Origin of the sequence: Microbacterium sp. NPDC058345 (assembly GCF_042723855.1) — a bacterium.
Classification (GTDB): domain Bacteria; phylum Actinomycetota; class Actinomycetes; order Actinomycetales; family Microbacteriaceae; genus Microbacterium.
This window is the reverse complement of record NZ_JBHXIG010000001.1, coordinates 788,674-845,456: the sequence shown is the minus strand read 5'-3', so window position 1 is coordinate 845,456 and position 56,783 is coordinate 788,674. Positions and strand designations below refer to the sequence as shown.

Annotated in this window: 51 protein-coding genes (1 of these 51 running past the window's edge); 36 read left to right on the top strand and 15 right to left on the bottom strand. The window is 69.0% G+C overall.

The window, feature by feature from the left end:
- Positions 1–265 precede the first annotated feature (265 nt).
- From ACFWH5_RS03985 to ACFWH5_RS03975, 3 genes are all read left to right on the top strand, one after another.
- Entirely contained in the window at positions 266–3,046 is a 2,781-nt protein-coding gene (locus ACFWH5_RS03985) for an LPXTG cell wall anchor domain-containing protein (protein WP_378832024.1), read from the top strand.
- A gap of 213 nt (positions 3,047–3,259) precedes the next feature.
- Positions 3,260–3,388, top strand: coding sequence for a LuxR C-terminal-related transcriptional regulator (locus tag ACFWH5_RS03980; RefSeq protein ID WP_378832022.1), 129 nt, complete (start codon positions 3,260–3,262; stop codon positions 3,386–3,388).
- 119 nt (positions 3,389–3,507) lie between these two features.
- On the top strand, positions 3,508–4,926 hold the full coding sequence (locus ACFWH5_RS03975) for an MFS transporter (RefSeq protein WP_378833530.1): 1,419 nt from the start codon (positions 3,508–3,510) through the stop codon (positions 4,924–4,926).
- Between the two features lie 81 nt (positions 4,927–5,007).
- On the opposite strand, the gene ACFWH5_RS03970 is transcribed toward ACFWH5_RS03975, so the two are convergent.
- The 3 genes from ACFWH5_RS03970 to ACFWH5_RS03960 are packed head-to-tail and all read right to left on the bottom strand — an operon-like array spanning position 5,008 to position 8,336.
- Complete coding sequence (locus tag ACFWH5_RS03970; protein WP_378832020.1) at positions 5,008–6,012, bottom strand: sugar phosphate isomerase/epimerase family protein; 1,005 nt, start codon at positions 6,010–6,012, stop codon at positions 5,008–5,010.
- A gap of 59 nt (positions 6,013–6,071) precedes the next feature.
- Positions 6,072–7,235 (bottom strand): Gfo/Idh/MocA family protein, encoded by a 1,164-nt coding sequence (locus ACFWH5_RS03965; RefSeq protein ID WP_378832018.1) that lies wholly within the window; start codon positions 7,233–7,235, stop codon positions 6,072–6,074.
- 60 nt (positions 7,236–7,295) lie between these two features.
- On the bottom strand, positions 7,296–8,336 hold the full coding sequence (locus ACFWH5_RS03960; RefSeq protein ID WP_378833528.1) for a substrate-binding domain-containing protein: 1,041 nt from the start codon (positions 8,334–8,336) through the stop codon (positions 7,296–7,298).
- Positions 8,337–8,630: 294 nt separating this feature from the next.
- Between ACFWH5_RS03960 and ACFWH5_RS03955 the strand changes: the two genes are divergently transcribed.
- The 5 genes from ACFWH5_RS03955 to ACFWH5_RS03935 all read left to right on the top strand — a co-directional run bounded on the left by ACFWH5_RS03955 (position 8,631) and on the right by ACFWH5_RS03935 (position 14,492).
- A complete protein-coding gene (locus ACFWH5_RS03955) occupies positions 8,631–10,115 on the top strand; it encodes a sugar ABC transporter ATP-binding protein (protein WP_378833526.1) in 1,485 nt (494 codons plus the stop codon).
- Complete coding sequence (locus ACFWH5_RS03950) at positions 10,112–11,212, top strand: ABC transporter permease (protein ID WP_378832016.1); 1,101 nt, start codon at positions 10,112–10,114, stop codon at positions 11,210–11,212. The genes ACFWH5_RS03955 and ACFWH5_RS03950 overlap by 4 nt, the downstream gene beginning before the upstream one ends.
- Positions 11,213–11,268: 56 nt before the next feature.
- Positions 11,269–12,447: an ROK family transcriptional regulator gene (locus tag ACFWH5_RS03945; RefSeq protein ID WP_378832014.1), complete on the top strand. Its 1,179-nt coding sequence runs from the start codon at positions 11,269–11,271 to the stop codon at positions 12,445–12,447.
- A gap of 69 nt (positions 12,448–12,516) precedes the next feature.
- Positions 12,517–13,047, top strand: coding sequence for a GNAT family N-acetyltransferase (locus tag ACFWH5_RS03940; protein ID WP_378832012.1), 531 nt, complete (start codon positions 12,517–12,519; stop codon positions 13,045–13,047).
- Between the two features lie 218 nt (positions 13,048–13,265).
- The gene (locus ACFWH5_RS03935; protein WP_378832010.1) at positions 13,266–14,492 is read left to right on the top strand and encodes a saccharopine dehydrogenase family protein; all 1,227 of its coding nucleotides are present in this window, start codon (positions 13,266–13,268) and stop codon (positions 14,490–14,492) included.
- Positions 14,493–14,517: 25 nt separating this feature from the next.
- Here ACFWH5_RS03935 and purD read toward each other — a convergent pair whose 3' ends face one another.
- On the bottom strand, positions 14,518–15,795 hold the full coding sequence (gene purD / locus ACFWH5_RS03930) for a phosphoribosylamine--glycine ligase (protein WP_378832008.1): 1,278 nt from the start codon (positions 15,793–15,795) through the stop codon (positions 14,518–14,520).
- 60 nt (positions 15,796–15,855) lie between these two features.
- Complete coding sequence (locus tag ACFWH5_RS03925; protein ID WP_378832006.1) at positions 15,856–16,536, bottom strand: NUDIX hydrolase; 681 nt, start codon at positions 16,534–16,536, stop codon at positions 15,856–15,858.
- A gap of 57 nt (positions 16,537–16,593) precedes the next feature.
- On the opposite strand from ACFWH5_RS03925, the gene ACFWH5_RS03920 reads away from it, so the two are divergent.
- Together ACFWH5_RS03920 and ACFWH5_RS03915 are read left to right on the top strand one after the other, a co-directional pair.
- A complete protein-coding gene (locus ACFWH5_RS03920; RefSeq protein ID WP_378832003.1) occupies positions 16,594–16,950 on the top strand; it encodes a sterol carrier family protein in 357 nt (118 codons plus the stop codon).
- 168 nt (positions 16,951–17,118) lie between these two features.
- A complete protein-coding gene (locus ACFWH5_RS03915) occupies positions 17,119–17,436 on the top strand; it encodes a potassium transporter Trk (protein ID WP_378832000.1) in 318 nt (105 codons plus the stop codon).
- Between the two features lie 45 nt (positions 17,437–17,481).
- On the opposite strand, the gene ACFWH5_RS03910 is transcribed toward ACFWH5_RS03915, so the two are convergent.
- Together ACFWH5_RS03910 and ACFWH5_RS03905 are read right to left on the bottom strand one after the other, a co-directional pair.
- A complete protein-coding gene (locus ACFWH5_RS03910) occupies positions 17,482–18,081 on the bottom strand; it encodes a zinc-binding alcohol dehydrogenase (protein ID WP_378831998.1) in 600 nt (199 codons plus the stop codon).
- A 33-nt stretch (positions 18,082–18,114) separates the two neighbouring features.
- Positions 18,115–18,513 (bottom strand): hypothetical protein, encoded by a 399-nt coding sequence (locus ACFWH5_RS03905; RefSeq protein WP_378831995.1) that lies wholly within the window; start codon positions 18,511–18,513, stop codon positions 18,115–18,117.
- A gap of 163 nt (positions 18,514–18,676) precedes the next feature.
- Here ACFWH5_RS03905 and purM point away from each other — a divergent pair, with 163 nt between their 5' ends.
- The 3 genes from purM to ACFWH5_RS03890 are packed head-to-tail and all read left to right on the top strand — an operon-like array spanning position 18,677 to position 22,614.
- Positions 18,677–19,780: a phosphoribosylformylglycinamidine cyclo-ligase gene (gene purM, locus ACFWH5_RS03900; RefSeq protein WP_378831992.1), complete on the top strand. Its 1,104-nt coding sequence runs from the start codon at positions 18,677–18,679 to the stop codon at positions 19,778–19,780.
- Between the two features lie 33 nt (positions 19,781–19,813).
- Positions 19,814–21,280 (top strand): amidophosphoribosyltransferase, encoded by a 1,467-nt coding sequence (purF, locus tag ACFWH5_RS03895; protein ID WP_378831990.1) that lies wholly within the window; start codon positions 19,814–19,816, stop codon positions 21,278–21,280.
- A complete protein-coding gene (locus ACFWH5_RS03890) occupies positions 21,277–22,614 on the top strand; it encodes a CynX/NimT family MFS transporter (protein WP_378831988.1) in 1,338 nt (445 codons plus the stop codon). Before purF ends, ACFWH5_RS03890 begins: the two co-directional genes overlap by 4 nt.
- Positions 22,615–22,626: 12 nt before the next feature.
- On the opposite strand, the gene ACFWH5_RS03885 is transcribed toward ACFWH5_RS03890, so the two are convergent.
- Positions 22,627–23,088 carry a cell division protein FtsA gene (locus ACFWH5_RS03885; RefSeq protein ID WP_378831986.1) on the bottom strand — a complete coding sequence of 154 codons (462 nt, stop codon included), beginning with the start codon at positions 23,086–23,088 and terminating at the stop codon, positions 22,627–22,629.
- 4 nt (positions 23,089–23,092) lie between these two features.
- Positions 23,093–23,638: an RNA polymerase sigma factor gene (locus ACFWH5_RS03880; protein WP_378831984.1), complete on the bottom strand. Its 546-nt coding sequence runs from the start codon at positions 23,636–23,638 to the stop codon at positions 23,093–23,095.
- A 139-nt stretch (positions 23,639–23,777) separates the two neighbouring features.
- Here ACFWH5_RS03880 and ACFWH5_RS03875 point away from each other — a divergent pair, with 139 nt between their 5' ends.
- Positions 23,778–24,392: a hypothetical protein gene (locus tag ACFWH5_RS03875; protein ID WP_378831982.1), complete on the top strand. Its 615-nt coding sequence runs from the start codon at positions 23,778–23,780 to the stop codon at positions 24,390–24,392.
- A 132-nt stretch (positions 24,393–24,524) separates the two neighbouring features.
- On the opposite strand, the gene ACFWH5_RS03870 is transcribed toward ACFWH5_RS03875, so the two are convergent.
- Entirely contained in the window at positions 24,525–24,713 is a 189-nt protein-coding gene (locus ACFWH5_RS03870) for a DUF3073 domain-containing protein (RefSeq protein ID WP_309128880.1), read from the bottom strand.
- A gap of 154 nt (positions 24,714–24,867) precedes the next feature.
- On the opposite strand from ACFWH5_RS03870, the gene ACFWH5_RS03865 reads away from it, so the two are divergent.
- The 12 genes from ACFWH5_RS03865 to ACFWH5_RS03810 all read left to right on the top strand — a co-directional run bounded on the left by ACFWH5_RS03865 (position 24,868) and on the right by ACFWH5_RS03810 (position 41,236).
- The gene (locus ACFWH5_RS03865) at positions 24,868–25,410 is read left to right on the top strand and encodes a universal stress protein (protein WP_378831979.1); all 543 of its coding nucleotides are present in this window, start codon (positions 24,868–24,870) and stop codon (positions 25,408–25,410) included.
- A 343-nt stretch (positions 25,411–25,753) separates the two neighbouring features.
- The gene (locus ACFWH5_RS03860) at positions 25,754–28,060 is read left to right on the top strand and encodes a beta-L-arabinofuranosidase domain-containing protein (RefSeq protein WP_378831977.1); all 2,307 of its coding nucleotides are present in this window, start codon (positions 25,754–25,756) and stop codon (positions 28,058–28,060) included.
- A 10-nt stretch (positions 28,061–28,070) separates the two neighbouring features.
- Positions 28,071–30,272 carry an Ig-like domain-containing protein gene (locus ACFWH5_RS03855; protein ID WP_378831975.1) on the top strand — a complete coding sequence of 734 codons (2,202 nt, stop codon included), beginning with the start codon at positions 28,071–28,073 and terminating at the stop codon, positions 30,270–30,272.
- Between the two features lie 115 nt (positions 30,273–30,387).
- Entirely contained in the window at positions 30,388–31,407 is a 1,020-nt protein-coding gene (locus ACFWH5_RS03850; RefSeq protein WP_378831973.1) for a LacI family DNA-binding transcriptional regulator, read from the top strand.
- Positions 31,408–31,554: 147 nt separating this feature from the next.
- Positions 31,555–32,553 (top strand): ABC transporter substrate-binding protein, encoded by a 999-nt coding sequence (locus ACFWH5_RS03845; RefSeq protein ID WP_378831971.1) that lies wholly within the window; start codon positions 31,555–31,557, stop codon positions 32,551–32,553.
- A gap of 147 nt (positions 32,554–32,700) precedes the next feature.
- The gene (locus ACFWH5_RS03840) at positions 32,701–34,335 is read left to right on the top strand and encodes a sugar ABC transporter ATP-binding protein (RefSeq protein WP_378831968.1); all 1,635 of its coding nucleotides are present in this window, start codon (positions 32,701–32,703) and stop codon (positions 34,333–34,335) included.
- A complete protein-coding gene (locus ACFWH5_RS03835) occupies positions 34,332–35,417 on the top strand; it encodes an ABC transporter permease (RefSeq protein WP_378831966.1) in 1,086 nt (361 codons plus the stop codon). The genes ACFWH5_RS03840 and ACFWH5_RS03835 overlap by 4 nt, the downstream gene beginning before the upstream one ends.
- Complete coding sequence (locus ACFWH5_RS03830) at positions 35,414–36,454, top strand: ABC transporter permease (protein WP_378831964.1); 1,041 nt, start codon at positions 35,414–35,416, stop codon at positions 36,452–36,454. The genes ACFWH5_RS03835 and ACFWH5_RS03830 overlap by 4 nt, the downstream gene beginning before the upstream one ends.
- Positions 36,455–36,457: 3 nt before the next feature.
- The gene (locus ACFWH5_RS03825) at positions 36,458–37,171 is read left to right on the top strand and encodes an L-ribulose-5-phosphate 4-epimerase (protein WP_378831961.1); all 714 of its coding nucleotides are present in this window, start codon (positions 36,458–36,460) and stop codon (positions 37,169–37,171) included.
- Positions 37,168–38,751, top strand: coding sequence for a xylulokinase (locus ACFWH5_RS03820; protein ID WP_378831959.1), 1,584 nt, complete (start codon positions 37,168–37,170; stop codon positions 38,749–38,751). Before ACFWH5_RS03825 ends, ACFWH5_RS03820 begins: the two co-directional genes overlap by 4 nt.
- Before the next feature lie 44 nt (positions 38,752–38,795).
- On the top strand, positions 38,796–40,319 hold the full coding sequence (gene araA / locus ACFWH5_RS03815) for an L-arabinose isomerase (RefSeq protein ID WP_378831956.1): 1,524 nt from the start codon (positions 38,796–38,798) through the stop codon (positions 40,317–40,319).
- The gene (locus ACFWH5_RS03810) at positions 40,319–41,236 is read left to right on the top strand and encodes an aldose 1-epimerase family protein (RefSeq protein WP_378831954.1); all 918 of its coding nucleotides are present in this window, start codon (positions 40,319–40,321) and stop codon (positions 41,234–41,236) included. Before araA ends, ACFWH5_RS03810 begins: the two co-directional genes overlap by 1 nt.
- A gap of 81 nt (positions 41,237–41,317) precedes the next feature.
- On the opposite strand, the gene ACFWH5_RS03805 is transcribed toward ACFWH5_RS03810, so the two are convergent.
- Together ACFWH5_RS03805 and ACFWH5_RS03800 are read right to left on the bottom strand one after the other, a co-directional pair.
- Positions 41,318–41,947, bottom strand: coding sequence for a PadR family transcriptional regulator (locus tag ACFWH5_RS03805; protein ID WP_378831951.1), 630 nt, complete (start codon positions 41,945–41,947; stop codon positions 41,318–41,320).
- Positions 41,944–42,783 carry a DUF4097 domain-containing protein gene (locus ACFWH5_RS03800; protein ID WP_378831949.1) on the bottom strand — a complete coding sequence of 280 codons (840 nt, stop codon included), beginning with the start codon at positions 42,781–42,783 and terminating at the stop codon, positions 41,944–41,946. The genes ACFWH5_RS03805 and ACFWH5_RS03800 overlap by 4 nt, the downstream gene beginning before the upstream one ends.
- Positions 42,784–42,954: 171 nt before the next feature.
- On the opposite strand from ACFWH5_RS03800, the gene ACFWH5_RS03795 reads away from it, so the two are divergent.
- A complete protein-coding gene (locus ACFWH5_RS03795; RefSeq protein ID WP_378831947.1) occupies positions 42,955–43,725 on the top strand; it encodes a MerR family transcriptional regulator in 771 nt (256 codons plus the stop codon).
- Positions 43,726–43,858: 133 nt separating this feature from the next.
- Here ACFWH5_RS03795 and ACFWH5_RS03790 read toward each other — a convergent pair whose 3' ends face one another.
- Positions 43,859–44,914: a hypothetical protein gene (locus tag ACFWH5_RS03790; RefSeq protein ID WP_378831945.1), complete on the bottom strand. Its 1,056-nt coding sequence runs from the start codon at positions 44,912–44,914 to the stop codon at positions 43,859–43,861.
- Positions 44,915–45,162: 248 nt separating this feature from the next.
- Between ACFWH5_RS03790 and ACFWH5_RS03785 the strand changes: the two genes are divergently transcribed.
- Genes ACFWH5_RS03785 through ACFWH5_RS03765 form a run of 5 tightly spaced genes read left to right on the top strand, consistent with a single transcriptional unit; the run spans position 45,163 to position 50,601 of the window.
- Positions 45,163–46,437: an ABC transporter substrate-binding protein gene (locus ACFWH5_RS03785; protein WP_378831942.1), complete on the top strand. Its 1,275-nt coding sequence runs from the start codon at positions 45,163–45,165 to the stop codon at positions 46,435–46,437.
- A gap of 4 nt (positions 46,438–46,441) precedes the next feature.
- On the top strand, positions 46,442–47,407 hold the full coding sequence (locus tag ACFWH5_RS03780; RefSeq protein ID WP_378831940.1) for a carbohydrate ABC transporter permease: 966 nt from the start codon (positions 46,442–46,444) through the stop codon (positions 47,405–47,407).
- On the top strand, positions 47,400–48,299 hold the full coding sequence (locus ACFWH5_RS03775; RefSeq protein WP_378831938.1) for a carbohydrate ABC transporter permease: 900 nt from the start codon (positions 47,400–47,402) through the stop codon (positions 48,297–48,299). The genes ACFWH5_RS03780 and ACFWH5_RS03775 overlap by 8 nt, the downstream gene beginning before the upstream one ends.
- A gap of 3 nt (positions 48,300–48,302) precedes the next feature.
- Positions 48,303–49,361 (top strand): LacI family DNA-binding transcriptional regulator, encoded by a 1,059-nt coding sequence (locus ACFWH5_RS03770; protein ID WP_378831936.1) that lies wholly within the window; start codon positions 48,303–48,305, stop codon positions 49,359–49,361.
- 25 nt (positions 49,362–49,386) lie between these two features.
- A complete protein-coding gene (locus tag ACFWH5_RS03765) occupies positions 49,387–50,601 on the top strand; it encodes a Gfo/Idh/MocA family protein (protein ID WP_378831933.1) in 1,215 nt (404 codons plus the stop codon).
- Positions 50,602–50,619: 18 nt separating this feature from the next.
- Here the strand turns inward: ACFWH5_RS03765 and ACFWH5_RS03760 are convergent, their stop codons facing one another.
- Together ACFWH5_RS03760 and ACFWH5_RS03755 are read right to left on the bottom strand one after the other, a co-directional pair.
- Complete coding sequence (locus tag ACFWH5_RS03760) at positions 50,620–51,705, bottom strand: LacI family DNA-binding transcriptional regulator (protein ID WP_378831931.1); 1,086 nt, start codon at positions 51,703–51,705, stop codon at positions 50,620–50,622.
- Positions 51,706–51,714: 9 nt separating this feature from the next.
- Entirely contained in the window at positions 51,715–52,722 is a 1,008-nt protein-coding gene (locus ACFWH5_RS03755; protein ID WP_378831929.1) for a hydroxyacid dehydrogenase, read from the bottom strand.
- A 220-nt stretch (positions 52,723–52,942) separates the two neighbouring features.
- Between ACFWH5_RS03755 and ACFWH5_RS03750 the strand changes: the two genes are divergently transcribed.
- The 4 genes from ACFWH5_RS03750 to ACFWH5_RS03735 form a co-directional block, all read left to right on the top strand.
- Positions 52,943–53,959, top strand: coding sequence for an ABC transporter permease (locus tag ACFWH5_RS03750; RefSeq protein WP_378831927.1), 1,017 nt, complete (start codon positions 52,943–52,945; stop codon positions 53,957–53,959).
- Positions 53,949–54,890 carry a carbohydrate ABC transporter permease gene (locus ACFWH5_RS03745; RefSeq protein WP_378831925.1) on the top strand — a complete coding sequence of 314 codons (942 nt, stop codon included), beginning with the start codon at positions 53,949–53,951 and terminating at the stop codon, positions 54,888–54,890. The genes ACFWH5_RS03750 and ACFWH5_RS03745 overlap by 11 nt, the downstream gene beginning before the upstream one ends.
- Positions 54,891–54,952: 62 nt before the next feature.
- Positions 54,953–56,584: an extracellular solute-binding protein gene (locus ACFWH5_RS03740; RefSeq protein ID WP_378831923.1), complete on the top strand. Its 1,632-nt coding sequence runs from the start codon at positions 54,953–54,955 to the stop codon at positions 56,582–56,584.
- 4 nt (positions 56,585–56,588) lie between these two features.
- Positions 56,589–56,783, top strand: the beginning of a protein-coding gene (locus ACFWH5_RS03735) for a DUF2264 domain-containing protein (RefSeq protein WP_378831921.1). 1,743 nt of this gene lie beyond the right edge of the window; the window shows 195 of its 1,938 coding nt (coding positions 1–195); it begins with the start codon at positions 56,589–56,591; its stop codon lies off the right edge, out of view.

Genomic DNA, 56,783 nt, shown 5'->3' with positions numbered 1-56,783 from the left:
GTCCATTATCCCGGTCGGCTGCGTGTCTTCCCCGGCGCAGTATGGCTACCACCGAATTTCGACATCTAGATCACGTATTCCCTTAACCGCGACGACACGCTACGGTCGGCTATTACGAAACCGATGTTTCGTTTGTTCCGACGCAGTGCCGCGTCCCATCGGCTGCGCGTCCGGGATTAGACGAGACCGATGGCGCGATACGCGCCGGTGAGGAGATCCCGTGCCGTCCGCACGCAGACACCCCTTCAGATCGATGATCGCTCTCTTGGCATCCGCCGCACTGGTCTTCACGGCCGCGCCGGCGGGAGCGGAGACCGATCCAGCGGCTACGCCGTTCCACGGCCTCGGCTTCGGCGAAGAACAGCGCGTCGGCATCCCCGTGCAGGTGCCGAGCATCATCGACATGGCCTTCGGCGAGCTCGACGGCCGCACCGTCGGATACACCGCGACGTCTTCGGACGGCTCACTGCTGAACGTCATCGACATCGCGTCGAACACCTTCGTACAGGGCGCGGAGATGCCGAGCGTGATCCAGGTCTGGAAGCTCGAGATCGCGCCCAACGGCAAGGTGTACGTGGCGGCGATCGGGAAGGACGCCGGCGGCGGACAGCGCGGCGAACTCTGGATCTACGATCCCGAGGCGAACTCCGCCGTCTTCGCGGGTGCGGTGCCGGGATCGAGCTCGAACTGGTCGATGGTCATCGACGACCAGTCGAACGCCTACATCGGCACATACAAGACCGGCGAGGTCGTGAAGTACGACGCCGCAGCCGACACGTTCACCCGGTGGGACCGGGTCGAAGGCGAGGAGTACGTACGCTCCATCGAGTATCACGACGGCTACGTCTATGCGGGAACCGGCGCCACCGGCGCGGTCGTGAAGATCGACGCGGGCGCCCCCTCGCACCGTGAGCGCATCTCTGACCCGCTGCTCGACATCTTCGGCGTCGACGCGCTGCCGTGGGCCTACGACATGCAGAAGGTCGGCGACTGGCTCGTGGTGAACTTCTCGGGCGACCTGGCGGCGACCGCTTTCTACAACCTCGAGACGCAGCAGTGGAGCACGAAGACGCTGAACAAGAGCGCCATCGCGGGAACTCCCACGCGCAACGGGAACCCGGGCTTCACTCAGCTGGCACCGCGCGACGGCAAGATCTACCTCACGTACAACGGCACGATCGCCGAGGTGGATTTGAGCGGGGAGGAGCCGGTGTTCTCGGACGCCGGCATCCCGTTCGGCCTGGGCATGCGCGGACAGGCGTGGGTCGATCTCGGCGAGGCCGGGCACCCCGGTGAGTGGCTCGTCACCGCATCCCGTCAGGGGCCGCTGCGTGCCCTCGACCTGGTGAACGGGAAGTCGATCTCTCTGCCGAACGCGGTGCAGACCAGTGCCGGCACTCCGCTGCACACGGCCGGAGTGAACGCCGACGGCGACGTCTACATGGTGACCTACCCCGCCGGCACCGGTGCGGTGTACGACACCACCACGGGCGCGTTCGCGAACTTCCCCGCCGAGCAGGCCGAGTCGATGCTCACCGTCGGAGACACCACCTACTTCGGCCTCTACCCCGGCGGTCACATCGACCGGGTGGTGACAGGGGAGAGCGGGCGGCCGCAGTCGTCGCGCCTGTTCACGATCGGAGACGGTCAGGACCGCCCGTACCACATGGTCGAAGCCGACGGGAAGCTCTTCATCGGCTCCATCCCCGGCTACGGCCTGCACCAGGGCGCGCTCACGATCCACGATCTCGCCACCGGCGAGACGACGGTCGAGAAGGGGATCGTCGAGAACCAGAGCGTGATCGGCCTCGCCGTCAGGGATGGGATCGTGTACGGCTCGACCACCATCGTCGGGGGACTCGGCGCTGAGCCGATCGCGACCGAGGCGAAGATGTTCACCTACGACGTCGCCCGGGGCGAGAAGACGGGCGAGTACTCGCTCGACCTGCCGTCAGGGCAGTCGCCGAAGCACATCAGCGCCCTGTCGTTCGGCCCCGACGGCAACCTGTGGGGCACCACCGACGGCTGGGTGTTCGCGCTCGATCCCGAGACGATGCAGGTCATCGAATCGAAATCGAAGAACATCCTCCCCGACGTCACCCGCTATGGGATGTGGCGCCCGATGAGCTTCGACTGGTACGACGGCAAGCTGCTCATCAACGTCGCTTCGCGTCTGACGGTAGTCGACCCCGAGACGATGGAACACCGAATCGTCACGGATCCCGACGAGGAGCTCGCGCGCTTCGTCATCGCGCCGCTCGCGCCGAAGCACCGAGACGACCCCGGTGTGGAGCAGGAGGGCATCTATCTCTTCGGCACTTCGGCGCCGGACACGCTGCGCGTGATCCCGCTGCGGACGCCTCCCGTTCAGGGCGATCCGGTGCTGAGCCTGAGCGCGCCGGCAGTCCGCGCGGGTGAGACGGTCGACGTCGCGCTGTCCGGATTCGCACCGGATGCCGCGATCTCGCTCTGGCTGGGCGACCGCAGGCTCGAAGATGTCACGATCGACGCGAAGGGCGGGATGACGCTGGCGCTGAGCATCCCGGCCGCGACGACGGCAGGCGTCTACGACCTGGCCGCCAAGGATGAGTCGGGAGCAGTGGTCGCTTCCGCGGCCTTGACCGTCGAAGACGCGGGAATCCCTGTCGTGCCCGTCCTCGCGCTGTCCGCCGACACCGTGCGCGCCGGCGACCGGCTCGATGTGCGCCTCAGCGGATTCGCGGCGGATCAGACCGTGCAGCTCTGGATGCACTCCACACCCGTGCGTCTCGGTGACGTGGTGATCGGCGACGACGGTACCGGCTCCGCGACGCTGGTCATTCCCGCATCCAGCGCGGCCGGTGACCATGCGGTCGTGGCGACGGATGCGGATGGCGTCGAGCTGGCCCGTGCCGACGTCGCCGTCACGGCGGGCGATGGCGACGCCGGCGATCAGGGGCAGCTGCCGCAGACGGGATCCGACGGGGCGCTGTGGCTCAGCGTCGCGCTCGCCGCGCTGGCGACGATCGCCCTCGGGGTCTGGATGCGCCGTCGCAAGTTGAGCTGACGCGGGCGCCTTCCGGCATCCTCCCCGTCGTTCACTCATCCGACGGGGAGGATGCTGACGCGGGGCGTGGTTCCCCTCCGACCCACGCCCCGCGCTCCCACCTGTCCCCCAGTTCAGCTGGGCGTACTCCTGCCTGACACGACCGTCTCGCCGGCCGCCGTGCGCAGCACCGCATCGACGATCCGCTCGGGCGACTCGTCCTAGATCGGCGCGGTGCTGCACATCTCCGCCGGCACGGTCAAGACGCACCTCGAGCAGGTGTTCGCCAAGCTCGGCGTGCGCAGCTGCGTGCAGGTGGGTGTCATCCTCGAGCGTGCCGGACTGGGTCCGGGCGACCTCTGATCGCCGTTCGGACGTCGGTGCCCCGGGTGTAACGTTGCCCGGTGACTTCCGCTCCGACATCCCCCGTCAAGGTCCGCAGCCCCTGGCCCGCGCTCTGGGCGCTCGTCATCGGGTTCTTCATGATCCTGGTCGACACGACGATCGTGTCGGTGGCGAACCCGGCGATCAAGGCCGCACTCGATCCCGACACGAACAACCTCGACAACGTCGTGTGGGTCACCAGTGCCTACCTGCTCGCCTATGCCGTGCCGCTGCTCATCACCGGGCGACTCGGCGACCGCTTCGGCCCGAAGAACATCTACCTGATCGGGCTGGTCGTCTTCACGGCATCCTCGCTGTGGTGCGGTCTGTCGTCCACGCTCGAGGGGCTCATCGCGGCCCGTGCCGCGCAGGGTCTCGGCGCGGCGTTCATGACGCCGCAGACCATGGCCGTCATCACCCGCACATTCCCGCCCGCCCGGCGTGGCGCGGCGATGGGCCTGTGGGGCGCGACGGCAGGAGTGGCGACCCTGGTCGGACCACTCGTCGGCGGTCTGCTGGTCGACGGCTTCGGCTGGGAGTGGATCTTCTTCATCAACGTGCCCGTCGGCATCCTGGGTTTCGTCATGGCATGGATGCTCGTGCCCAAACTCGAGACGCACCCGCACCGGTTCGATCTGGTCGGTGTGGTGCTCAGCGCCGCTTCGCTGTTCCTCATCGTGTTCGGACTGCAGGAGGGTGAGAAGTACGACTGGGGCGTGATCGTGGGACCGATCTCGGTGTGGGGCCTGATCGGTGCCGGGTTGCTGCTGCTGATCGTGTTCGTGCTGCAGCAGTGGAAGACCCGAAGTGAGCCGCTGGTGCCGCTTCAGCTGTTCCGCGATCGCAACTTCGCCGGCGCGAACGTCGGCATCGCCGCCGTCGGCTTCACCGTGACCGGCATGTCGCTGCCCTTCATGTTCTTCCTGCAGCTGGCTCGGGGGCTCAGCCCCACCGAGGCGGCGCTGCTGATGATCCCGATGGCGGTGATCTCGGGTGCCCTGGCGCCGTTCGCCGGCTCCCTGCTCGACCGGGTCGACCCACGCTTCATCCTCATCCCCGGACTGCTCTGCGTCGGCGGAGGTGTGCTGTGGAACGCCGCGCTGATGAACGTGGATTCGCCGACCTGGATGTTCCTGCTGCCGTCCGCCCTGCTCGGCGTCGGCAACGCGGGAATGTGGGGCCCGCTGGCGACGACCGCAACCCGCAATCTGCCTCCGCGCCAGGCCGGCGCCGGCGCCGGCATCTACAACACCACGCGGACGATCGGGTCCGTCGTCGGGTCGTCGGCGATCGCGGCATTCATGCAGGCGCGGCTCGAGGCCAACCTGCCGGGTCTCGGTGACGCGCCCGCCGGCATCGGCTCCGGCGGCGCCGCGCTGCCCGACGTCGTGGCCGAGGGTTTCTCCGCGGGGATGGCCCAGTCGATGCTGTTGCCGGCCTCCGTCATGGTCGTCGCGCTGGTCGCCTCGCTCTTCCTGCGTCGCCATCGGACGCAGAACGAGGATGCTCCTCGCTGACGCGGCATCCCGGTTCACCGTGAAGGCCGCCCGACAGTGCGTCGGGCGCCCGTCGTGGCGTCAGCGGTCAGCGGTCAGCGGTCAGCGCGTGGCGAAGGCGGCGTCGAACGCGGCATCCGACGGCCGGTACGACGACAGCTTCCTCACGAACTCGAGCGCTTCCGGCGCCCCCAGCAGCCGGTCCATGCCGGCGTCCTCCCACTCGACCGAGAGCGGCCCCTCGTACCCGATCGCGTTCAGCATCCGGAACGCGTCCTCCCAGGGCACGTCACCGTGACCGGTGGAGATGAAGTCCCAGCCGCGACGCGGGTCGGCCCACGGCAGGTGCGAGGACAGCCGCCCGTTGCGTCCGTTGCCGAGGCGCTTCTTCGTGTCCTTGCAGTGCACGTGGTAGATGCGGTCCTTGAAGTCCCACAGGAACGCGACCGGATCGATGTCCTGCCACACCATGTGCGACGGGTCCCAGTTGAGTCCGAACGCCTCGCGGTGCCCGATCGCCTCCAGAGTGCGGACGGTCGTCCAGTAGTCGTATGCGATCTCGGAGGGATGGACCTCGTGCGCGAAGCGCACGCCGACCTCGTCGAAGACGTCGAGGATGGGGTTCCATCGGTCGGCGAAGTCCTGATACCCCGCCTCGACCATCTCGTCGGTGGCGGGCGGGAACATCGCGACGTACTTCCAGATCGATGAGCCGGTGAACCCGGTGACCGTCTTCACGCCGAGCTTCGCGGCGAGCCGTGCGGTGTTCTTCAGCTCCTCGGCGGCGCGCTGACGCACGCCCTCGGGTTCGCCGTCGCCCCAGACCCGGTCCGACAGCATGCCGCGGTGCCGCTGGTCGATCGGGTCGTCGCAGACGGCCTGGCCCTTGAGGTGGTTCGAGATCGTCCACACCTTCAAACCGTTGCGCTCCAGGATCGCCAGCCGATCCTGCACATAGGCGTCATCGTCCCATCGCCACGGGTCGAGATGATCACCCCAGCAGGCGATCTCGAGCCCGTCGTAGCCCCACTCGCCCGCAAGGCGGCAGACCTCTTCGAACGGCAGGTCGGCCCACTGGCCGGTGAACAGCGTGACTGGTCGTGACATCATCGTCGTCCTCTCGTGCGTGCGGCCGGGCTGTTCCGGTCGCACCGGGTTTCTGGTGTTCAGACGGTGGTCCAGGTGGAGCCTGCGGCCGAGCTGCGCTCGACCGCGTCGAGCACCCGCTGCACCGACAGGCCTTCCGCGAAGGTCGGATGCGGGTCGGAGCCGGCGGAGATCGCCTCCACCAGATCCTTCACCTGATGCGAGAAGCCGTGCTCGTAGCCGAGCATATGTCCGGCGGGCCACCAGCCCGACAGATACGGATGCTCCGGTTCGGTGACCAGGATGCGCGTGAACCCGCGGCGCCCCGGTTCCGCCGACTCGTCGTCGAACTGCAGGGCGTTCAGATCCTCGAGGTTCCAATGCAGCGCCCCCGCATCGCCCGAGACCTCGATCTCGAGCGCGTTCTTGCGGCCGGTGGCGAAGCGGGTGGCTTCGAACGACGCGAGGGCGCCCGAGGAGAGCCGCCCGGTGAACAGGGCGAGGTCGTCGACGGTGACCCGGCCCCGGCCCGTGCCTGCCGTGCCGCCCAGCCCGGAGCTTTCGCCGAGCAGGGGCCGCTCGTGCACGATGGTCTCGAGCACGCCCGAGACCTCGGCGACGCCGAGCCCGGTGACGAACTGCGTCAGGTCGATCGCGTGCGCGCCGATGTCGCCGAGCGCGCCGGAGCCCGCGCGATCCTTGTCGAGGCGCCAGGTCATCGGCGCATCCGCGTCCGCGAGCCAGTCCTGTCGGTAGCTGGCATGCACCTGGCGGATCGATCCGATGCTGCCCGACGCGATCATGTCGCGCATCAGGGTGACGGCGGGCACGCGTCGGTAGGTGAAACCCACCATGGCCCGGATGCCGCGAGTCGCCGCATCCCGCGCGGCATCCGCCATCGCCTCGGCCTCGGCGACAGAGTTCGCGAGCGGCTTCTCGCACAGCACGTGCTTGCCCGCCGCGAGAGCGGCGATGGCGATCTCGGAATGCGTGTCACCGGGAGTGACGATGTCGACCACGTCGATGTCGTCGCGTTCGATCACGGCCCGCCAGTCCGTCGCGTGCTCGGCCCACCCCCACCTGTCGGCGGCGGAGGCCGTCTTCTCGGCGTCCCTTCCCACGATCACCGACATGCGAGGGTGAATCGGAAGGTCGAACGCCGCCGGGGCCTGCCGCCATCCGACCGAGTGCGCGGCCCCCATGAATCCGTGGCCGATCATCGCCACGCGCAGCTGTGCAGACATCATCTCTCCCGGGAAGGGGCGAGGCGGACGCGCCGGAGTGCGTCCGCCTCGCGGTGTGGATCAGGATTCGAAGGCGAGCTCGATGTACTCGTCGACGTTGTCCTTGGTGACCACCGGAGCATCCAGCACGAGGCGGTACGGCACGGTCGGAGTGACCAGGTCGCTGAGGGTCTTGCCCTGGGCGACGAGCCTGGCCAGCGCGATGCCGTCGGCCGCCTGGGTGGACGGGTAGATGACCGTCGCCTTGATGACGCTGTCATCGGCCTTGATGCGATCCATCATGTTGACGCTGCCTGCGCCGCCGACGAGGAAGAACTCGTCGCGACCTGCGGCCTCGATCGCGGCCAGCACGCCGACGCCCTGGTCGTCGTCGTGGTTCCAGATCGCGTCGATCTCGGGGTTCGCGGCGAGCAGCTGGGATGCCGCGCTCTCACCGCCGGCGACGGTGAAGTCCGCCGCGACGCGCGGGCCGACCTCGAGGCCGCAGCCCTCGAGGGCATCCTTGAAGCCCTGGGAGCGGTCCTGCGTGAGCGGCAGCGAGTCGATGCCGGCGATCTCGGCGACGACCGCGTCACTCTGGCCGTCGAGCTGCTCGCAGATGTACGTGCCTGCGCTGACGCCCATGCCGTAGTTGTCGCCGAGGATGGTCGCGCGGGCCGCGAACGGGCTGGAGAACTCGCGATCCACGTTGATGACCGGGATGCCGGCATCCATGGCCTTCTGCGCGACCTGGGTCAGCGCGGCGCCGTCCGTCGGCAGCAGCACGATCGCGTCGACGCCGTCGTTGATGAACTTCTCCACAGCGGCGATCTGCTGGTTCGCGTCGTTGGTACCCTCCGCCTGAAGCAGTTCGACATCGCCGAAGCTCTCGGCAGCGTCGATGGCGCCGGTGTTGATCGCGCCGAGCCAGCCGTGGTCGGCTTCCGGTCCCGACCAGCCGATGGTGACGGTGTCGCCGGTGGCGGCATTCTCCTCGCTGGTGGTTCCCTGATTCGTCTCGGCGTCGCCTTCGTCGCCGGAGCTCGTGCAGCCGGCCAGCAGGCCGACGGCGAAGACGGCGGCCGCGCCTGCCATGAGGGGGCGAAGGCTCCGTGAGCGCATGCGGTGCATGTGTTTCCTCCTTGAATGTGATGCATCTCTGCGTCCGTCACGGCCGTCGCGTGAAGTGCACGCCGTCGCGGGACACGGTCAATGTAACAGAACGCAAGTTGAAGTGAACAGCTTTTGTTTGTAATCCGGTATAAGTCAGAGATTCCCGGGATCATACGAGAATCCGCGACGAGTTGCGGGACTCCTGCGGCCGGAACGTCGACGCTCGGGGGCTCGTGCCGCCATCGCTTGCCGTGTTATCGTCCTCTCGTGATCAAAGATGACCGAACGTCGGCATTACTGGAGATGCGGGGCGTGGAGAAGACCTTCGGTGCCGTGCGCGCACTGCGCGGAGTGGATCTGGAGATCCGCGCCGGCGAAGTGCACTGCCTGCTCGGCCAGAACGGCGCAGGCAAATCCACGCTCATCAAGACGCTCGCCGGTGTCCACGCACCCGACGCGGGCGAGATGCGCTGGAACGGCGAACTCGTCACCATCGACAGCCCCCAGGCCGCCATCGATCTGGGTATCGCGACGATGTACCAGGAGCTCGACGTCGTCGACGACCTGACGGTGTCCGAGAACATCTTCCTCGGACACGAACTCTCGCGAGCCGGTTTCACCCGCCGCAGCGAGACCACAACGCAGGCGCGGGCGCTGCTGAAGCGACTGGGTCATGAGTCGCTTTCTCCGCACGCCGACGTCGGGTCGCTGAGCGCGGCGCAGAAGCAGATCGTGAGCATGGCCAGGGCCCTGTCGCACGACATCAAGTTGATCGTCATGGACGAGCCGTCCGCGGTGCTCGACTCGGAGGAGGTGCGGAACCTCTTCCACATCGTGAAGGAGCTCACCGGCCAGGGGATCGCGGTGATCTACATCACGCACCGCCTGGAGGAGATCCGCACGATCGGCGACCGGATCACCGTGCTGAAGGACGGCGCGAGCACCGCGAGCAACCTCTCGGTCGCCGACACTCCGACGCCCACTCTCATCAAGCACATGACCGGCCGCGTCGTCGAGAACGTCTTCCCCGCAGCCGTGCCGATCGCGGCCGACGCACCCGTGCTGCTCGAGGTCGACGACCTCAGTCTCGACGGCGTCTTCGAGAACGTGTCGTTCTCAGTGCGCGCCGGCGAGATCATCGGGCTCGCCGGACTCGTCGGCTCCGGCCGATCCGAGATCGTCGAGACCGTGTACGGCGCCCGTACTGCGACGTCGGGCAGCGTACGCGTCGAGGGCAGGCCGCTGCCGCACGGCTCGGTGCCCGCCGCCGTTCGCGCGGGCCTCGGGCTCAGTCCTGAGGAGCGGAAGTCTCAGGGGCTCGTCCTCGGCGAGCCGATCTTCCGCAACGTCACACTCTCCTCGTTCGGTCGTGAGGCCAAGGCCGGCTGGCTCGACGAGCGCGCCGAGCGCAGGATCGCGCGCGAGCAGATCGCGGCGATGGAGCTGCGACCGGCGGATCCCGACCTTCCCGCCGGCACCCTCTCCGGCGGCAATCAGCAGAAGATCCTGCTGTCGCGCTGGCTCGTGCACGGCAGCCGCATCCTGCTGCTGGACGAGCCGACACGAGGTGTCGACGTCGGCGCTCGTGCCGAGATCTACGCGCTGATCCGCAACCTCGCCGCGGACGGCCATGCGATCGTCATCATCTCGAGCGAGATCGAGGAAGTCCTCGGTCTCGCTGACACCGTGCTCGTCGTCGGCGACGGGCGCGTGCTGACCACTCTTCCCGCCTCCGAGATCGATGAGCACGGCGTGCTCGACCTCGTCATGAAAGGAACCGCCGCGTGAGCGAGCAGACCCAGACCCTCGCCCCTGAACAGAAGGCGGCGACGTCGCAGAAGCCGGCTTCACCGCTCACGTCGGTGTTCTCCGGCGCTGCAGGACGCAACCTCGGCCTCGTGCTGGCGCTGCTCGCCATCGTCGCCGTCGGCATGCTCACCGCCTTCGACAACTTCTTCAACTTCGGCAATGCGCTGGTCATCCTGCGACAGGCCTCGATCATCGGCGTGATCAGCATCGGCATGACGTTCGTCATCATCTCCGGCGGCATCGACCTCTCCGTCGGCGCGGTGCTCGCCCTGGCATCCGTCGTCGGCTCGCTCGCCGCGATCCAGGACGTCGCCAAGTCGTCGCACTGGATCGTCACCATCGTCGTCGCCCTCGCCGTCGGCGTCGGCGCGGGGCTGATCAACGGTGTCGTCATCGCCTACGGCAAGGTCGCCGCGTTCATGGCGACCCTCGCGATGCTGGTCGGCGCGCGCGGCCTCGCCGAGGTGCTCGCCAACAACCGCACGCTGGTGGTGTCGGACCGCGACTTCCTGCGTGCGATGAACGTCGACCTGCTCGGAGTGGACATCCTCATCTGGATCTTCGCCCTCGTGGCGGTCGGCGGCTGGCTGCTGCTCAACCGCACCACGTTCGGGCGGCGAACGGTGGCGATCGGCGGCAACCGCGAAGCCGCGCGACTCGCAGGAATCAAGGTGAAGCAGCACACCATGTGGCTGTACGCACTCTCGGGTCTCACGGCCGGCATCGCGGCGGTCATGCTGCTCGGACGCACGAACGCCGGGACCTCGACCCACGGCAACCTGTACGAACTCGACGCGATCGCCGCCGTCGTCGTCGGCGGCACGCTGCTGATCGGCGGCCGGGGGACGATCACCGGAACCGTGTTCGGCGTGCTGATCTTCGCGACGCTGAGCAACGTCTTCGTGCAGAACAACATGTCGTCGTCGCTGCAGGCCATCACCAAGGGCGTCATCATCGTCATCGCCGTGCTGCTGCAGCAGCGCTTCGCGGTCGGTCGCATCAAGAAGCGCCGCACGTCGCAGCGCGGAGTGCTGGACGCCGGCGGCGTAAACTCATCGGTTCAGACGCAGGAGTGAACATCCGCTCTCGTGACGCGTCGGTGGCCACGGTTCATGAGCAGCACAGGGGAAGAATGACAGGCAATCTCAGTGCCGCCGGTGCGGGTCAGCTCTTCCAGCTGCTGCGAGACGGCGTGCCCCGCACGCGCGCCGAGCTGGCGAAGTCGTCGGGCCTCGCGCGATCGACCGTGGCGGCTCGGGTCGACGAGCTGATGCGCAGGGGTCTGATCGCGCCGGTCGCCGATGCCGCGTCGACGGGTGGGCGTCCGCCGTCGCAGTTCGCCCTCAATCCCGCCGCGAAGGTGGTCGTGGCCGCCGACATCGGTGCGTCGCACACCACGGTCGCGGTGACAGACCTCGCCGGCACGATCCTCGCCGAGCGCAGCGGTCGCATGGCGGTGGCACTGGGGCCCGAGCCGGTGCTGACCTGGATGGTCGACACGGCGACGCAGCTCGTCGCCGAGGCGGGACTCGACCACGACCAGATCGCCGCCGTCGGTATGGGCGTGCCAGGGCCGGTGGAGTACTCGACCGGCCGGCCGGCCAAGCCCCCGATCATGCCCGGCTGGGACGGGTTCGACGTGCCGGGCTGGGTGCAGCAGCATCTCGAGGTGCCGGTGCTCGTCGACAACGACGTGAACATCTCGGCGCTGGGTGAGCGCGCCGCCGCCTGGCCGTCCACCGACCACCTCATCTTCGTGAAGGTGGCCACGGGTATCGGCGCGGGGATCATCTCCGACGGCAGGCTGCTGCGCGGGGCGCAGGGCATCGCCGGCGACTTCGGCCACGTGCGCGTCGCGCGGGGGGCGGACGTCCCCTGTCACTGCGGGAACACCGGCTGTCTCGAGGCGCTGGCCTCCGGCCCCGCGATCGCCCGGTCCCTCGCCGCGCGTGGGATCGACGCGACCGACGGCAACGACGTGGTCGAACTGGTCAAGAACGGCAGCCTCGAGGCGATCCAGGCGGTGCGGCAGGCCGGACGCGACCTGGGTGAGGTGCTCACGGCATCGGTCAGCCTGCTCAACCCGTCGGTGATCTCGATCGGAGGCGCCATGGCGCGCGTCGGCGAGCATCTCATCGCCGGCGTGCGCGAGATCGTCTACACCCGATCGATGCCCCTCGCGACAGAGCACCTCGCGATCGTGCAGTCGGTCACGGCCGGCGAGGCGGCGGTCCGCGGCGCGAGCATGCTCGCGGTCGAGCACGCCCTGTCGCCCGAGATCCTTCCGCAGAGCTTCGCGCTGAACGGCTGAACCGCTGAACGGCTGAACCGTCGCCGCCCGTCGTCTCGCGCCGGGTCGCGCCTGTGGTGAGATGGACGGATGACGATCGCACTTTCGGCACCCTCCACCGACCTGTTCGATTCCTGGGCCGCGACGGTGGCGGAGTTCGGCGGAGTGCACATCGACGGCGCCGGTCTCGACCTGGGGGCGTCTCCGGATCGCGAGACGTGCGCGGCGTTCGTGGCGAAGGCGCAGCTCTACGGTCGCCCGGGCGCGGCGCTGCCCGAGGGGCACGTGCCGTGCGACTACTTCTGGATCACCGACGAGGGCGAGGTGGTCGGCTTCATCGCGTTCCGTCGGGAGTTGAACGAGGGGCTGCGGCGCGTCGGCGGGCACATCGGCTACTCGGTGCGTCCTTCGCGGCGTCGGCAGGGGATCGCGCGCACCGCGCTCGGCCTCGTGCTCGACCGTGCCCGCACCGAGGGCTACGACCGCGTCATGATCACCTGCGACGACGACAATGCGGGCTCGTTCCGCACGATCGAGGGCGCCGGCGGGGTGCTGCAGGACACGATCGATGCCGCGGATGCCGGGCATGAGCGGCTGCGTCGGTACTGGATCGAACTCTGACCGACGCTTCGGCCGCGCTTCGCACCGAACTGCGGATATCGCTCGACACGAGCGGCGGGCAGACCTGAAATCGTGGTCATTCGAAAGTTTCGCGACGGATTCCCGCGAGAAACCCGGAGATCGCTACTGGACTCGAAGCGGCGATTCGCCTAGTCTGGCGCCACGCGCCGCGCTCGTCCGAACGAGCGGGCGATCCATCCGTGACGGAGGCACCTGGCATGCGCATTCTCATCATCGGCGCCGGAGGCGTGGGGTCGGCGGCCGCGCGGATCGCGACGCGGCGGCACTTCTACGAGCGCCTCGTGATCGCCGACTACGACCCGGCACGTCCGCAGGCGGTCGTCGACACGCTGGGTGACGAGCGCTTCTCCGCCGCGCAGGTCGACGCGTCGTCCGCCGACGCGGTGGCGGCCCTCATCCGAGAGCATCAGGCCACCCACGTGCTCAACGCCGTCGACCCCCGGTTCGTGATGCCGATCTTCGACGGATGCCTCGCCGGCGGTGCCGTCTACCTCGACATGGCGATGAGCCTGTCGCAACGGCATCCGGAGCGGCCGTTCGAACTCACCGGCGTGAAGCTCGGCGACGAGCAGTTCGCGAAGGCCGATGACTGGACGCAGGCCGGACTGCTCGCGCTCGTGGGGATCGGTGTCGAGCCGGGCCTCTCCGACGTGTTCGCACGCTATGCCGAGGACGAGCTGTTCGACGAGATCGAGGAGCTCGGCGTGCGCGACGGCGCGAACCTCGTCGTCGACGGCTACGACTTCGCCCCCTCGTTCTCGATCTGGACGACGATCGAGGAGTGCCTGAACCCGCCCGTGATCTACGAGCAGGATCGCGGCTGGTACACCACCGCACCCTTCTCGGAGCCCGAGGTCTTCGACTTCCCCGAGGGCATCGGCCCGGTGGAGTGCGTCAACGTCGAGCACGAGGAGGTGCTGCTCATGCCGCGCTGGACGCGCGCGAAGCGGGTGACCTTCAAGTACGGCCTCGGCGAGGAGTTCATCGAGGTGCTGAAGGTGCTGAACAAGCTCGGGCTCGACCGCACCGAGAAGGTGACGGTGAAGGGCGTCGAGGTCTCCCCGCGAGACGTCGTCGCCGCGGTACTGCCGGATCCCGCCTCGCTCGGCGATCGCATGAGCGGCAAGACGTGCGCGGGTGTGTGGGTGCGCGGCACAGGCAAGGACGGCATGGCCCGTTCGACCTACCTTTATCACGTGGTCGACAACGAGTGGACGATGGCGGAGTACGGTTCGCAGGCCGTCGTCTGGCAGACCGCTATCAACCCCGTGATCGCCCTGGAGCTGCTGGCGCGCGGCGACTGGTCCGGTTCGGGCGTGCTGGGTCCTGAGGCGTTCGACGCGCGACCGTTCCTCGACCTGCTCGCCGCTCCCGCGCCCGCCGGATACGGCTCACCGTGGGGGATGCAGGAGAAGCCGATCTGACGACGCGGGCCGACCGAAGGTCGGGTCAGTGCGCCATCCGCGCCGCGATGTCGCGGCGGTAGTGCGCGCCGTCCAGGCGGATGCGGCCGATCGCCTCGTACGCGCGGGCGCGCGCGTCGGCGAAGTCCGAGCCCGTGGCGACCACGTTGAGCACCCGCCCGCCGGTGGCGATGAGCGCGCCGCCCGGAGCATCCGGACCCGCGGTCGCCGCGTGCACGATCCGCACGCCCTGGACGGATGCCGCCTCGGCGAGCCCTTCGATCATGCGACCGGTCTGCGGCGATTCCGGATACCCCTCGCTCGCGAGCACCACGGTGATCGCGACGTCGTCGGAGAACTCCGGCTGCGGCTGATCCTCGAGCGTGCCGGAGGCGGCGGCGAAGAGCAGCTCCGACAACGGCGTGCGCAGGCGCGGCAGCACCACCTGGGTCTCGGGATCGCCGAACCGTGCGTTGAACTCGATGACGCGCAGGCCGGCCGGCGTCAGGATCAGGCCGGCGTACAGCAGACCGATGAACGGCGTGCCCTCGGCGTCGAGCTGACGGATCACGGGTTCGGCCACCGCGGCGGTGACCTCGGCGACGAACTCCTCGACGCTGCCGTGATCATCGGCGAGCCAGGGGAGCGGGGAGTACGCACCCATGCCGCCGGTGTTGGGCCCCGCGTCGCCGTCGAGCGCGCGTTTGAAGTCCTGTGCGGGGGTGAGCGCGCGCACCGTGTCGCCGTCGCTGAGGAAGAACAGCGACACCTCGGGTCCGGTGAGGAACTCCTCGACGAGCACGGCTCCCGATGACAGGTAGTGCTCTGCGTGCGCCAGCGCCTCCGCGCGATCGGAGGTGACGATCACGCCCTTGCCCGCGGCGAGCCCGTCCGCCTTGACGACGTGCGGCGCGCCGAAGTCGTCGAACGCCGCCTCGACCTCGGCGACGGATGCCGCGCGCACCGCGCGCCCGGTGGGCACGCCCGCGGCATCCATGATCCGCTTCGCGAACGCCTTCGACCCCTCGAGCTGGGCGGCGGCTTTACCGGGGCCGAAGACCGGGATGCCGCGCTCGCGGAGCACATCGGCGACGCCCGCGACGAGGGGCGCCTCGGGGCCGACGACCACCAGGTCGATGCCCTGCTCGTTGGCGAACGACGCGACGGCGGAGCCGTCGAGCGGGTCGACGTCGATGAGGTGCGCGTCCTGCGCGATGCCGGCGTTGCCCGGGGCGGCGAAGATCTCGTGGCCGGCGGTCTCCGAGCGCAGGGAGAGGATGATCGCGTGCTCACGCGCGCCGGAACCGAGGACCAGGATCTTCATGCCGCCAGCCTACCGGCGGGGCCGGGGAGCGTTACCGGGCGTGCGCTCCGGCGCACCACGTCAGGGCTGCACCGGCCGCTCGACCGACGGATCCCACGGGATGGTCCAGCCCGTGGCGTCGAACAGCCCGTCGAGCACCATGGCGGTGAAGCCCCACACGATGATGCCGTCGATGTCGAACGCCGGCCCGCGGAACTCGCGTCCTTCGCGCTGCAGCGTCGAGGTGTACCGGTTCTCGGGGGCGAGCAGCTCGGCGACCGGCACACGGAAGACGTCGACGGTCTCGGCGTGATCGACGGCGGCGACCCGGGACGGCGTCCTCCACCAGGCGAGCACCGGTGTGACGAGGTAGCGGCTCGGCATGATCGGAAGCTCGGGAAGGGTGGCGAGCACGTCGACGCCCGAGGGATCGAGCCCCGTCTCCTCCTCGGCCTCGCGCAGCGCGGTGGCCACGGCATCCCGGTCGCCGGCGTCGCGTGCTCCGCCGGGGAACGACACCTGCCCGGCGTGCGAGGACAGTGTCGCGGATCGCCGCTGCAGCAGCACGTCGAGGTCGGCGGCGACAGGCGCGTCGGTGCTGTCGGCGGGCAGGCTGTCGAGGCGGCCGAACAGCATCAGCACGGCGGCCGATCTCGTGCGTCCGTCGACCGGCGCGAACCGGCTGGGCAGGTCGGTCAGCCGGCCGGGGGCCGCGAGCAGCTCCGCCCGCGCATCCCGCATCGTCTCCGCAGATTCCGTCATCCCGTCCGAGCCTATGCCCGCAGCCGGCCGGGCGGGGGCACCGCTTAGCCTGGAGTCATGCCCAACCGCAGGATCGACCTCGCCGACGGCCGCGCCGCACTCGCCGCCGTCGCCTCCGGTGACGCATCCCGCGCGTCGACGGCGACCGCGGTGCGCTACCTGCTGCAGCTTCTGGACGAGAAGGCGCCGGGCAACAGCGTGGAGGTGCGGGTGCCGCCGTTCGGGGCGGTGCAGGTCGTGCAGGGTCCGCGGCACACCCGGGGCACGCCGCCGAACGTGGTCGAGACGGATGCTGCCACCTGGCTCGCCCTCGCCACCGGCGAGCTGACCTGGGCGGACGCCGTGGCCGCGGGCCGCGTCTCGGCATCCGGGACGCGCGCCGACCTCTCCGACCTGCTGCCGCTGCGCCCCTGACCCGCTGCGCCCAGGGTGCCGCACCACGGTTCCCGCGGTGAAAGATCAGAAAAGCACGTTATGGAGCGTCATAACGTGCTTTTCTGATCTTTCACCGGCCGCGGTCGCGCCGGATTCGCGTCCGGCAGATCCGCACCCGAGCGCGCGAGGGCGTGGGAGAATGGACGCATGTCCCGCCAGACGACGCACGAGACGACCGAGGCCCGCATCCGGCCGGTGCCCCGCTACGGCGTGTTCCTCGGTCTCGGCGTGGTGGTCGGCGTGATCGCCGCGGGCATCCTCACGGCGGTCGGCAGCTACGAGCCGTCCGAGGCGCTCGACGTCGTCTACCCGCCCGGCCAGGTGTTCGGGTTCGCGCTGCTGTGGACGGTGCCGATCGGCCTGGCACTGGGCGGCGTCGTCGCGCTCATCCTCGACCGCACGGCCCGCCGGCACTCGCGCGTGGTGCGCGTCGATCACCAGCGCGTGCACGACGGCGACGACTGATCCGCACGCCCTCGGAGCATTCCCTCGGCGAGCACGGCGTCGCGGTCAGGCGAGCTCGGCGATCACCGGCCGCATGGCCGCATCGAACGCGACCACATCGCGACGCAGACCGTCGGTGACGGCCACGCTCAGCGCGCCGATCCACCAGATCCCGCGCTGACTGAACGGCAGCACCTGCACGTTCAGCTCGAAGGAGTGCGCACGCCGGCCGACCTCGCGCTCGAACTCCGCGATCGCGCTGGCGTAGGCCCGGTACGCGCCGCCCGACGAGCTCACCGAGTCGACGTACCGGCGGTGCGCGCTCTCGGCGTACTTCAGCACGGCGGGCGCGTGCGGCACGATCGCGTCACGCAGCTCCTCGGCCCCGCGGGTCGGCAGGGCGACCAGGGTCTCGAAGCCGTCGACGAGGTCGAGGGGAACCCCCGAGCGGTGCGCGCGGGGTTCGACCGTCATGTCCCAGTACTCGCGCCACTGGCGCTCGAGCTCGTCGTCGACCTCGACGGCATCCGGCTGCCGCACCTCGAGGCCGCGCAGCGCGGGCAGATCGTCGGGCACGCGGATGCCGAGCAGCTGCCGCAGCGCGAGCGCGACGAGCACCGAGGTGCTCGCGTCCTCGCGGATCAGCCACTGCGGCTTGTCGACCATGCCTTCATCGTAGGCAGAGGAGGACCGCCGCGACTATCTCCGGCGCGACAGGAAGCCGCGGCGACGTCGTCGAGCACGGCCCGGTGGCCGCGAAGCGTCGGCCAGGGCCTGTCGCGCGGCGGCCAAGGTGGGGTAGCTGCCGATGCGGCGGCTGTGCCGGTCGTGCACGATGTGCGCCTGCACATCGACGGTCACGAAGCCCGCGAACTCTCCTTCGCGGGTCGCCACGAACACGTCGTGGTCGGCCTGCTTCCAGGCGAGGTCCGGTGCGGTGGCGGTCCCGGTGGCCGGGCCACCGGGATCGGATCCGGGCGCGTCGAAGCGCGCGGAAACATCGGTACTGCTCATGGTTGTGCTCTTGCTGTGTGGGGGCGGCATGCTGCCGCCGATTCGATGAGCCGGTGCTGACGGACTCGCGTCGGTGCGGTCCATCCGGAGGGATGCTCCGGCTGAAGCGTGCGCGGCGCCGGTGAGAACGGCGAGCCGATGCGCAACTGCCAATACTAGCATGCTTCTCGCCTCTCTGCGCGCCACGCTGCTGCGCCGGGTCGTCACGCCCGGCTCCCGCACAGCGCGGCTCCGGTAGGCTGGGACGGTGGCAGACTCCCCCACCAATCCCTATGCCGAAGCAGGTGTCGACACCGCTGCCGGCGATCTGGCCGTCGAGCTGATGAAGAGCTCCGTGCGGGCGACGCACGGACCCGAGGTGCTCGGCGGGGTGGGCGGCTTCGCTGGTCTCTTCGACGCCAGTGCGCTGCTCGGCTACCGCCGCCCGCTGCTGGCCAGCAGCACAGACGGCGTGGGCACCAAGGTCGCCATCGCGCAGGCGATCGACAAGCACGACACGATCGGCCAGGACCTCGTCGGCATGGTCGTCGACGACATCGTCGTGGTGGGCGCGAAGCCGCTGTTCATGACCGACTACATCGCGTGCGGCAGGGTCGTTCCCGAGCGCATCGCCGACATCGTGCGCGGCATCGCCGAGGCGTGCGCGGCGACGGGCACCGCGCTGGTCGGCGGCGAGACCGCCGAGCACCCCGGTCTGCTCGGACCGCGCGACTACGACGTCGCCGGGGCGGCGACCGGCGTGGTCGAGGCGGACGCCGTGCTCGGCGCCGAGCGCGTGCACGACGGCGACGCCGTGATCGCCCTCGCCTCCAGTGGTCTGCACTCCAACGGATACTCCCTCGTGCGGCACATCGTCGCCAACGCCGGTCTCGCCTACGGCGACAACGCGGCAGACTTCGGCACCACCTGGGGCGAGGCGCTGCTCGAGCCGACCCGGCTGTACACGACGCCACTGCTGCGGCTGCTCGAAGCGGTGCCCGAGGGCATCCACTCGCTCAGCCACGTCACAGGCGGCGGCATCGCCGCCAACCTCGCCCGCGTGCTGCCTCAGGGCAGCTGGGCCGAGGTCGACCGCTCCACGTGGTCGCCCAGCCCGGTGTTCCGCGTTCTTGCGGACGTCTCGGGCACCGCGCTCACCGACACCGAGGGCACATGGAACCTCGGCATCGGATTCCTCGCGGTCGTCGCCGACGCGCAGAAGGATGCCGCGATCGCGGCGATCCGCGCCGAGGGCATCGAGGCATGGCAGGTGGCCACCGTACACACCGGTGCGCGCCCCGCGGGGGACTTCGAAGTGGGCGCCAAGGGCGTCGACGGCGGCGCCGTGCGTCTCGTCGGCGCTTACGCCTGAGTCATCCAGACAGAACGGATCAGATAACAACCCATGTGCGGCATCGTCGGAATGGTGGCGGGCGGCCCCGTCAACCAGGACATCTACGACGCGCTCCTGCTCCTGCAGCATCGCGGGCAGGATGCCACGGGCATCGCCACGGCGGAGCCCAGCGGCGTCATGCACCTCGCCAAGGCCGAGGGGATGGTGCGCGAGGCCTTCCGCACCCGCGACATGCGCTCGCTGCTGGGGAACATCGGTCTCGGTCACGTGCGCTACGCCACCAAGGGCACCGCCTCCAGCGAGGAGGAGATGCAGCCGTTCTACGTGAACGCGCCCTACGGCATCGTGCTCATTCACAACGGCAACCTCACCAACACGCGTGAGCTGACCGCCGACATGGCGCAGCGCGACCGCCGGCATCTGAACTCGTCCAGCGACACCGAGCTCCTGCTGAACGTGCTCGCACACGAGCTGCAGACCTCCACGTCGTCGGTCGACCTCGACCCGGACCGCATCTTCGAGGCGGTCTCGCGCACGCACAGGCGCATCGAGGGCGCCTACGCGGTGATCGCGATCATCGCCGGATACGGTCTGCTGGCGTTCCGCGACCCCTTCGGCATCCGCCCGCTGATCCTCGGCCGCCGTCCCGCCGCCTCGGCTGGCGACGCCGACGAGTGGGTCGTGACCAGTGAGTCGCTCGTGCTCGAGAACGCCGACTACGAGATCGTGCGCGAGGTCGAGCCCGGTGAAGCCGTCTTCATCACGAACGACGGCGAACTGTTCACCCGTCAGTGCGCCGAGACGACCCAGCTCACGCCGTGCGCGTTCGAGTACGTCTATCTCGCCCGCCCCGACTCGGTGATGAACGGCGTCTCGGTGTACGAGTCGCGGCTGCGCATGGGAGACAAGCTCGCCGACACGATCGCCAAGCACGTGCCGCTCGAGGAGATCGACGTCGTCATGCCGATCCCGGACTCGTCGCGGCCGTCGGCCATGGAGGTCGCCCGCAAGCTCGGCAAGGAGTACCGCGAGGGCTTCTACAAGAACCGCTACGTCGGCCGCACGTTCATCATGCCCGGCCAGGCGGTGCGCAAGAAGAGCGTGCGTCAGAAGCTCAACGCGATGTCGGCGGAGTTCCGGGGCAAGAACGTCCTGCTGATCGACGACTCGATCGTGCGCGGCACGACCAGCAAGCAGATCATCCAGATGGCACGGGATGCCGGAGCGAAGTCCGTGATCTTCGCCTCCGCCGCGCCGCCCGTGCGGCATCCCCACGTGTACGGCATCAACATGCCGTCGCGCGCGGAGCTGATCGCCCACGACCGCACCATCCCGGAGATCGCCGAGGAGCTCGGCTGCGACCGCATCGTCTACCAGGAGGTCGACGACCTGAAGGCCGCGATCATCGAGGGCTCGGAGCTCACCGATCTCGACATGAGCTGCTTCGACGGGCGGTACATCACCGGCACCGTGACCGACGAATACCTCGACTGGGTGGAGAGGTCGCAGACGTCGTGAGACGCGAGGGCGCGCGACCGCTGTGGCGGGGGCGAGCGCTCGCGGTGCTCGGCATCCTGCTGTGCGCCTTCTCGCTGCGCTCGGCGGTGGCGTCGCTGTCACCGCTGATCGATCGCATCGGCGCGGACTTCCCCCTGTCTTCCGCCGTGATCGGCCTGATAGGCACGCTGCCGCCGGTGTGCTTCGCCGTGTTCGGGCTGCTCACCCCGACGCTCGAGCGCCGGCTCGGTCTCGAGCGGCTCACCGTCGTCGCGCTCGCCGCGATCGCCGTGGGGCTGCTGCTGCGCGGCGTCGTGGGGGAGTCGACCGGGCTGCTGCTGGCGACGGCGCTGGTGTTCGCCGGCGTCGGCATGGGCAACATCCTGCTGCCGCCGCTGGTCAAGCAGTACTTCCCCGACCGCATCGGCACCATGATGACGGTCTACACGACGGCCATGGCGTTCTCGACGTTCGTTCCGCCGCTGCTCGCGGTTCCGGTGGCGGATGCCGCCGGCTGGCGCTTCTCACTGGCGGTGTGGGCGGTCTTCGCCGTCGCCGGGGTCATTCCCTGGCTGCTGATGGTCGTGCGCACTTCCCCGTCGAACGCCTCGGCGAAGGATGCGCCCGGAAGCGACCGGGACGCGACGCCCCCGCGCGGAACAGACGAGCTGACGCGCGCGGCATCCGACTCACCGGACCTCGCCGCCACCGGCCCGATCGCCACCGCACCCGCGAACCGGCGCCTCTTCGCGCGGCTCGCGCGCATCCCTCTGGTGTGGGCGCTGTCGGTCACGTTCGGCACGTCGTCGACGATGGCGTACGTCTCGTTCGCGTGGCTGCCCGCGATCATGATCGACGTCGCCGGTGTCGACGCCGCCACCGCCGGGCTGCTGCTGTCGCTCTTCGGGTTCATCGGCCTGCCGGCGTCGCTGCTCGTGCCGGTGCTGGTGGTGCGCTTCCAGGCGACCCGGCCGCTGTTCCTGACCGGTGCTCTCGGTGGGGTGGCCGGCGTCGTCGGTCTGCTCCTCGCCCCGCTTCCCAGTCTGATCTGGCTGTGGGTCGTGCTGTTCGGCCTCGTCGGGGTGCTCTTCCCGCTGTCGCTCGTGCTGATCAGCATCCGCTCCCGCACGGCCGAGAGCGCGGTGCTGCTGTCGAGCTTCGTGCAGAGTGCGGGCTATGTGATGGCCGCCGTCTTCCCGGTGCTGTTCGGCGTGCTGCACGGTGCCACCGGCGGATGGACCGTGCCGCTGCTCGTCATCGCCGCGGTGCTGCTCGCCGCGATCCCCACCGGCATGATGGCGGGGCGCCGTCGCACCATCGAGGACGAATGGGAGCGCCGGCACGGCCGGTGGTGAGTCGGCCCCGCCTCACGGGCGGCGCAGTCCGATCGCGTCGCATCCGCGCGACTCTTCTGCGGGGAAGACGCCGAGGCGCCCATCGGCCAGCAGGCAGGTGAACAGCGGCGGGCTCGTACCCGCCGGTGTGGAGTCCGATTCGAGCAGTCCGATTCGCCAGACCGCCTCGCACTGCGCCTCGGCGAACGCCACGCGGGCCGCCATGTCCGGCAGCGCGGCGACCGTGCCGTCGATCGGTGCGGCGCCGACCTCGGCGGCGGGCGACTGCGCCGATGCCTCCTGATGGCAGAGCGACACCGACTTCTCGGTGCTGGTCGCCTGCGCGACCGCCAACGCACCCCCGGTGACCGCCACGCAGGCGACGGCGCCGCCGAGCGTGACCGCCAGGCGGTTGCGGCGTCGCCGATGGGCGTCTTCGGCGCGGATCCGCCGCTGGATCTCCCGCAGCAGCTCGTCGAGCCTGGCCTCCGTCATCAGTTCAACCATTCGCGCTCCCCCTCAACGTCGCGACGGCCCCGCGGGACCGACTCCGCGGTCGAAGAAGTGCAGGAAGCATACTCCGATCCGACGACCTCGTGTGACGCACGGCCTGCCGGTAGGAGCGACCCTCGACCAGGCAGAGCTCGACGATGCGGTGTTCGCGGGACGTCAGCCCTTCCAGGGCGGCGAGCAGCGCGCCGGAACGGCCGGTGAGCGCGCGCTCGGCATCCTCAGGGTTGGACGCGGGCGACGGTCCCCGACCGATGTCGATCTCGGCGGCCGCGTCCCTGGCGGCGGCGAGCATCCACGGCAGCGCGGACTCCGCGGGCATGCGCCGCACGGTCAGCTGTGACCATGCACGGACGAACACCTTCATGAAGATGTCCTCGGCTGCCGCCGGATCGGCGACGGTCGCCGAGATGTAGTCGTGCAGTGCATCCGCGTGACGGCGCAGCAGCACGACCAAGGCGTCCGACGCCGGGTCCCGCATCGATGCGACGAGGGCCCTGTCCGACGGCCCCCTGCTGCTCGACGGGAATCCCATGCGACCATTGTCGCCTGTCCCGGCGCCGGCCGCACTGCCCTCGTCGCGAGGTTTCCTCTAGCATGCCGAGTACGACGTCCGCCCGACCCCGGTGACGACCCGTGTCCCGGCGCACGGATGCGATTCGAGGGAGAAGAACATGATCCGAAGCCTGTCACGCCGTCTGATGCTTCCTGCCGCGCTGGGTGCGGTGCTCGCCGTGGTCGCGGCTGCTCCGGCGACCGCCGCGCCGGCGACCTCCGCCTCGGCCTCAGCCCCGTCGCGCGGCGCGGATGCCGGTGCCGATGCGCTGACCGCGAGCTACGGCGAAGGCGACCACTGCTCGGTGAACCTGGACAGCGGCGTGCGGGTGTGCGCCGCCAGCCCGTCCGCCCTGGCGGACGCGGTCTATGAGACCACCGGACAGGTGCTCGTGTATGACGCGGCGAAGACGACCGAATCCACGAGGAGCATGCGGGTGGCTGCGGCCGCCGCGACCTACGCCCTCGGCACGATCTACTCGTACCCGAACTACGGTGGCCGTTCGTACACGGCGACGTCGAGCTACTCGTGCACCCAGGGGCTCGCCTTCACGTTCTCGAACCTCGGCTCCATCGGCTGGAACGACGACATCGACTCGTTCAAGAGCTACTCCGGCTGCAAGACGAAGCTGTGGGAGCACCCCGGTTTCTCCGGCGCGACCTACGGCTACTACAGCTACGACAACGACCTCGGCTCGTGGCGCAACCGCGCCTCGGCCATCCGCTGGGACTGAGAGGCGGCGACGCGGCCGCCTCGGCCATCCGGGCGGCCGTGATGGATACCCGTGCAGCGGCAGTCAACGACGAAACCCTGGTCGACACAGCGGATGCTGCGTCGACCAGGGTGTCGTGCGGAGGAGGGGAGGTCAGGCTCGCTCGAGCTCGTCCTCATCCTCGTCTTCGTACTGATCGGCCCACTTGTCGACGTACTGGTCGCCATCGGTGTCGGGGTGCCCGAGCTCGCGCTCAAGTGCCGAATAGTTCACCTCAGGACTGTACGCCTTGAGTTCGCGGGCGATCTTGGTGTGCTTCGCCTTCTGACGGCCACGGCCCATGCGCGAGACCCCCTTTTACGAGTTCAGCAGCGGGCTGTGCGAAGCCCGATGACATTCACGGCACCGGCGCGAGGCCGGTAAGAGTAGCATTCAGGATACCACGCACGCCACGACCTGAGGCCGCGCGCACGGCCGGTGAGGGGGAACGATCGCCATGACGGATTCCACGCCCGCAGCATCCGACGAAGCCGCTCAGAACGCCGCCCTGCAGAAGGCCGTGATCGTCGGCATGCAGCCCGGTCAGCCTGGACACGTGCTCGATGAGGCCGTGCGGTACGCGAAGCTGCTCGACGTGCCGCTCGTCGTGGTGCACGTCGACGTGACGCGCTTCGTCACCTACGAGGATCCGGACGGGTATGTCCACTCCGCTCCCATCGACCTGAACCTCGAGGCCGGCGCCGCGGAGTTCGAAGAGGTGCAGCGTGAAGCATCCGCCGTGCTGGCCGAGGCGGGCATCACCTGGACCGCCCGTCAGCTCGTCGGCGATCCGGCGCTCGCAATCAAGCAGCTCGCCAACAGGCTCGACGCGCAGCTGATCGTGATCGGCACCCGCAAGCGCGGAATCGGCGAGTCGATCCGCGAGTTCTTCACCGGCTCGGTCGCGGCCCGCCTGGCGCACCGCCAGCATCGGTCGATCCTCGTGGTGCCGCAGGGCGAGCAGGTGCCGGACGAGCAGAAGGACATCTGGACGGAGTAGCGGGCGCACCCGCGCTTCGCGCCATTCGTCGCCTTTTCTCGACGTCGAGAGCGCATCCGCGCCGTCGAGCGACAGGAGCGGCGCCTCCTGCGCACGCCTCGGGATCTCCGCTGCGCGCTGCGCGCATCCGGAAGAAAGTGCTTGCCCCCTCAGATAGTTACCGCTAACGTCGGGAACCGTTAGCGCTAACCAAGCGCATTCATCACGTGTACGAGGAGGTGCGCGCCGGGCATGGACGCCTGTGTCAGACCGTCCCGCTCCCGTTCCGGCGGCGTTCGCCCCGGATGCGGCGGAAGACGCCTCCCTCATCATGACGACGTGACGAACGGATGAAGGGAATGCGATGAACGAACAAGCGACCATCAGCAGACGAGGCGTGCTCGCCGGAGGGGCGGTGCTCGGCGGCATGGTCATGGCGACCGCGCTGGCCGGCGGAGCCCGGCCGGCCGCCGCAGCGATGAGCACGCAGGCCGGAGCGGCGTTCCGGACCGCCGGCGCAGTGCAGCCCCGAGCGCTCGTCCGCGCCGCCGCGACGGAGGTGTACCCGGCGAGCTGGAAGGTGACGCCCTTCCCGCTCAGCTCGGTCACGCTCGGCAAGAGCGTCTTCAGCAGGGGTGCCGACCAGGCGCTGGTGCTGTACCGCGCGGCATCCGTCGACAGCCTGCTGGCGGTCTTCCGTCGCAACGCCGGGCTCAGCACCAACGGCGCGAACCCACCAGGCGGATGGGAGGAGTACGGTCCCAACCCGGATGCGCAGCGGTGGGGTCCGGCGGAGTACACGCGCGGGCAGAACACGGCGGGAGCGGGTGGCTGCCTGCGCGGTCACTACGGCGGGCACTTCCTCAGCGGACTCGCCATGGCATACGCATCCACGGGTGAGCAGGCCCTCCTCGACAAGGTGAACGCCTTCGTCGCGGGCCTCGAGGAGTGCCGGGCGGCGCTCGCCGCGCAGACGCGCGACGGTGCGCCGAGGTACTCGCATCCCGGCTTCCTCTCCGCATACGGCGAGTGGCAGTTCTCGGCCCTCGAGGAATACGCCCCGTACGGCGAGATCTGGGCGCCCTACTACACGCTGCACAAGATCCTCGCGGGGCTGCTCGACGCGCACGCGTACACGGGCAGCGAGCTCGCACTGCAGCTGGCTGAGGGCATCGGCCATTGGGTGCACAGCCGCCTTTCGAAGTGCACGCCCGAGCAGCTCCAGCGCATGTGGTCGATGTACATCGCCGGGGAGTACGGCGGCATGAACGAAGTCCTGATCGACCTCTACTGGCGTTCGGGCGACGCGAACCGCGAGGAGTTCCTCGCGGCGGCGCAGCTGTTCACGCTGAACACCCTCGTCGAGGCGACGTCCACGGGCAAGGACATCCTCGACGGCAAGCACGCCAACCAGCACATCCCGATGTTCTCGGGCTACGTCAAGCTCTACAACGAGACCGGCGACGAGCGCTACCTGAAGGCGGGCAAGGGTCTGTTCGATCAGGTCGTCCCCGGCCGCATGTACGCGCACGGCGGCAGCGGCGAAGGCGAGCTGTGGGGACCGGCGGGTGTCGTGGCCGGTGACATCGGCCCGCGCAACGCCGAGTCCTGCGCCGCTTACAACATGCTCAAGGTGTCGCGGTTCCTGTTCTTCAACGAGCAGGACCCGAAGTACATGGACTACTACGAGCGGACGCTGCTGAACCACATCCTGGGTGGGCGACGCAACGCCGAATCGACAAAGGGCCCCGAGAACCTGTACATGTTCCCGGTCAACCCCGGCGCCCGCAAGGAGTATGGCAACGGCAACATCGGCACCTGCTGCGGCGGCACCGCGCTCGAGAGCCACGCCAAGTACCAGGACTCGATCTACTTCCGCGCGAAGGACGAGTCGGCGCTGTACGTCAACCTGTACATCGCGTCGACGCTGGACTGGGAGGAGACCGGCCTCGTGCTGGAGCAGACCTCTTCCTACCCGGAGTCCGAGGTCTCGACGCTGCGCATCGCGGCAGCGCCGTCGGCGAAGCTCGACATCCATCTGCGTGTGCCCGCATGGGTGACCGCTCCGGTGACGATCTCGGTCAACGGCGACGTGGCGGACATCGAGGCGAAGCCCGGCACCTACGCAGTGCTGTCCAGGGACTGGCGTGCGGATGACGAGATCACCGTGCGCATCCCGCTCACACTGCGTGCCGAGCCGACCGTGGACCGCCCGGACATCCAGAGCCTGGCGTACGGGCCCACGGTGCTCACGGCGATCGACTCGTCGTCGAAGTACCTGCGGCTCTCCTTCTCGGACAAGCTGACGCTCGACGGGACGATCTCGCGCGGAGTCGAGCGCGGTGAGCGCAACGTCTTCGAGATCGACGGGCGCCGCTTCGAGCCGGCGTACAACGGCAACGACGTGAAGTACCACATGTACTTCCAGCGCGCCGAGCCCACCGTGGCGTTCGCCGGCAAGGACAGCAAGGTCGCCAACCCGTCGCGCAGCGGCGGCACGACCCTGCTCGACGACATCTGGGAGTCGGCGCCGTTCTCGAGCCGCGACGCATTCCTCGCCCGGGTGCGCGACGTGACGTCGGACTACGTCGAGGCCGGACTGCTCACCACCCGAAACCGGCAGCGGATCCTGCTCGCTGCAGGACGCGCCCCCATCGATGCTGCGAACTGAAAGGCAGAAAGTGAACCTGAACCACCGGATATCCTCGCGCAGACGCGGGCGCGCGATCGGGTCCGCACTGGCGGCGCTGGCCCTGCTCAGCGGCGGCATCGTCGCCACGCAGGCCGTGGCCGCCGATGACGAGAACGTGGCGCTGGCCACCACCGAGAATGCACCCGACGTCGAGGTCAGCTACGTGCCCGGCTGGAACTCCGCCGCGGCCCTGAACGACGGCGACAACGCCGCGACCGACAACCTCAGCAAGATGTGGGGCACCTGGGGTGCGCCGGGCGGCACCACCGAGGACACGGCGACCTACACCTGGGAGACCCCGGTCACCGTCTCGTCGTCGGCCCTGTACCTCTGGCAGAACTTCGGCACCGGCGACGGCGGTGTGCGTCTTCCGGAGTCGTGGAACCTGCAGTACCAGAACGAGGACGGCGAATGGCGGCCGGTGGCCGGCGACGAGCTGTCGTACCCGTTGCCCGACTTCGACCCTGAGAATCCCGTCGGGTCCTTCCCTGCGGTGACAGCGACGTTCGACTCCGTGACGACGACGGCGATGCGACTCACGGTCGTCCGTTCCGTGCACGACGGCAGCCCGTCGGCGACCAGCGTCATCGAGTGGGAGGTGTGGGGAAGAACCGCGCCGGAGGAGCCTGAGGAACCGGAGAACCCGGACGACTTCATCCTCTCCGAAGAGGTGTCGGCGCGCACGACGACGGGCGCGGCGCCGCGCCTGCCCGAGGAGGTCTGGCTGATCGACGAGAACGGCCCGCTGCACTACGAGGCCGTCACGTGGGATGCCGTGCCGGCGGAGCAGTACGGCGAGCCGGGCTCGTTCACCGTCTCCGGCAGCGTCACGGGCTACCCGAACCAGTCGGTGTCCGCGACCGTGTACGTGGCGGACGCTCTGTCGGATGCGATCGAAGAGGTCGAGTACGCCTCGAGCATCACCACGCCCGGGGTCGCGCCGGTGCTGCCGAAGACGGTCGTCGCGCACTATGACGACGGCACGGCGAGCAGCGAGGTCCCGGTCGAATGGGACTCGATCGATCCGGCGGCATACGCCGATGTCGACGCCATCTTCGACGTGAGCGGCGACGTGACCGGCCATCCGGACGGTGCGATCGCGACCGTCTTCGTCGTCGAGCCCGTCGTGCAGACCGAGCCGATCGTCTCCATCGCGTTCGACGAGGCGCCGCAGGGATCCGGCTGGTACACGGTCGCCCCCGTCGCCGAGGTCACCGCACAGCCGACGGCCTCGCCGATCGAGCGGGTCGAGATCAGCACGGACGGAGGCGCGACCTGGTCCGCCTACGAGGGTCCGTTCACGGTCACCCAGCAGGGTGACGTCACGGTGATGGCTCGCGCCCAGGCGACAGACGGCGCCACCGGTGCAGCGGAGGCCGCCGTGCGCGTCGACACCGCTGCGCCCGTCACGAAGATCGATGTGACGCGCACCGACGGGACGTCGGCGCTGGTGACGCTCACTCCGACCGACGCCGAGCCGGGGTCAGGCGTGTCGCGCACGATGTGGTCCGACGGACCCGACGAATCGCCGACGGGCGGGGCGAACAACATGTACGCCACGTACGAGGAGCCGTTCTCGGTGCAGCTGACGGCCGAGCCGCGGTATGTGCACGTGCGTTCGCAGGACGCCGCCGGCAACGAGGAGGAGACGCAGACGGTTCTGCTCCCCGCCGTCGAGCAGGCGGTGCCGGATGCTCCGGAGGCGCCCGTCGCCGAGGTCGACGGTCACCGCGTGACCGTCGAGTGGGAGGCGCCGGAGTCGTCGGCTCCGCTCACCGGCTACACCGTGTTCCTCGTTCCCGAGGCGGGTCTCGCCGGAGCTGTTCCCGGTCAGGGTGACCTGACCGAGATCTCGATGACCACGGACGCGGACACCCTGTCGGCGACGTTCGAGGACGTGCCCGACGGAATCTGGCGGGCGGTCGTCGTCGCGACCAGCGCGGTCGGAGATTCGGAGCGCTCGCCGGCATCCGCCGCCGTGGCGGTCGGCGACGTGGCGCTGCCCGGTGGTGACGGTGATGACGGCGACGGCGGCACCGACGCCGGCGAGGACGGAGATGCCGGAGGTGACGACCTCGCCGTGACCGGTGGGGGGATCGCCGGTGGCGTGATCCTCACCGGCCTGGCCCTGCTCGCGGCGGGCGGTCTGCTCTCCGCGCGCAGGAAGCGCTTCGAGCAGACGGTCGAGTAAGGTCCGCTGCGCGAAGGCGGGGGTGCGAGACGGACAAGCGTCTCGCACCCCCGTCCCGCGTCATGGAGGACGCTATTCTCAAGTTGTTAACGGTCACAAGCGATGGGGAGGGCCAATGAGCAACGACTCTGCAGCGGTGCGCAGGCCGAGCATCTACGACGTCGCCGACCGTGCCGGTGTCTCGCACATGACGGTCTCGCGGGTGCTCAACGGCCACCCGAACATCCGCGAGTCGACCCGTCGCCGCGTGATGGATGCGATCGACGAGATGAACTACACGCGCAGCTCGATCGCCAGGGCCCTCGCGACGAACCGCACGATGCGCATCGGCGTGCTCGTCGACGGCCCCGGTCAGTACGGGCCGAACAGTGCGCTCCGAGCGCTGGAGACGGCCGCCCGCGAGCGGGGCTATGCGGTCAGCGCCTTCTCGGTCGCCGACGACGAGCGTCAGGGCATCGACACCGGCGTGCTGGATCTGGTCACTCAGGGAGTGGATGCGCTCTGCGTGATCGCACCGCGATCCTCGTCGCTCGCCCTTCTGCGACAGCAGTCGACCGGGGTGCCGATCCTGCTCGTCAAGGAGGAGCCGGATGCGGGGATGCACACGGCCGCCGTCGATCAGCGCGCCGGTGCCGAGGCGGCGGTGCGGCACCTCATCGATCTGGGCCACCGCGAGATCCTGCACCTCGCTGGACCTCTCGACTGGTTCGACGCGCGTGCCCGTGCCGAAGCGTGGCGGAACTGCCTGGAGCACGCCGGGCTGCCCGTGCGCGAACCGGAGATCGGGGATTGGTCGTCGGACTCCGGCTACGAGTTCGGTCGCACCTACGACTTCGGCGCCGCGACGGCGGTGTTCGTGTCGAACGATCAGATGGCCCTCGGCGTGATCCACGGGCTGATCGAGAGCGGCCGACGTGTCCCCGACGACCTGAGCGTCGTCGGGTTCGACGATCTGCCGGACGCGCGGCACTTCCTGCCGCCCCTGACCACCGTGCGACAGGACTTCACGGAGCTCGGACGCCGGGTGATGGAGGCGCTGCTCGCCGCGATCGCGGGCGACGACGGAACGGAGCGCGAGCTCATCAGGCCGGCGCTCGTCGTCCGATCGTCGACCGCCGCGCCGCGTTCGCGGTAACAACCGCGTAACGAGAACGGATCCGTATTTGCAATCCAAATTGTTACCGCGCACAATTGTGGAGCACCCGCACCACAACGACGTTCACGTCCACGGAGGACATGCACGACCCGGCGGCGTAGAGCCGGCGGAACTCAAGGAGGAGAAATGGCAACTTCCCAGCGACTGCTCGGGACGATCGGTCTCATCGGCGCCGGCGCGCTCGCGCTGGGTCTCACCGGCTGCAGCGGCAACAGCGGCGACGGCGCGGCGGCAGGCGACGGCGATGAGCTCGTCACCGTCGGTTTCGTCGCCGTCGGGCCCGAGGGCGGATGGCGCCAGGCCAACGAGCAGAACATCCAGGACACGTTCACCAAGGACGCCGGCTTCGAGCTGAAGTACGCTCCCGCAGCGAACCTCGACCAGAAGTCGCAGATCGACAGCTTCACGTCGTTCGTCGACGAGGGCGTGGATGTCATCCTGCTCTCGGCCACCGAGGCCACCGGCTGGGAGGACTCGCTCGAGCGGGCGCAGGAGGCTGAGATCCCGGTCATCCTCCTCGACCGCGGCATCGAACCCGAGGACACCAGCCTCTACGTCACCCGCATCGCACCCGACAACGTCGAGGTGGCGAAGGAGGTCGGCGAGTGGGCGGCCACGACCTTCCCCGACGGCGGCAACTACATCGTCCTCGAGGGTCCGGCCGGTGTCGGCGTCGTGAACGAGCGCAACAAGGGCTTCGAAGAGGGTCTGAGCGGCTCCTCGCTCGTCAAGGTCGATGCGCAGACCGCGAACTGGTCGACCGAAGAGGGCAAGAGCGTCACCGAGACGCTGCTCAAGTCGAACGACAACGACATCCAGTTCATCTTCGCCCAGAACGACGAGATGGGCCTCGGTGCCGCGCAGGCCGTCGAGGAGGCCGGTCTCACGGTCGGCGACGACGTGAAGATCGCCACCATCGACGGAACCAAGAACGCCATCCAAGCGCTCGCGGACGGCAAGCTCAGCTACGTGCACGAGTACAACCCGCTGTTCGGCGAGACGGCACTCGACGTCGTGGAGAAGGCCCTGGACGGCGAGTCGGTCGAACCGTACATCGTCGTTCCGAGCGAGGCGTTCGACTCGTCCGAGGCTGCACAGGCCGTGCTCGCCGACCGCAAGTACTGATCGGATCCTCGATCACCGGATGACCGTATCCGGCACCCGCCCGGGCGGCGCAGGCAGCGCCGCGCCGCCCGGGCATCCTCGTCTCGCGGTGGCGCAGGCAGTGCCGAGCCACTGGGGCGAACTCCTCCCCGAGACCGAAAGACAACGATGAACGAAGAACTGCCCATCGTCCAGATGCGGGGTATCTCGATCGAGTTTCCCGGCGTGAAAGCGCTCGACGGTGTCGACTTCCGCCTCTTCCAGGGAGAAGTGCACGCCCTGATGGGCGAGAACGGCGCCGGTAAGTCGACTCTCATCAAGGCGCTCACCGGTGTCTACGGCATCGACGCGGGTTCCATCCTCGTCGCCGGACAGGAGCGCAGCTTCAGCGGCACCCGCGACGCGCAGTCCGCCGGCATCTCCACGGTGTACCAGGAGGTCAACCTGGTCACCAACCTTTCCATCGGCGAGAACGTCATGCTCGGCCATGAGGTCCGGGGCCCCTTCGGCATCAACTGGCGGGCCACACACAGGGCGGCCACCGAGGCGCTCGCGAGGCTCGGACTCGAGCACCTCGACACGCACCGGCCGCTCGCCAGTCTCTCCATCGCCATGCAGCAGCTGGTCGCCATCAGTCGCGCCATGGCCATCAAGGCCAAGGTGCTCATCCTCGACGAGCCGACCTCCAGCCTCGATGCCGCTGAGGTCGAGGGGCTCTTCCGGGTCATGCGGACGCTGCGCGACCAGGGCGTCGCGATCCTCTTCGTCTCCCACTTCCTCGACCAGATCTACGCGATCAGCGACCGGCTCACCGTGCTGCGCAACGGTCAGTACGTCGGCGAGTACCTGACCCGCGACCTCGATCGCCATGCCCTCATCTCGAAGATGATCGGCAAGGACCTCGACGCGCTCTCCGCCCTCGGGGGTAACCGCCGCACGGAGGCGCGCGCCGCCGGCGAGCAGCCCGTCATCTCCGCGAAGCGCGTCGCGCGCCGCGGATCCGTGCAGCCCACCGATCTCGACATCCACGAGGGTGAAGTGGTCGGCTTCGCCGGGCTGCTCGGCTCCGGCCGCACCGAGCTGGCGCGTCTGCTGTATGGCGCCGACCGCGCCGACGGCGGTTCGATCGAGATCAAGGGGCGCAAGGCCGACATCAAGTCCCCCGCCGACGCTCTCGGCAAGCACATCGCGTTCTCGACCGAGAACCGCCGCGACGAGGGCATCATCGCCGATCTGTCCGTCCGCGAGAACATGATCCTCGCCCTGCAGGCGGAGCGCGGCTGGGCTCGTCCGATCCCGAAGAGGGAGCAGGACGAGATCGTCGACAAATACATCGCCGAGCTCAATGTCCGCCCGGCCGACCCGAACCGGCCGATCAAGAACCTCTCCGGCGGCAACCAGCAGAAGGTGCTGCTCGGCCGGTGGCTGGCCACGAAACCCGAGCTGCTGATCCTCGACGAGCCCACCCGCGGAATCGACGTCGGCGCCAAGGCCGACATCCAGGAAGCGGTCGCCCAGCTCGCCGAGGACGGCATGTCGGTGGTGTTCATCTCATCCGAGCTGGAGGAGGTCGTGCGCCTCTCCGAGCGCATCGTCGTGCTCAAGGACCACCAGAAGATCGGTGAGATCCAGAACGGCGCCGGCGTCACCGCCCAGTCGGTGGTCGATGTGATCGCCGCGCACGGCGTCGAGCACGCCGCCGAGAACCTCGAGGTGACCGAAGGCGGCGAGCCCGAAGCCTCGCCCGCGGTCATCGCAGCAGACGCCGACGAGCACATCGCGGCAGAGAAGGAGACGCGATGAGCGCCGCGGCAGCCACTCGCACGAGCTGGTGGCGGGAGGTGGTCCGCAAACCCTGGTTCTGGGGTATCGTCGCCCTCGTCGCGCTGCTCGCCCTGAACGTGCTGAAGGACCCCGGCTACCTGGGCATCACCATCAACCCCGGCAACGGCCACCTCGTGGGCAACCTCATCGACATCCTGCGAGCTGCCGCACCGATCATGATGATCGCGCTGGGCATGTCGCTCGTCATCGCGACGGCCGGCATCGACCTGTCGGTGGGATCGCTCATGGCTGTCGCGGGCGCTGTCTCGATGGAGTTCCTCCAGGCGGCCGGGGATTCGAGCTCGCTCGGCGTCGCCCTGGCCGCCGTCGGGCTTGCGCTGCTCGTGACCGGAGTCCTCGGCGCCGTCAACGGCGTGCTGGTGGCGTACGTCGGTCTGCAGCCGTTCATCGCCACGCTCGTGCTCATGCTCGCCGGCCGCGGCATCGCCAAGGTGATCACCGGCGGCCAGAACACCGCGGCATCCAATGAGCCGTTCCGCTGGATCGCCAACGGCTACATCATCGGCATCCCCGTGGTGTTCCTTTTCGCCGTCCTGATCGTGGTGCTCGTCGCCGCCGTCGTGCGGCGCAGCGCTCTGGGCCTCATGATCGAGGCGATCGGCATCAACCCGAAGGCCAGCCGCATGGCCGGCATCAAGCCCAAGGGGCTGCTGCTGACCACGTACATCCTCGGCGGGATCCTCGCCGGAGTCGCCGGCATCCTCTCCGTCGGCACGGTGATGACGGTCGACATCTCCCGCACGGGGTACCAGCTCGAGCTCGACGCGATTCTCGCCGTCGTCATCGGCGGCGCCTCGCTCGCCGGAGGCAAGTTCTCGCTCAGCGGCGCGTTCGTCGGCGCCCTGCTGATCGCGACGCTCGACAAGACGGTGGTCTTCCTGGGCATCTCCTCCTCCGCCACACCGGCCTTCAAGGCCATCGTGATCGTCGTGCTGTGCCTGCTGCAGTCCGACCGCGTGCGCGGGTGGTTCGTCCGCCGCAGGAAGGCGCAGCATCCCGTGCCGTCAGCACAAGCACCGAAAGAGGAGGTGACGGCATGACCGCGCTCACCGAGGCACCGCGCCGCACGGGGGCAGGCGCAGGCATCCTGTCCCGTGTCCGACGACTCGTCTCGGCGAACCCGTCGGCCCTGCCGACCGTCGCCGCCGTCGTCATCCTCGTCGGAATGGTCGTCTACGGCGAAGTCGCCTACGGTCGCATCGTTCAGGCGAACACGCTGTCGAACCTGCTCATCAACAACACGCACCTGATCGTGCTGGCCGTCGCGCTGACGTTCGTCATCATCACCGGCGGGATCGACCTGTCCGTCGGTTCGATCGTCGCCTTCTCCTCGGTCGCGGGGGTCATGCTGTCCAACGCGGGCTGGCATCCGATCGCCGTGCTCATCGTGATGATCGGCTCCGGTGCGCTGTTCGGACTCGTGTCCGGCATCCTGATCCGCTACTTCAACGTGCAGCCGTTCATCGCGACGCTCGCGATGATGTTCCTCGGTCGCGGACTGGCCTCGCTGCTGAGCACGGTGCCGGAGCGCCTGGGCGAGGACTCGCCGCTCCGCTGGATCGGCGATCAGGTCAAGGTCGTCGACGGCCCGAAGGTCAACGACCTGGTGATCACCCCCGCTGTCGTCGTCGCGATCGTCGTCGTGCTCGTCGCCTTCTTCATCCTGCACCGCACACGCACCGGCCGTACCGTGTACGCGATCGGCGGATCCGAGAGCTCGGCGGCGCTGATGGGCCTGAACGTGAAGAACACCAAGGTGCTCGTGTACGTCATCAGCGGCACGCTCGCGGGCCTGGCGGCGGTGCTCTACACCTCGCGACTCGGCACGGCGCAGAACATCACCGGTGTCGGCTGGGAGCTCGACGCGATCGCCGCGGCCGTCATCGGCGGCACCGTGCTCACCGGCGCGTACGGCTACGTGCTCGGCTCGGTCGTCGGCGCGCTGGTGCTCGGCCTTATGAACGTGCTCATCACCCGCGACGGCAAGATCCCGCCCGAGATGACGACGATCATCACCGGCGGAATCCTGTTGATCTTCGTGCTGCTGCAGCGCGCCGTCACCCGCAAGAAGGAATAGCCGATGAGCACCGCCCCTTTCCCGGCCGAGATCGATGAGGCGATCGCCGCCGTCCGCGCCGATGTGGCCCGCCTGCACGCCGAGCTGGTCCGCTACGGGCTCGTCGTCTGGACCGGCGGCAACGTGTCGGGTCGCGTCCCCGGCGCCGACCTCTTCGTCATCAAACCGTCCGGCGTCTCGTACGACGACCTGAGTCCCGAGAACATGATCCTCTGCGACCTGCACGGCAACGTCATCCCGGGCACCCCGGGCAGCGACCGCTCGCCCTCCAGCGACACGGCGGCGCACGCCTATGTGTACCGCCACATGCCGTGGGTCGGCGGCGTCGTGCACACGCATTCGACCTACGCCGTCGCCTGGGCGGCGCGCGGTGAGGAGATCCCGTGCGTGATCACGGCGATGGCCGACGAGTTCGGCGGGCCGATCCCGGTCGGACCGTTCGCGATCATCGGCGACGACTCGATCGGCCGGGGGATCGTGCAGACCCTCGACGGCCACCGGTCGCGAGCGGTGCTGATGCAGAATCACGGTCCCTTCACGATCGGCGTGGACGCCAAGGACGCGGTGAAGGCGGCGGTCATGGTCGAGGATGTCGCCCGCACCGTGCAGATCGCGCGTGACTCCGGCGAGCTCATCCCGATCCCGCAGCAGGCGATCGACAGCCTGTACGCCCGGTACCAGAACGTCTACGGGCAGAACTCGGACGTCCGCCGGTGAGCGCGCGCGAACAGATTCTCGCCGGACGCACCGCGCTGGGCATCGAGCTGGGGTCGACCCGCATCAAAGCCTGCCTGATCGGCGAGGACGCGACGACCGTGCTGGCGACAGGTTCGCACGACTGGGAGAACCGCCTCGAGGACGGTCACTGGACGTACGCGCTCGACGACGTCGAGCGTGGTCTGCAGGCGGCGTACGCCGAGGTCGTCGCCGACGTGCACGACCGGTACGGCGTGCGCCCGCAGACGTTCGGGGCCCTCGGCGTCTCGGCGATGATGCACGGCTACCTGGCGTTCGACGAGTCCGGCAAGCTCCTCGTGCCGTTCCGCACCTGGCGCGACACGACCACGGGCGCCGCTGCCGACGAACTCACCGAGCTGCTCGGCGTGAACATCCCGCTGCGCTGGTCGATCGCGCACCTGCACCAGGCCGTCATCGACGCCGAGCCGCACGTGCGGCAGGTGGCGTCGCTCACGACGCTCGCCGGCTATGTGCACTGGCGCCTCACCGGCCGCAGGGTGCTCGGTGTGGGCGACGCGTCCGGCATGTTCCCGATCGACTCGGCCACGGGCGACTATGACGCCAGGATGCTGGATGCGTACGACGCCCATGCGGGCGATCGCCTGTCGGCATCCGTGCGCGACCTTCTTCCGGAGGTGCTCCCCGCGGGAGCACCCGCCGGTGAGCTGACCGTCGACGGCGCCGCCTTCCTCGACCCGGCCGGGGGGCTGCGCCCCGGTGTTCCGCTGTGCCCGCCGGAGGGCGATGCGGGCACCGGCATGGTGGCGACCAACTCGGTCGCGCCCCGCACCGGCAACATCAGCGCGGGCACGAGCATCTTCGCCATGGTCGTGCTCGAGAACGCCCTCGCCGAGGTGCACCACGAGATCGACCTGGTGACGACGCCCGCCGGCGACCCCGTCGCGATGGTGCACTGCAACAACGGCGCCAGCGAGCTCGCGGCGTGGACCGGCCTGTTCCGCCGCTTCGCGGAAGCCGCCGGGCATCCGGTCGGTCCGGATACCGCCTTCGAGACGCTGTTCGGCGAGGCGCTGGCCGGAGAGCCGGATGCCGGTGGGCTGGTGGCGTTCAACCACCTTGCCGGCGAGCCGATCGCCGGGTTGACGGCGGGCCGGCCGCTGTTCGTGCGCACCCCCGACAGCGAATTCTCGCTCGCGAACTTCATGCGCGCGCAACTGTACGGCGTGTTCGGCACGCTCGCACTCGGCATGCAGGTGCTCGAACGCGAGGGCGTCGCACTCGACCGCATGTTCGCGCACGGCGGCATGTTCCGCACCGCGGGCGTTGCGCAGCGGTTCCTGGCGGCTGCGCTGCGCGCGCCCGTCGCGGTCGGGGACCTCGCCGCCGAAGGCGGCGCGTGGGGCATCGCCGTGCTCGCCTCCTACCTCCGGCATGCCGGCGAGAGTGGGCTGGCCGAGTATCTCGATCGGCACGTCTTCGCCGCAGCATCCCTCTCGGTGACGGACCCTCTCGCCGAGGACGTGACCGGCTTCATCGCCTATCTCGATCGCTACCGGGCCGCTCTCGCCGTCGAGGCGGCGGCCGTGGAAGCACTCTGACGCTTCGCGCGGCGCCGCGCTCCCGTTCCCTGAAAGGACCATCCATGACCCGCACCCCGCTCACCACCTCCCTCGACGGCTACGAGGTCTGGTTCCTCACCGGCAGTCAGCACCTGTACGGACCGGAGACGCTCGCACAGGTCGCGGACCAGTCGCGCGCGATCGCGGAGACGCTGGGCGCCGCGGACGAGATCCCCGTCCGGATCGTCTGGAAGCCCGTGCTCACCGACGCGGATGCCATCCGCCGCACGGCCATGGCGGCCAACGCCGACGATTCGGTGATCGGCCTCATCGCGTGGATGCACACGTTCAGCCCGGCGAAGATGTGGATCGCCGGCCTCGACGCGCTGCAGAAGCCGCTGGCGCATCTGCACACGCAGGCGAACGTCGAGCTGCCGTGGGCGGACATCGACTTCGACTTCATGAACCTCAACCAGGCCGCACACGGCGATCGGGAGTTCGGGTACATCCAGACCCGTCTCGGCGTGCCCCGCAAGACCATCGTGGGCCACGCCTCCGACCCGCGGGTGCGGCAGGAGCTGGGCACCTGGCAGCGTGCCGCCGCCGGCTTCGCGGCCTCGCGATCGCTCAAGCTGGCCCGGTTCGGTGACAACATGCGCTTCGTCGCGGTCACCGAGGGTGACAAGACCGAGGCCGAGCTGCGTTTCGGCATGCAGGTGAACACGTGGGGAGTCAACGAGCTGGCTGCGGCCGTGGAGGCGGCGGCGGATGCCGACGTCGACGCGCTCGTCGCCGAGTACGAGGAGCTCTACGACGTCGACCCGGTGCTGCGCAGGGGCGGGGAGCGCCACCAGTCTCTGCGAGACGGCGCGGCGATCGAGATCGGTCTGCGGTCGTTCCTGGAGGAGGGCGGCTTCGGCGCCTTCACGACCTCGTTCGAGGACCTCGGTGCACTGAAGCAGCTGCCGGGCCTCGCGGTTCAGCGGCTGATGGCGGAGGGCTACGGCTTCGGCGCCGAGGGCGACTGGAAGACGGCCGCCCTCGTGCGGATCGCCAACGTCATGGGGGCCGGTCTGCCCGGTGGCGCGAGCCTGATGGAGGACTACACCTACGACATGACACCCGGCGACGAGCTGATCCTCGGCGCGCACATGCTCGAGGTCTCGCCGTCGCTGAGCACGCGGAAGCCGACTCTGGAGATCCACCCGCTGGGCATCGGCGGCAAGGACGACCCGGTGCGCCTCGTCTTCACCGCCGACCCCGGCCCCGCCGTGGTGGTCGCGCTGAGCGACATGCGCGACCGATTCCGCCTCACCGCGAACGTCGTCGAGAACGTCGAGCCGCGCGCCGCGCTGCCGAAGCTGCCGGTGGGACGCGCGGTGTGGAAGCCCGCACCCGATTTCAACACCAGCGCCGCCGCGTGGCTCACCGCCGGCGCGGCGCACCACACGGTCATGTCGACCGCCGTCGGCATCGAGGCTTTCCGAGACTTCGCAGAGATGACAGGCATCGAGCTGCTGGTGATCGACGAGGGCACCACCCTGCCCGAGTTCCAGAAGCAGGTGCGCTGGAACCAGGCGTACTATCGCCTCGCGCAGGGCCTGTGATGACGCCTCGGTCCGGCAGGCAGCTGCACATCGCGGCATCCGGATACCGGGCGACGATCGCGAGCATCGGTGCATCCCTGCGCACGCTCACCTACGACGGGCGCGATCTGGTGGTGCCGTTCGATGCCGATGAGGTGCGCCCGGGGTACCGCGGCGTGACGCTGGCGCCGTGGCCGAACCGTATCGTCGACGGGCGCTACGTCTTCGCCGGTGTGAATCATCAGCTGCCGCTCACCGAGCCCGAACGCGGGCAGGCGCTGCATGGTCTGCTGGCATGGGCCGAGTTCGCCGACAGGTCGGTGTCGGACGACCGGGTCGTGCTCGTCGCCGTCATCGAGCCCCAGGCCGGATACCCGTTCCGCGTCGAGGTCGAGGTCGAGTACCGCCTCGGCGATGACGGTCTCACGCAGGCCGTCACCGCGCGCAATCTCGGAGGGGATTCGGCGCCGTGGGGTACCGGTCCGCATCCGTACCTCGTCGCGGGGGAGGGGCGCGTCGACGACTGGACGTTCACCCTTCCCGCGTCCGAGGTCTTCACCGTGACGCCCGACCGGCTCAGTCCGGTCGCGCTCGAGCATGTCGACGTTCATCCGGAATGGGACTTCCGCAACCCGCGCACGATCGGCGACACGCTCGTGGACCACGCCTTCACCGGTCTCGGCCGCGACGGCGAGGGGCTGGCCGAGGCGCGTCTGCAGGCGGAAGCCGGCACCCGCGTCGCGATCAGCTGGAACGAGCACTGCTCGTGGGTGCAGATCCACACCGCCGACCGGCCTGATCGCCCGGACGTTCATCGCATCGGACTCGCCGTCGAGCCGATGACCTGCGCGCCTGACGCGTTCAACTCCGGGGCGGGTCTCGTCGTGCTCGACCCGGGCGCCACGCACCGCGCCTCCTGGCGGATCCGCGCGCTCTGACCGCTCCGTCGATCCGGACCAGTCCGAGCGGCCGAAGTGCCGGCGCCCCCGGAGGGATGCCGGCACTTCGGGGACGCTGCGTCAGCTGCTCAGGTGCGACAGCGCCTGGATCACGCCGCGGGCCGCAGCATCCATGGCGTTCTCGAGCTCCGAGACGACGGATGTCGGCAGCGACCCGCCGCGCGCGACGTGCGTGCGCAGGTCGGTGCGCACCTGTGCGCGGAACGCCGTGATCGCGGCATCCGCACGGTGCAGGTTCTCACGGCTGCTCGCGCGTTCGTCGCTCATGCCCTCGTCGCGGGAGCGGCCCTTGGCGGACTTCTTCTCCTCGTGCGCGGCGGTCGCGAGGTCGGCGCGCAGACTGCGCATCGCCTCCTGCACGCTCTGGCGCACCTCATTCGCGATCAGGCGCACCGAGTCGGCCAGTCCCTCCTCGATGCCGGCCAGGTCCGCCTCGCGTGAGGCGAGCTCCGCGCGGCCGGCGTCCGTGATCGAGTAGATCGTGGTGCGGCCGTCGACCGTCTTGCTGACCAGGCCCTCCTCCTCGAGCTTCGCCAGACGGGGATAGATCGTGCCTGCGCTGGGTGTGTAGGTGCCGCCGGTGCGGTCGGTGAGCGCCTGGATGATGCCGTACCCGTGCTGCGGCGCCTCGGCCAGCAGCGACAGCAGGTACAGGCGCAGGTCGCCGTGCGAGAAGACTGCGGGACTCATGATTCCCACTCCGCGTCATCGGCGACCGAGACCTGCGGCCGGCGCAGCACCGTGATGCCGCCCGAGACGGAGTTCGCGCGCACGTCGACGAAGCTCCCGGCGAGCTCACCGGTCTGGCCGGTGTAGTTGCTCGGGCCGCCGCCGGAGCGCTCGGTGCCGTCGATTAGCAGCTTGCCGCTCATGCTGCGCAGCACGTAGTTCGCAGCGAGCGTCTCGTCCAGACGGATGGTCGAGGTGCCGGAGACGGTGTTGAGGTTGATGGTGTTCACGTCGCCCGCGGCGTCGACGAGCGTGGCACCCGAGACGGTGTCGATCGTGGCTTTGCGGAGCGATCCGGTGATCGCGACGTCGCCCGAGACGCTGTTCGCGTTCACCGAGCCGACGAGGTTGCGGACGTGCACGTCGCCCGACACCGAGTTGACGGACAGGTCGCCCGAGACGGTGTCGACCATGATCTCGCCCGACACGGTGTTGAGGCGCACGTCGTTGCGGATGCCGGAGACCAGCGCGCCGGCGCTGACGACCCCGAGGGTGAGGGAGATGCCGCGGGGCACCGCGATGCTCACCTCGGCCTTGGGGCCACCGGCGCCGAAGTTGCGGAACACCTCGAGGAAGTTGTCCCATCCGATCTGCGGGTGGTCGATCTCGACCTGGCTGCCGTCGGACTCGACGCGCAGGTCCTTGGTGGTGACGCCGCGCACCTCGATGCGGATGCCGGGTTCGTCGTGGGCGACGATGTCGACCTGGCCGCCGACGAGGCCGACCTTGAGCCGGGACGCCGAGGCGATGTCGATCACGCGTTCCTCGCCGGGGGCGATGAGCCACTTCTCGGTCATGTCGTTCTTCTCTCCTGGTTGGGCGATATCAAGATATATCGCGTTATCAGGAGAGTAACACGATATATCTCGAGTATGTCAAGGACTTTCTCACTATCGGGCTTGACCTTGACGCGACGTCAACTTCTACCGTGGAATCATCGACGGAACGCAAAGGGGTAGGAGGTCGCCATGGACTGGTCGGTTCAGCAGATCGCCCGGCTCGCCGGCACCACCAGCAGGACGCTGCGTCACTACGACGACATCGGCCTGCTCGCGCCCTCTCGGATCGCTCACAACGGATACCGGCACTACGACGAGGCCGCGCTCGTGCGCCTGCAGCGCATCCTGCTGCTGCGCGAGCTCGGACTCGGCCTGCCGCAGATCGCCGAGGTGATCGATCGGGAGCGCAGCGAAGCATCCGCCCTCGAGTCTCACCTCGCCTGGCTGCGCCAGGAACAGGATCGGCTCTCACGGCAGATCGCGTCCGTCGAGTCCACCATCACCGCATTGAAAGGAGGGGTGACCCTCATGGCAGAGAACATGTTCGACGGCTTCGACCACACCCAGTACAAGGACGAGGTCGAGCAGCGCTGGGGCAAGAAGGCGTACGCCGACGGCGACCGCTGGTGGCGAGGCATGAGCGACGAAGAGCGCGCCGCCTGGCAGCAGCGCGTCTCGGATCTCGGCCGGGACTGGATCGCGGCCGCGGAGAGCGGCATCGACCCGGCGTCCGACGAGGCGCAGGCCATCGCCCGCCGTCACGTCGAGTGGCTGACCGGCATCCCGGGCACGCCCGCCGCCGTTCCCGGTGGCGACGTGAAGGCCTATGTCATCGGCCTCGGCGAGATGTACGTCGCCGATCCGCGCTTCGGGGCGAACTACGCCACGAGCGAGGGAGGCCCGGCCGGCGCCGAGTTCGTGCGCGACACGCTGCGCGTGTACGCCGACGCGAACCTGTAGGTCGCGCGACGCGACGCCGCGAGAACCTCACGGAGATCGCACGGATTGCAGGATGCTCTCGCAGCATCCGACGCGGCATTCCGTGCGATCTCCTTCTCCTCGTGCACCCGTGCGAGCGCAGGCCGCGAGACCGCTATGCCGCGTCGCTGAACACGTGTCGACCGGCCTCGTTGTCCGTGAGCCGCCAGTCGGTCTCCTTGATCGTGTGGAAGAAGTCGACGAAGGATGCGCCGGCGGCGCGAGCACGCAGGATCAGCATCCGCGACCAGCCCTCCTGAGTGATCCAGTCCTCGGCCGTCGCCTCGAAGGGCGGATTCTCAGGCCAGTCGAAGACCCATGACCCCCACGCGCCGTACTGCGAGCCGCCCGGAAGAAACGCGGACCGATCGTCGGGGGCGGATGCCGCCTCGGCGATCCCCCACGGCTTGGAACCCGCAAGCGCCTTCAGCCGTGTCACCGGTCCACCCGGTGAGGAGAAGCCGAACACGTCTTCCGTGCTCTGCCATCCGGGTGAGCCGGGACGCGCCTGCGACCAGTTGAACCCGTCGAGCGCGAGAGCGTCGACGTACCCGGAGCCGGGGAAGTACGCCTCGAACGGATGCGGTCCTGCGCCGTAGTTGAGCGGATTCCAGAGCAGGACGACCTCCGGTGCCAGCGTCTGCTTCAGCGCGTAGACGTGTCGCCACATCGCGATGTACTCCTCGGGCGTGTTCGCACCCGGATCGGTTCCGCTGGACCACGGCCGGGTGGAGTCGTCCATCTCGGGCGCGAAGCGCACGATGATCTCGGCGTCGCCGGTGCGCCGGCCCGCCTCGGTCAGCCATGCGGTGAGGTGGGCGTCGTACGCCCCGGCGGCGATCAGGCGCGGGGCGAACTGCGGTTGCGCGCTCGCCGGTTCATTCCAGTCCCACGGTTCCCATGCGATCAGCAGCGCCGAACCACGCTCCTCGGCCGCGTCGGCGTACGCGTGCGGAAAATCGGGCGACTGCACGAAGTCGACATAGGTCGACAGCATCCCGTTCGTGGTCTCGAACGCGGCCTCCTCAGCGGCCATCGTGCTCAGATCGTGTGACGCCCAGCCGAGCACCATCTCCTGATCGGGATCGAGGATGCTGACGCGGTCGGGGGGCGGGTCGTCCGTGGCCGCCGCGGCGGGCGACGTCATCGCGACGACGACGGTGATCGACAATCCCGCGATCCACAGAGCATTTCTGGTTCGGCCTGTTCCGGCCATGTGCGTTCCTCCGGTCTCGAGAGCCACGTGGTATGCGCGGCTGCCCACGACCATTCTGCGGTCCGGCTGAGAGCCCCGATCGAGTCGCCCGGTTGTGCGCGGCGATCATCCTCGCTATTCTGCTAATCGTTTAACAGTGCTAAACGATTAACTTCGGAATCGGGCACTGAGGAACGACACCCATCACCGTCAAAGGAGACCTCATGTCGCAGCCCACTCGCCGTGTCGCCGGCGCGCTGGCACTCTCGGCCGTCGCCGCTCTCGCCCTGAGCGCCTGTTCGTCCGCATCCGGAACCCCCTCGGGCGAATCGGGCGGCGACGTCAACCTCAGTTACGCGATCTGGGACGAGAACCAGAAGCCCGCGATGGAGGACATCGCCGCCGCGTTCACCGAAGAGCACCCCGAAGTCACGATCGACATCCAGGTCACGCCCTACAAGGAGTACTTCACCAAGCTGCAGACCGCCGCCAGCGGTGGATCCGCCGCGGACGTCTTCTGGATGAACGGCCCGAACTTCCAGCTGTACGCCTCGAACGGGCAGCTCGCACCGCTCGACGACACCGGCATCGACCCCGCCGACTACCCGCAGGGTCTGGTCGACCTCTACACGTACGACGGCACGCTCTACGGCGCCCCGAAGGACTTCGACACCGTGGCCGTCTGGTACAACAAGGAGCTCTTCGACGCCGCAGGCGTCGACCACCCGTCCGCAGGCTGGACCTGGGACGACCTGAAGGATGCCGCCGCCCGGCTGACCGATCCGGCCAAGGGGCAGTTCGGCATCGCCGCCAGCCAGTACGGCCAGGAGAACTTCTACAACTCGATCGCGCAGGCCGGCGGCGAGGTCATCTCCGCCGACGGCACGAAGACGGGCTATGGCAGCCCCGAGGCGCTCGCCGGCATCGAGCTGTGGACCGACCTGATCGAGGCCGGTTCGTCGCCGACGGCGCAGCAGCTCACCGACACGAACCCCGAGGACCTGTTCCTGTCGGGCAAGGTCGCCATGTTCCAGAACGGATCCTGGGCCGCGATCGCCTACGCCGACAATGCCGACATCGCCGACAAGGTCGACGTCGCACCGCTCGCCGCGGGCACGGCCGGCAACCAGAGCGTGATCCACGGCGTCGGAAACGTCGCCAACGCGAACAGCCCCCACCTCGCCGAGGCGAAGGCCTTCGCCGCCTTCGCCAGCGGTGAGACCGCCGCCGAGATCCAGGCCGAGACGGGCACGGTGATCCCGGCGTTCGACGGTGCTCAGCAGGCCTGGGTCGACGCCCTGCCGCAGTACGACCTGCAGGTCTACATCGACGCGCTCGACACCGCCGTCCCCTACCCGGTGTCGAAGAACACCTCGGCCTGGACGAGCATCGAAAGCGAAGAGCTCTCGCAGGTCTGGGCCGGCAGCGTCTCGCCCGAGGACGGGCTGAAGCAGCTCGCCGAGAAGATGCAGGCGGCTCTGGACGCCGAGCAGGAGTGACGCCGTGAGCAGCGACCTCCTCGCGCCGCGCGCGGAGACGCCGATCGTGCGGATGCCGGAGGCCCAGCTCTCCGGCGTCCGCCGCCGGCGGCGCAACCCTGGTGCCTCCCCCTGGTGGGCGCTCGTCTTCATCGGTCCGATGGCTCTCGGCCTGGCGGTCTTCTACCTCTGGCCGACGGTGCGCACCCTGATCATCTCGTTCACCAGGTCCGGTCCGTTCGGCGGCTCCGAATGGGTGGGCATCGAGAACTACGAGCGCTTGTTCCAGGATCCCGAGCTCCTCGGCGCGCTTCGCAACACGGCGCTCTACACCGTGATCGCGCTGATCGGCATCCCGCTCGCCGTCGCCATCGCCGCCCTGCTGAACAGCACGGGCCTCAAGGGCCGCAGCGCGTACCGCACCCTCTACTTCATCCCCGTCGTCACCATGCCCGCGGCCATCGCGCTGGTCTGGCGCATGATCTACAACGGCGACTACGGCATCCTCAACGTCGCCCTCGGCTGGATCGGCATCGACGGTCGCAGCTGGCTCACCGACCCGAACACCGCGCTCGTCGCGATCGCCGTGGTCGGCATCTGGGCCGGTCTCGGCACCAACATCGTCATCTTCCTCGCCGGACTGCAGGGCATCCCGGACACGGTCATGGAGGCCGCCGACCTCGACGGCGCGGGTCCGGTGCGCAAGTTCTTCTCGATCACCATCCCGCTGCTGTCTCCCTCGATCTTCTTCGTCAGCGTGATCAGCGTGATCGGCGCCCTCCAGGTGTTCGACCTGATCTACATGATGCTGGGCCGCAGCAACCCGGCGATGCCGAACACCCGCACCGTCGTCTACCTGTTCTACGAGGCCGGCTTCCTCGACAACGACCGCGGCTACGCGGCGGCGGTCGCGTTCCTCCTGCTCGTCATCATCCTCGTGCTGACCGTCGTGCAGTTCCGGATGCAGAAGAAGTGGGTGCACTATGAGTGACATCTCGCTGGACACGCGCGCCGTCGTCGGCGCCGACCCGGGCGGCGCGGGTCGCCGCACCGCGGGCCGCAGCCCGAAGAACCGCGGGATCTGGGCGGTGCACCTCGTTCTCATCGTCGGCGCGGTGCTGATGGTGTTCCCGTTCCTGTGGCAGCTGCTGACCTCGTTCAAGACGCTGTCCGATTCGGTGCAGGTGCCGCCGAGCCTGCTTCCCGAGCCCTGGGTGTTCACCAACTACGCCGAGGTCTTCGAGTCCATGCCGTTCGGGCAGATGTTCCTGAACTCCGTGCTGCTCACCGTGGGGCGCACCGTCGGGCAGGTCGTGCTGTGCACCATGGCCGGGTACGCGTTCGCGCGCATCCCATTCCCCGGCCGCAACGCGCTGTTCGTGCTGTTCCTGTCGGTGCTCATGGTGCCATCCCAGCTGTACCTGCTGCCGCAGTACGAGATCGTCCAGTCGCTCGGTTGGCTGAACTCGCTGCAGGCGCTCATCGTGCCCGGCATCTTCAGCGCGTTCGGCACGTTCCTGATGCGGCAGTTCTTCATGTCGCTGCCCGCCGAACTCGAAGAGGCGTCGCGGATCGACGGTGCCAACCCGTGGCAGACGTTCTGGCGCATCATGGTGCCGCTGGCGAAGCCTGGCATCATCGCTCTCGTGGTGTTCACCGTGCTCTGGTCGTGGAACGACCTTCTCTGGCCCCTCATCGTCACGACCGACCCCGAGAAGATGCCGCTCTCCGTCGGCCTGTCGCAGCTGGTCGGCCTGCACGGCACCGACTACCCGGTGCTGATGGCGGGCGCACTGCTTGCGACGCTGCCCATGCTGATCACCTTCATGATCCTGCAGCGGCAGTTCATCCAGGGCATCGCGTTCAGCGGATCGAAGGGCTGAGCGATGCCGCACGACGAGCGCCACACGCGTCGCCGCCCCACCCTCCGCATGGTCGCGGAGCGCGCGGGTGTGTCGACGGCGACCGTGTCGTACGTGTTCTCGGGGCGCGCGGGGTCGGCATCCGGCTCCGGCGTCGCCGAGGCCACGGCGGCCCGCGTGCTCGCCGCGGCCGAGGAGCTGAACTACCGTCCCAACCGCGCGGCGCGGGCCATGCGCACCGGCCGCAGCGGCATGATCCAGCTGTCGCTGCACATGCTCAGCGACCCCTGGTCGCTCGCGGTCGCCGCAGCCGTGAACGTCGAGGCGAACCAGCACGGCCTGACCACCCTCATCCTCGCGGACGGCGACTGGCACGCCGCCCTTGACCGGGTGGAGAGCGACGTCGCCTACCTCGACGGCGCCGGCCTCGACCCGGAGAGCGGCGAGAAGCTCGCCGATCTCGTCGAGCGGGGGCAGCGCCTCGTCGTCTTCTCAGAGACCCTCGAGCCGGAGGGCTTCGACGTCATCCGCTCGGATGCGCTGCCCGGATGCGTCCTGGCCATGGATCACCTGCTCGAGAAGCATTCGGCCATCGGATGCCTGACCGCGGCGGGCGCCGTGCAGCTCGCTCCGACGCAGACCACCCGGTACACGCCGTACCTCGAGCGGATGGCAGCGCACGGGCTCGACCCCGACCCCGCGTGGACGCAGACGTACGCCGAGACGCAGTCCAGCGCGTTCGCCGCCGCCGTGCGGCTGCTCTCGGGCCCCGTGCGGCCCACGGCGGTGTATGCGACGACCGACTTCGCGGCCATCGCCGCCATCAACGCCGCCCACATGCTCGGGCTGCGCGTGCCGCACGACGTCGCCGTGATCGGTATCGGCAACACGCCCGACGCCCGGCTCGTCGCACCGACGCTGACCACGGTCGGACCGACCGACTTCTATGCGCGCCAGGCCCGCATCATCGTCGAGCGCGCGCTCGCCGACGATCTCGAGCCGGCGCGCCTGCACGACTTCCCCTGGTCGCTCTTCCCCGGCGATTCCACCGACCTCGACGCCCCCGGCGCCCGTCTGCGCTGACGACGCGCACCCTCGAAGGAGAACAATGGATCTCAAGATCGGCATCATCGGCTTCGGCGCGCGCGCCTCGCTGCGCAAGGAGGTGCACCGCCCCGGGAAGGGCTCGGCGGTGACCGCCGTCTGCGATCCGTCGCAGCGCGCCCGTAACGACGCCCGGCGGCTCCTGCCGGACGCGCTGATCACCGACTCGCTCGACGAGCTGCTGGCCTCCGGCGTCGACGCCGTGATGGTGCTCACGCCCGACCACGCCCACGCGGCGATCAGCATCCGCGCCCTCGAAGCGGGGGTGGCCGTCTTCTGCGAGAAGCCGCTCGCGATCGACCTCGCCGATGCGGACGCCATGCTCGAGACCGCGCGCCGCACCGGTTCGCGGCTGTACATCGGTCACAACATGCGGCACATGCCGGTGGTGACGCTGATGCGCCGGCTCATCCAGCAGGGCCGGATCGGCGAGGTGAAGGCGATCTGGTGCCGCCACTTCGTCGGGCACGGCGGCGACTACTACTTCAAGGACTGGCACGCCGACCGCACTCGCACCACCAGCCTGCTGCTGCAGAAGGGTGCACACGACATCGACGCGATCCACTGGCTCGCCGGCGCGTACACCGAGAAGGTCGCCGCGATGGGTGAGTTGAGCGTGTACGGCGGCATCGACGACCGCCGCGACCGCTCCGACGAGCGGATGCCCGACTGGTTCAGTGTCGACAACTGGCCGCCCACCGCGCTGACCGGTCTGCACCCGACCGTCGACGTCGAAGACATCTCGCAGGTGAACATGCGGCTCGCGGGCGGCATCCTCGCCTCCTACCAGCAGTGCCACTTCACCCCGGACTACTGGCGCAACTACACCGTGATCGGCACCGAGGGGCGCATCGAGAACTTCGGCGACACGTCAGGCGGCGTGGTGAAGCTCTGGAACCGCCGGCACCGCGGCTATGCCGAGGCCGACGAGACCTTCCCCATCGAGTCCGCGCCGGACGCGGGGCATGACGGCGCCGACGCGCTGCTGGTCGCTGAGTTCCTGCGGTTCGTGCGCGACGGCGGAGTCACCGAGACCTCGCCGGTGGCCGCTCGCGAGGCCGTCGCCGCCGGCATCCTCGCCACGCAGTCGCTGCGCGAGGACGGCTCGGCGATCGACATCCCCGCGCTCGATCCCGCCCTCATCGCGTACTTCGCGCACGGCCAGACCGAGCCCGACGACGTCGAGGTCGAACCCGCGAGCGCGGCGGCTGCGGGCTGATGCGGTGCGGCGGTGCCGTCAGCGCGGCGGCACCGCCACCGAGTCGCGATGCACCAGATGAACACCGAGTGTGAGGCCGTCCTCGGGCGTGCGCGAGAAGGCGTCGGGCTCGTCGAAGGCGGCGCGCAGCGCCTCCCTGCCGAGCTGCTCGAGCGGCACGTGCACAGTGGTCAGCTTCGGCGACAGGCTGGCTGCGAGGGGGGTGTCGTCGTAGGCGACGACCGACACGTCCAACGGGATGCGGATGCCGGCGTCGTCCAGCGCGTCGTAGGCGCCGGCGGCGATCGTGTCGTTCACGGCGAAGATCGCGGTGACGCCGAGTCCGTCGTCGAGCAGACTCCGCGTGGTCGCATATCCGGCGTCGTGGCCGAAGCCCTCGGCGCGGATCAGCGACTCGTCGACGTCGATGCCGCGCGAGCGCAGTGCGCGCAGGTACCCCTCGCGCCGCAGCGCGATCGTGGGCCGGTCGGCCTCACCGCCCACCAGGGCGATGCGCCGGTGCCCGTTGGCGATCAGGTGCTCGGTGACGGCGTAGGCGCCGCCCTCGTTGTCGTAGGCGACGGAGCGAGCGGCCGAGGGGATGCCGAGAGGTGGATGCGCGCACAGCACGAGCCGGCTGCCCATCGCGGCCAGCGCATCGGCGCGGTGCGCGAGCTGTCGCCGGTAGGCGGCGTCGTCGCTGCCACCGCTCACGACGATCACGGCGTCGACCCTGCGCTCCTGCATGCGGTCGATCAGAGTGAGCGCGGTCTCGGGCTTCGAGCCCGTGGTGGCGATGATCGCCAGCCGGCCCGACGCCTGCGCGGCACGCTCCAGCCCGCGCACCATGTACCCGAAGAACGGGTCGACGAGCTCGGGCACGATGATGCCGATGGTCTTGGTGTCGGACTGGGCCAGGGCCCTGGCGTTGGCGTTGGCCGCGTAGCCGAGCTTGGCCACCGCGCGCAGCACGCGCTCGCGGGTGGCCGCCGCCACCGGATAGTTGCTGTTGAGCACGCGCGACACGGTCGCCGTCGAGACGCCGGCCGCCGCGGCGACATCGCTGATGGTGGCCGGGCGCCGGTGCACCTGCCGGCGAAGATGATCAGAAGTCGACGTCCTCATCCCCCGCCCTCACGCGATGATCGCCAAGTCGACCGAGCGCACTTCATGCTCGAAGGTACCATCGGCCGCGAAGCGGGCGGTCTCGGCGACGGCGAGTTCGCCGAGACGGACCACCTCGTTGCCCAGCGCCCCGGCGATGTGCGGCGTGATCACCACGTTGGGCAGGGTGTACAGGGGCGAGTCGGCGGGCAGGGGCTCCGGGTGAACGACGTCGAGGTACGCGTCCAGCCGGCCCGAGACGAGCTCGGCGGTCAGCGCCGCGGTGTCGACGAGGGCGCCGCGGGCGGTGTTCACGAGCACGGCGCCGTCGCGCATGAGCGACAGCTCCTGGGCGCCGATCATGCCGACGGTCTGGTCGGTCAGCGGTGCGTGCACGCTCACGGCGTCGCTGCGCCGGCACAGCTCGTGCAGGTCGACCAGCGTGACGCCGAGCTCTGCGGCCTGCGCGGGAGAGACGTACGGGTCGCAGAGCAGCACCTCGGCGTCGAGCGTGCGCAGCATGCGCAGCATCTCGCGACCGACCCTCGACGCGCCGATCACGCCGATCACCACGCGGTTCGCGCCGATCGGCGGCATGCCGCGCACGTCGCGCACCCCCTTGGTGTCGCGCAGCTGCGCGACGAAGCGGCTGGCGCGCTTGAGCCCGAAGACGACACTCGCCAGCGCGAACTCGGCGACGGGCACGGCGTTGGCGCTCGCGCAGCTGCTGACCCGGATGCCGAGGTCGTAGACGGCCGGGTCGAGGATCGGACGCACCGTCCCCGCGGCGTGCACGATGGCGCGCAGTCTGGGTGCCATGCCGATGGTGGCGGCGTCGATGCGCGGCGCGCCCCATCCCGTGATCAGGATCTCGGTCTCGGCGAGCACCGCGCGCGCCTGTGCCGAGGACAGCTCGGTGAGCGGCTCCGGCGTGATGATCTCCGTGAACGCGCTCAGCTCGACCAGCAGCGGGGCAGGGAACGCCGAGGCATGGTCCTCGCGGTTCATGGTGAACGCGACGCGGGGATGCCGACTCATAGGATGCTCCACGGTGTGAGAAGAGATGGTGGTAAGCGATTACTATCACGTTTCGCCGTCATGCTGCCAGTGCTCGACCGGGAAACCAGCACTGTCCGAGCGAAATCGACGATTCGCGTTGACAACGCGAAAGTCGATGCGTTACCGTCCATAGCAATCGCTTACTAGATCATTGCTGATAGCGAGATCATCCCTTCATCAACGACGTCCGGAGGATGCGGTGACATCAGCACCCGTCACGAGCAGGCCGCAGGTGGCCGAGTCCGAGCCACCGCCCGCACCGACGCCGAAGACGCGACGCGTCGACCGCAAGGGCGGCAGCAAGCTGTCCTTCGCCGCTCGATTCCGCCGCGACCGGGTGATGCTGCTGCTCGTGCTGCCCGGTTTCCTGTACTTCGTGGTGTTCCACTGGCTGCCCATCCCCGGCAACATCATCGCCTTCGAGGACTACCAGCCCTACCTCGGGTTCATTGACAGCGTGTGGGTGGGCCTCGACAACTTCGCCGCCGCCTTCGCCGAGCCCGCGTTCTGGCTGTCCCTGCGCAACACGCTCGTGATCACGCTGATGCAGCTGGTGCTGTTCTTCCCGGTCCCGATCATGCTGGCGCTGCTGCTGAACAGCATCATGTCGCCGGGGCTGAAGAAGTTCGTGCAGAGCGTGATCTACCTGCCGCACTTCCTCGGCTGGGTCATCATCATCTCGATCTTCACGCAGATCCTCGGGCCCACCGGCATGATCCCCACCCTGATGGACTCACTCGGCATGCCCCGCATCAGTCCGATGACCAACCCCGACACCTTCCCGCTGCTGGTGACGCTGCAGGTGATCTGGAAGGACGCGGGGTGGGGCACCATCATGTTCCTCGCCGCGCTCGCCAGCATCGACGACGAGCTGTACGAGGCGGCCGCCGTCGACGGTGCGGGGCCCTGGCGCCGCACCTGGGCCATCACCATCCCCGGCATCATGCCCATCGTGATCCTGCTGCTCATCCTCAACCTCGGCAGCGCGCTCTCGGTCGGATTCGAGCAGATCATCCTGCAGCGCAACAACGTCGGCGCGGAAGCCGGCGAGGTGCTGGACACCTACGTCTACTACCACGGCATCGTCGACGGGCAATGGGGTACGGCCGCCGCGGTCGGTCTCGTGAAGGGCGTCGTCGGGCTGTTCCTCGTACTCGGGGCCAACAAGGTCGCTCACATGTTCGGACAGGATGGGGTGTACTCCCGTGGCCGCTGACGCACCCACCACCGTCGTCCGCCTCGGCGCGAAGGGCGCGCGCCGATACCGGGCCAGTCGCCGTCCCGCCTGGATGGAGAAGCCGAGCATCCCGATGCAGGGACTCAAGGGACTCATCCTCCTCGTGGTCTGCATCGCGGTGATCTACCCGTTCATCGCCGTGGTCGGCACCAGCCTGTCGACGCAGCAGGAGATCGCCGCCAACAACGGCTTCGTGCTCTTCCCGACCCAGCCGACGCTGACCGCCTACACCACGATCTTCGCGGGCGGCATCGTGACCGACGCGCTCGTGCGCAGCATCGGCATCACCCTGGTCGGCACCGCGCTCTCCGTCACGCTCACCGTGATGATGGCGTACGGCCTGTCGCGGCGCGGACTGCTCGGCGGTGGATTCTTCCTGATGACCGCACTGCTCACGATGCTGTTCACCCCCGGCATCATCCCGACGTTCCTGGTCGTGAAGGAACTGGGCCTGCTCGGCTCGTACGCCGCGTTGATCCTGCCGACGGCGCTCTCGGCGTTCAACCTCGTGATCATGCGCTCGTTCATGATGGGCATCCCCGCCGAACTCGTCGAGGCCGCCCGGCTCGACGGCGCGGGCGACCTGCGCATCCTGTGGCACGTCGTGCTGCCGCTGTCGAAGGCGGTCATCGCCGTGATCGGCCTGTTCTACGCGGTCGGCTACTGGAACGCGTTCTTCAACGCGATGCTCTACGTCGACAGTGACAAGTGGCCGCTCGCGATGGTGCTGCGCCAGTACGTGCTGCTCGGCTCGTCGATCGACGCCACGAGCGGCGCGGAGATCGCGGCGCCCAGTCAGGCGATCCAGATGGCCGTCGTCGTCATCAGCCTCGTGCCCATCCTGTGCGTCTACCCGTTCCTGCAGAAGTACTTCACCAAGGGCGTGCTCACCGGCGCCATCAAGGGCTGACTCCGCTCGGCCACCACCCCGTCAGGCCTCCGCGCCTGCTGTCCCCTCAGAGAGGATCGGAAATGTCCATCAACGAGATCGCCGCCGACCGGCGCACCTTCCTCAAGGTCGCTGGGCTCGGGCTGCTCAGCGTCGCCACCGTCGGCACGCTGGCCGGATGCGGCACGCGACAGGAGCTGGTCGCCTCGGCCGCCGACTCCGTGAAGATGCCCGCGTTCGTGCCCGCGAAGGGCCTCGCCGCCGACCTGGCGGGCACTGCGGAGGGCGTGCCCGCCGCGTTCTTCAACTACCCCGCGAACCCGGTGCGCTCCGTGACGACGCCGCCGCTGAAGGGCGAGACCTTCAGCGCGATCACGAACATCTTCGGACCGCCGCCGAACGCCCGCGGCAAGAACCCCGCCTGGCAGGAGATCGAGCAGCGCCTCGGCGGCACGCTCGACATCACCGCCGTCTCGGCCGACGACTTCACCGCGAAGATCAACACCACCATCGCCGGCAACGACATCCCCGACATGATCCTCGACGACGGCGCCTCGATCCCCGACATCATCGGGTTCCTGAAGTCGAAGTGCCAGGACCTCACGCCGTTCCTGTCGGGCGACGCGATCAAGGAGTACCCGAACCTCGCCGCCATCCCGGAGCTGTACTGGAAGCAGACCGTGCGCGACGGCAAGATCTACACCCTGCCGATCCCCCGCGGCGGCGCGGGCGGCCTCGGCTTCTACAACGCCAAGCGGTACGCGGAGGTCGGTGTCACCGACACCACGAAGATCAAGGACGCCGACGAGTATCTGTCGATCATGAAGGAGCTCACCGACGCCAAGGCGAACCGCTGGGCGTTCGGCTCCTCGAGCTTCGGACTGTCGACCTTCAACCAGCTCTTCGGCGTGCCCAACCAGTGGCGCGAGAAGGGCGGCGAACTCACCTTCTACATCGAGACCGACGAGTACCTCGAGTCGATCTCGTTCGTGCAGAAGGCCGCCGCGGCCGGCTACATCGCGCCCGGCAGCGACGCCTGGACGAAGTCCCAGATGGTGAACGCGTTCACCAACGGCCAGGTCGCCCAGGTCTACGACGGCCTGCCGGCGTACTTCAAGTCCGACGGCTACGCCGTGACCGTACCGGATTCGGCGCCGTTCCTTCCCTTCGCCGCCGGCGGCGGGAAGCCTCAGGCCCACCTCGACAACATCCTCTTCGCGAGCACCATGCTCAAGAAGAACGATGAGAAGTCGATCAAGAAGCTGCTCGGCATCGCCAACCTGCTCGCCGCGCCGTTCGGCACCGAGGAGTATCTGCTGATCAACTACGGCGTCGAGGGCACCGATTACGCACTCGACGCGAACGGCAACCCGCAGCCGACGCCGGAGGCACTGGCGAACACCACTGTGCCGTGGAAGTACATCTCCGCTCCCAGCCCGGTGCTCTACCTGCCCGGTCAGGACGACATCATCACGCGCACGCACGCCGCATACTCCACGCTGATCCCGCTCGGCGTCGTCGACCCGACGGCCACGCTGTTCAGCCCGACCAACGCGCAGAAGGGCGGCACCATCCGCCAGCCGGTCAGCGACGCCGCGCAGGACTTCATCGCGGGTCGCAAGAGCCTCGACGACGTCAAGGCCGCCATCAAGACCTGGCGGTCGGCGGGCGGGGACAAGATCCGCAAGGAATACGAGAAGGCCCTGGGCGCGTAAGGCGATGGAGCACGACCTCGCAGACGGCGCGTCCGCACGCCGGTTCTGGATGCGGACCGCCGACCGGTGGCTCGGCGCCGTGCGCGAGCACGGCGCCGAGGACCCGGCCGGGGTCGTGCTCCCCGGCCGGGTGACCGGCGACGGCATCCGCCGCGAATCGATGGAGACCATCGGCCGCAGCTTCCTGCTCGCCTCCTCG

Bases quoted from the DNA above. Each gene is read 5' to 3' on its own strand.
- ACFWH5_RS03975 (WP_378833530.1), top strand. From the start codon at position 3,508: ATGATCCTGGTCGACACGACGATCGTGTCGGTGGCGAACCCGGCGATC.
- ACFWH5_RS03970 (WP_378832020.1), bottom strand. From the start codon at position 6,012: ATGTCACGACCAGTCACGCTGTTCACCGGCCAGTGGGCCGACCTGCCG.
- ACFWH5_RS03965 (WP_378832018.1), bottom strand. From the start codon at position 7,235: ATGTCTGCACAGCTGCGCGTGGCGATGATCGGCCACGGATTCATGGGG.
- ACFWH5_RS03960 (WP_378833528.1), bottom strand. From the start codon at position 8,336: ATGCGCTCACGGAGCCTTCGCCCCCTCATGGCAGGCGCGGCCGCCGTC.
- ACFWH5_RS03955 (WP_378833526.1), top strand. From the start codon at position 8,631: ATGCGGGGCGTGGAGAAGACCTTCGGTGCCGTGCGCGCACTGCGCGGA.
- ACFWH5_RS03945 (WP_378832014.1), top strand. From the start codon at position 11,269: ATGACAGGCAATCTCAGTGCCGCCGGTGCGGGTCAGCTCTTCCAGCTG.
- ACFWH5_RS03940 (WP_378832012.1), top strand. From the start codon at position 12,517: ATGACGATCGCACTTTCGGCACCCTCCACCGACCTGTTCGATTCCTGG.
- ACFWH5_RS03935 (WP_378832010.1), top strand. From the start codon at position 13,266: ATGCGCATTCTCATCATCGGCGCCGGAGGCGTGGGGTCGGCGGCCGCG.
- purD (WP_378832008.1), bottom strand. From the start codon at position 15,795: ATGAAGATCCTGGTCCTCGGTTCCGGCGCGCGTGAGCACGCGATCATC.
- ACFWH5_RS03925 (WP_378832006.1), bottom strand. From the start codon at position 16,536: ATGACGGAATCTGCGGAGACGATGCGGGATGCGCGGGCGGAGCTGCTC.
- ACFWH5_RS03920 (WP_378832003.1), top strand. From the start codon at position 16,594: ATGCCCAACCGCAGGATCGACCTCGCCGACGGCCGCGCCGCACTCGCC.
- ACFWH5_RS03915 (WP_378832000.1), top strand. From the start codon at position 17,119: ATGTCCCGCCAGACGACGCACGAGACGACCGAGGCCCGCATCCGGCCG.
- ACFWH5_RS03910 (WP_378831998.1), bottom strand. From the start codon at position 18,081: ATGGTCGACAAGCCGCAGTGGCTGATCCGCGAGGACGCGAGCACCTCG.
- ACFWH5_RS03905 (WP_378831995.1), bottom strand. From the start codon at position 18,513: ATGGACCGCACCGACGCGAGTCCGTCAGCACCGGCTCATCGAATCGGC.
- purF (WP_378831990.1), top strand. From the start codon at position 19,814: ATGTGCGGCATCGTCGGAATGGTGGCGGGCGGCCCCGTCAACCAGGAC.
- ACFWH5_RS03885 (WP_378831986.1), bottom strand. From the start codon at position 23,088: ATGACGGAGGCCAGGCTCGACGAGCTGCTGCGGGAGATCCAGCGGCGG.
- ACFWH5_RS03880 (WP_378831984.1), bottom strand. From the start codon at position 23,638: ATGGGATTCCCGTCGAGCAGCAGGGGGCCGTCGGACAGGGCCCTCGTC.
- ACFWH5_RS03875 (WP_378831982.1), top strand. From the start codon at position 23,778: ATGATCCGAAGCCTGTCACGCCGTCTGATGCTTCCTGCCGCGCTGGGT.
- ACFWH5_RS03870 (WP_309128880.1), bottom strand. From the start codon at position 24,713: ATGGGCCGTGGCCGTCAGAAGGCGAAGCACACCAAGATCGCCCGCGAA.
- ACFWH5_RS03865 (WP_378831979.1), top strand. From the start codon at position 24,868: ATGACGGATTCCACGCCCGCAGCATCCGACGAAGCCGCTCAGAACGCC.
- ACFWH5_RS03860 (WP_378831977.1), top strand. From the start codon at position 25,754: ATGAACGAACAAGCGACCATCAGCAGACGAGGCGTGCTCGCCGGAGGG.
- ACFWH5_RS03850 (WP_378831973.1), top strand. From the start codon at position 30,388: ATGAGCAACGACTCTGCAGCGGTGCGCAGGCCGAGCATCTACGACGTC.
- ACFWH5_RS03845 (WP_378831971.1), top strand. From the start codon at position 31,555: ATGGCAACTTCCCAGCGACTGCTCGGGACGATCGGTCTCATCGGCGCC.
- ACFWH5_RS03840 (WP_378831968.1), top strand. From the start codon at position 32,701: ATGAACGAAGAACTGCCCATCGTCCAGATGCGGGGTATCTCGATCGAG.
- ACFWH5_RS03835 (WP_378831966.1), top strand. From the start codon at position 34,332: ATGAGCGCCGCGGCAGCCACTCGCACGAGCTGGTGGCGGGAGGTGGTC.
- ACFWH5_RS03830 (WP_378831964.1), top strand. From the start codon at position 35,414: ATGACCGCGCTCACCGAGGCACCGCGCCGCACGGGGGCAGGCGCAGGC.
- ACFWH5_RS03825 (WP_378831961.1), top strand. From the start codon at position 36,458: ATGAGCACCGCCCCTTTCCCGGCCGAGATCGATGAGGCGATCGCCGCC.
- araA (WP_378831956.1), top strand. From the start codon at position 38,796: ATGACCCGCACCCCGCTCACCACCTCCCTCGACGGCTACGAGGTCTGG.
- ACFWH5_RS03810 (WP_378831954.1), top strand. From the start codon at position 40,319: ATGACGCCTCGGTCCGGCAGGCAGCTGCACATCGCGGCATCCGGATAC.
- ACFWH5_RS03805 (WP_378831951.1), bottom strand. From the start codon at position 41,947: ATGAGTCCCGCAGTCTTCTCGCACGGCGACCTGCGCCTGTACCTGCTG.
- ACFWH5_RS03800 (WP_378831949.1), bottom strand. From the start codon at position 42,783: ATGACCGAGAAGTGGCTCATCGCCCCCGGCGAGGAACGCGTGATCGAC.
- ACFWH5_RS03795 (WP_378831947.1), top strand. From the start codon at position 42,955: ATGGACTGGTCGGTTCAGCAGATCGCCCGGCTCGCCGGCACCACCAGC.
- ACFWH5_RS03785 (WP_378831942.1), top strand. From the start codon at position 45,163: ATGTCGCAGCCCACTCGCCGTGTCGCCGGCGCGCTGGCACTCTCGGCC.
- ACFWH5_RS03775 (WP_378831938.1), top strand. From the start codon at position 47,400: ATGAGTGACATCTCGCTGGACACGCGCGCCGTCGTCGGCGCCGACCCG.
- ACFWH5_RS03770 (WP_378831936.1), top strand. From the start codon at position 48,303: ATGCCGCACGACGAGCGCCACACGCGTCGCCGCCCCACCCTCCGCATG.
- ACFWH5_RS03765 (WP_378831933.1), top strand. From the start codon at position 49,387: ATGGATCTCAAGATCGGCATCATCGGCTTCGGCGCGCGCGCCTCGCTG.
- ACFWH5_RS03760 (WP_378831931.1), bottom strand. From the start codon at position 51,705: ATGAGGACGTCGACTTCTGATCATCTTCGCCGGCAGGTGCACCGGCGC.
- ACFWH5_RS03755 (WP_378831929.1), bottom strand. From the start codon at position 52,722: ATGAGTCGGCATCCCCGCGTCGCGTTCACCATGAACCGCGAGGACCAT.
- ACFWH5_RS03740 (WP_378831923.1), top strand. From the start codon at position 54,953: ATGTCCATCAACGAGATCGCCGCCGACCGGCGCACCTTCCTCAAGGTC.